The sequence below is a fragment of the Cryobacterium sp. CG_9.6 genome (assembly GCF_029893365.1).
In the GTDB taxonomy this organism is placed as follows: Bacteria; Actinomycetota; Actinomycetes; order Actinomycetales; family Microbacteriaceae; genus Cryobacterium.
This window is the reverse complement of sequence record NZ_JARXUZ010000001.1, coordinates 3,157,654-3,215,324: the sequence shown is the minus strand read 5'-3', so window position 1 is coordinate 3,215,324 and position 57,671 is coordinate 3,157,654. Positions and strand designations below refer to the sequence as shown.

Here is a 57,671-nt window from a genome sequence, read left to right as displayed (position 1 = left end):
GCGTCGAGGCGGTTCCCTGTGATGATGAAGTTTGTCCCTCCGAGGCTAATGATTGGTTCATTGTGGCTTCCACCATTAGCCGGGTCACCGTGCACAACGAGGTCGTGGATCCAAGAGTTCTTGATCGTCATGTTGGCGACGAGTCCAGCTCCTTTGCCCCAGCCGCGGATGTTAGCGCCGTCAACGGTCATATCCGTGTAGCCCACAGCGGGGTACCCGCCATCAGCAGCGCTGTCGTACGGGCCGATGATTTCGACTCGTTGAACGAGTGCGCCCGGGTATTTGCCGGCAACATCACCAGTATCGACTCGGCCCCACACCCGGGAATTCTTGAGTGTGACACCAGCAGCCCGGATGAAAACATCGCCTCGGATCTCGAGCCCACTGATAACCGCACCGGGTGTGGTGATCGTGAGTCCTCCCGAGGGAGTCAACGTGGTTCCAGCCGGGACACCCGTCGTCGTTGCATCAGGCCAGCCGCTCGGCGCCGGGGTTTGTGTTGGGGTAGGTGTCGGGCTGGGTGCTGGTGTGGGTGTTGGAGCGGGTGTCGGGCTGGGTGCTGGTGTGGGAGTCGGCGCCGGTGGTGGCGGTGTCGTCAGATCAGCAGTGAAGCTCACATCAACGAAGTAGTTTGTTGCGTTCCACGTTGACGTTGGCATCCCTCCGGTAGTGCCGTACAGGTAGCGACCATTGATGGTTGCGGCAGCTGTGAGTGGGCCACTGACCTTGGCGGAGTTGAAGTACGCCGTCGTATAAGCGTAGCCGCCTTGGGGTGCATAGTACGAGACGATGTAGGTCGACCCAGGAACGAGTGCCACGGGTGTTACAAGGTTGGCACTCTGCCAGCCAGTTGCTGACTCACCCGTGAAAGTCACTGCGGCTAACTTTGTTCCTGTCGACGACCACAGAGAACCGGTGTGGGTGCCAACGTTCGCCGCGCCTTTATAGAAGCGAATACCGGTGACGTACCCAGCGACCGACGACGTGAAGGACATCCCAACCGTAAGCGGAGTTGATTCGCCCGAGGAGGCTACGGCGGGTGTTGACGTACCGAGCAATGTTGTGATCACTGCGGGTGCGGGTGCGGGTGCGGGTGCGGGTGCGGGTGTTGGTGTGACTAGGGCATTGAAGTTCACATCAACAAAGTAGTTTGACGCATTCCATGTGGAGGTTGGAAAACCTCCACCCGAACCATACCGGTAACGGCCGTTCGGTGTTGCTGCAGCGGTGAGCGGTCCGCTGACCTTGGAAGACGCGAAGTACTTCGACGTGTACGAGTAGCGACCCTGCGGGGCGAGGTAGGAGACCACGTAGGTTGTGCCAGCGGTAAGCGTCACGGGGGTTGCGAGCTGTGCACTCTGCCATCCGGTGGTGGTTTCGTTTGTAAACGTGACGGAGGCGAGCTTGGTCCCTGACGACGTCCAGAGGTTACCGATGTGGGTGCCTCCATTTCCTGCACCCTTGAAGAAGCGAATGCCGGTGGCATAGCCAGCTTGCGAGGAGACGAACGAGACGCCCAATTCCACTGCACTTGTGTCGCTTGTCTCCGCCGCAACAGCGGGGGTCTCGCTACCAAACAGTGTGACTGTAGTGGGGGAAATCGCGGTGACAACAGAGGCCGCATGGGCCGCGCTGATGCCGGTGATTGATGAGGTTGCAGACGCACCCGTGACCACCAGAACGCCCGCAGTAATAAGGGCAAAAAGGGAATTACGGTTCCACGGGCGATTAACTCGGGAGCGAGCAGCGGATGAAGGGGGGAATGTTGAATGTGCGGAGCGCGCACGTATAAATAACGGGAGCATTAGCTGATTTCGTGTGGCGCACGCGGACGGTTCATGCGAAGGTGTGGGACCGTAGGGGGCCAACTGCGTTTAAACAACGCTACGCCGTACATGAGCATTAATCAACTGCGCACCCCGAGGGACTTCTTCCTCGCCCAACCTTAGCGAGAGTCCGAATTGGCATTCGTGTGAGAGATGAACTGCGAACACGTCGATAAGGAGCTGGTCACAATCGAATAATGTTGCCATGGTTTCTCTCCGGGAGACACCCGTCCACCGTGTCGCATCTTGTTCCACGGCGAGTGTCCGACCAGTTCCTGAAATGGCACGAACTAGTTCGCGGGGGTGATCTTCGCGCCCGGCAGCAGGGTCTCGCGGGAACTCGTGTCCCGTTCCCAGCGAGTCCCGGCCGGTGCGAGCTTCGCCTGCACTCGAGCAAGGGTAATCATTGCCACATAGAGGACTACGTCACAGATCTGTCGAGGGTCGGCTCGCACCAGTGCCCACACATCCGCGAGCTGGCCCCGCTGACTCGCCGATACAGGGGTTGCTCGGGCGGTGAGGGGAACATCACTCTGCGTGCGGTAGGTGCGTTTGAGGATTTTGACCAGGTCTACCGAACGACGTGGGGCGTGAACGATTACCGGATCGGTCGACACGATGACGCGCTCGTCGGTTCCGATGAGATTATCTATAAAGAGGTCGTCAGACACAATGTTTGGAAATTCTGTGAAGCGCGCCCGCCCAGCGGTGGATAAAGCGTAGGTGCCGGCCCCCCACAGCACGTTCTGTATCGAGGGAAGTTGCACCCGGATCCGATACCAACTCTGTACCGCCCACTCCGACCCTGCCGTTTCGAACCGCACGGGTGGGCGTCCACCGAGGGCCGGGCCGTGGGATAGTTCGGCCATCACGTCGAGTGCAGCCCGGCTCGTCATCACGACATCGGCATCAAGATAGATCCGGGGACCACGCCGAGCAATAACGTCGCCCGCACGGAGGGCCGCGGTCTTGGAGGCAACGGCGATTTCCACAACCCGCACGCCCGTGAAGCTGCGTGCGATGTCGGCAGTACTGTCGACGCATCCGTTGCACACAACAATCACGTCGAGGTCTCCGGCCAGCACCGCGGGGCTCAGGGCGAGCAGGCACCGTGCAATGACGAGTGCTTCATTATGAGCAGCGATAACTACTGAACCCACGCGAGTCACGCCTTGCCTCCCGGAAGGGCAGCTCGGACGGAGGGAGAGGACAGAGCGCGCAGAATGAGACGGGACTCAGCCCGTCGCACCCGGACGAGGCTATGCACAACCGCAACTCCGTAGAACATGGCAGAGGCAACGCTGCCATGCCACTTACGAAAATAGCGAAGCTTATTTAGCGCGAGAAGAGCGTCAAGTTGAATGGATGTACCCGACCCCGCCCCCCGGTGCCGCATGATTGCACCCGGAACGAAGACGATCTGCAGGCCGCTTTGTCGAATCCGCCGGCAGTAGTCGGTTTCCTCAGAATAAAGAAAGAAGCGGGCAGCATCCCACTCACCGACGAAGCCCAGCACATTGGTCTTCACGAGCAGAGCGGCGCCGGTAGCCCAGTCGACGGGTGCCATGGTGCGATACGGCTCGTTCGACCGAACCATCTCAGACAACCAGTGCGGTCGTCCCGGCCAGTGATCGCCAAAAAGTGCTTCACCGAGAGAACGAAGCATCGACGGCTCACGCCGAAGGGACGGTTGAATGACGCCGGACTCGTTGGTGAGGAGGGGAACGGTCGCCCCAATGCCCTCCTTTCGACACGTCTCAACCAGGCTGCTAATCGAACCAGCCTCAAGCACGAGGTCTGGGTTCAGGAAGATCGTGAAGTGCGAGGGTGTTGCGTAGCCCAGACCCAGATTGGCACCACCGGAAAAGCCTAGGTTGCCGTTGGCGGTCACGACGGTCACCCGGGAATCCGCAGCGTGCGCCGCTGCTATGCCGTCGTCACCGTAGTTGTCCACCACGATGGCGTGCCAGGTGAGTTCATCGACGGCAGCTGCCACGGAGGCCAGCAGTGTGATCATGTCGTCGGCGCTCTTGTAGGCGACGATCACGAGGGTGAGGTCCCGCACGGATTGATTCTGATCGGGTGATCGGGGTAGCTGTGCAGTTCCTACGTCGGGCCGGCCAGTCACTGATCAATCCTTTCGTAGGTTTCAGTGCCTCGTGGCTGCTCCGTGCGCGATTCGGAGACCATAGCTACTGGGCCTTCAGCTCTGAAGAAGGTTTCGTGCCACACCTCGAGGCACATCAGGGTCCAGATGCGGTTTTCCTCGCTGAATCGACCGCTCTCATGGCGCTTGAGCAGATCGCGCACCGCGGTCTGGTCGAACGTCTGGGCCACGAACGAGTCTTTGCCGGTAAGTCGGTCCCACATGGAATCTCGAAGCCCAGTTCTAAACCACTGGTCGAGCGGAACGCGAAAGCCCACCTTGCGCCGATCAACGACTTCGGTCGGCAGGTAGCGGCGGGCTACTTCCTTGAGCACCCACTTCGTCGTGCCGTTGCGCACTTTGACCGAGGAGGGAAGTCGAAACGCGAGCTCAACGAGACGGTGGTCGAGCAGCGGTGGGCGCAGTTCCAGAGACGCGGCCATGGACATGCGATCGCCCCTCTCGAGCAGGTTGTCGGGCAGCCAACCATCGAGATCAGTGAGCAGCATGTTTCGAATGGTGTCGGATCCGGAGGTGGTCACGTCACGCGCGGGCGCTCGGGTGGGGATTCCCCTCAGTAGGCCGGTTCGCTCGGCGCTGGTGAAGGGCGCAAACCAGGTACGGTATTGCTCGTCTCGGCTCACCGCCCCGGCTGCCCGAAGTGCAATGCGAGCCCGTGCAAGGCGGACTGGCAAGTGTCCCTCGATCGAGTCGATCACCTTGGAGCGCAGGGCGAAGGGCAGAAGGGATGCCGTCGCTACAGCGCGAGCAGCCCGATACTTCGGGTAACCAGCGAAAAGTTCGTCGCCGCCCTCGCCGGAGAGGACGACACTCACAGACTGCCGTGCGGTCTGCGCGAGTCGGTACACCGCTATATCGGCGGGTTCAGAAATGGGTGAATCTCGGTGCCAGGTGAGTTGCGGCCAGAGGGTTTCAAAGTCGCTCGCGTCCACGTTGACCTCGTGGTGGTCCGTGCCCACGTGCTCGCTCACCCGCCGCGCCCACGGCAGTTCATCGGTGCGGGCGTCGCCAAAACCTGCGGCAAAGGTCTGTACGCGGTGCTGAGGCCGCAATGCGGCGATTTTTGCCACGATCAGGCTGCTGTCCACTCCTCCGCTGAGGTATGCGCCCACGGGAACATCCGCTACGAGTGAGGCGTCGACCGCTTCGGTCACAGCTTGATCCACGGCATCGATCGCGGCAGGGTCTGGCCACCGGCTTCGTGGGTCGGCAGCGGGCGGTTGCCAGTAACGAATGATCGTGATTTTGCCCTCACGTGTGACTTCAGCGCGGTGAGCAGGAGGAAGTTTGCTCACGCCCTCAAACAGAGTGTGCGGTGAGGGTACCGAGCGTGCTGCGAGGTAGGAATCTATGCTTAACATGTCGACGCCCGGAGCTTGAGGAAGAACGGTAAGAAGTGCCTTGATCTCCGAAGCGAACAGCAGCTGCCGTGAGGTGTGCGAGTAATACAGCGGCAGAACGCCGAGGCGATCGCGCACGAGGTGAGTTGTACCTGTAAATGTGTCGTGCAGGGCAAATGCGAACTGGCCGATGAGGTTATCGATCCAGCCAATGCCGTGCTGGCTCACGCCGGCAAGAATCACCTCCGTGTCACCGTCGGTGTGGAAGGGGTATCGCAACCCGGCCCGCAGCTGCCGGTAGTTGAAGATCTCACCGTTGAACGTCAACACCCATCGGGCATCAACACTGTGCATCGGCTGTTTACTGCCGGCCAGGTCGATGATCGACAGCCTGGTGTGTGCGAAACCCACGCCGCCCGAGTGCCAAAACCCATGACCGTCCGGGCCTCGATGGGCCAGACACCGGGTCATCGTCCCGAGAACGGTCGCTTCGACTGCGGTGCCGTCAAAGTGTTGGATCCCCATGATTCCGCACATATATCTTTAGGCCCTTGTTCTTAACTTGATGAACTCGCTGCTATCAGGTGTTTGCAGGCGTCGACCTCTGGTGACGAGGAACTTAGTGAAGGAGACGCTGTCGTTGAGGTCGACGTGTGAGGGGTCTGCGGGAACCCCGGCGTTGGAGAATGGCCACACGGCAGCGCGCAGGTCGTTCTGGCTGCGACCGAGTACAGTATCGAAGACGCTGATGTAGGCCTGAGCCTGATGCTGCCAGTCGAGTTCGCTCGTCACGCGCTCACGTGCGGCACGGCCGAGATTTGCGCGTGCTTCGGAGTCATCGAGAAGGGCCTCGATCGCGTCGGCGAAGGCGCTGATGTCTCCGGATGGCACGTAGATGGCGCTGTCACCACCGGACACGCGGGTTTCGGTGAGGTCGAAGGACACGGAGGGGAGTGCGTAGGCCATATATTCCATGGTCTTGTTCATCGTGGACAGGTCGTTGAGTGGCGTCTTTTCGTCCGGTCCCAGGCCGATATCAGCGGCGCTCAGGTAGTTTGCGATAGTTTTCGGTCCGACGCGGCCAGTGAAGTGAATCCGGTCGCTCAGGCCCATCGCAATGGTTTGTGCTTTGAGCGCTTCGAGACAATCCCCGAACCCCATCAACACGGCGCGCACATCCGTTCGGCCGCGTTGAGTCACGAGTTCGTCGACGACCTCCAACACCTTGTCAACGTTGTCTTGAGGTCCCATGATTCCGAGATACACGAGGAGTGAATCTTGTATCGCCGCTGCATCGTCAACGGGCTGAATCGGGCGCATCACCCGTGTGTCTGGTCCGCTGCGCACTACGGTGACCTGGTCGGGGCGAAGCTTGCCACGCCGCAGTGCGATCGCGCGATAGGAATTATTCGTCGAAATAACATGGTCAGCCACCCGGAAGGTCATGCGTTCGAGCCATAACAGGGTGCGGTACTGAAAACGTGCGGCAAGACCGCGTGGTTGACCGAATCGAGAGAGAAACAGCTCGGGATTCAGATCGTGGTGGTCGAAGATGAACCGGACACCCCGATGACGCCACAGCAAGCCGAGCAACCAGTAGGTGTCTGGTGGGTTACAGGCCTGAATCACGTCAAAACCCCGTTCGCGGCGTACCGTGAAGGAGAGGGCGGCCGTGCGTATCCACGAGAGAGCGAACTCGATGGCGAAGCCGAGCGCTCCTGTTGCCTCGGGTGCTGGACGGTACTTGTAGATTCCGATGCCGTCAATGACCTCACGAGCGGGGTCACCGGGCCCCTTAGGGCAGATGACTGAGACGGAGTACCCCTGGGCGTGCAGGGCTTGGCATTCCAGCCAGACGCGGCGGTCGAGAGGTACGGGAAGGTTTTGCACGATGATGAGCACGCGAGTGCCCGGCGCTGCGGGCGGTGTCAGACGCGTGTGAGAAAAGATTCGCTTGATCATGAGAGAGTCAAAATCCCTTCGGTCTCCGTGTAGTTTTCGCCCGTTGATGGGCAGGTGAACTGGCCAGACTCTGTCGCGCTGAGGGCCATGCCGCTGCGTCCGACCCAGCCGATGCGGCGGGCGGGGACTCCGGCGACAAGAGCGAATTCGGGAACATCGGCTGTCACAACGGAGCCGGCAGCCACCATGGACCAGCGTCCGATCGTGACGGGTGCAATACACACGGCCCGGGCGCCGATGGACGCACCGGTCCGAACAATGACACCCACCATGGGCCAGTCGTCAGCGCTTTTGCGAGAACCATCAACGTTTATTGCTCGGGGGAAGACATCGTTCGTGAAAACGGCACCCGGGCCCACGAAGACTCCGTCTTCGAGCACAGCTGGTTCGTACACGAGAGCGTAGTTCTGTACCTTGCAGTTTCTTCCAAGGATGACACCCGGACCGATATAGGCACCGCGACCGATGATGCACCCAGGGCCGACGCGTGCGTGTTCACGAACCTGAGCGAGGTGCCAGATCTGGCTTGCCAGCCCGATGATGGCAGTCGAATCAATGTCGGCGGTGCCCGCAATCTGTGCGGGTCCGTCGTTGCGAGCAGCCGCGGCATGTAACGCCGAGTGCGGGGCGGTGTCCATCAATACGCTCCTACAGGGTGAATGACGACTTGGAAGGTGCGCCAGATAATCATCAGATCCTTGGTCAGGGACCAGTTTTCGACGTAATACAGATCGAGCCGCACACTTTCTTCCCAGCTCAGATCGGAACGACCGCTGATCTGCCACATTCCTGTCAGCCCTGGTTTGATGTACAAGCGGCGGTGCACGTGGGTCTCATAGGTGAGGACCTCCTGGGGCAGGGAGGGGCGTGGGCCCACGATGCTCATGTCGCCCCGGATGATATTCCACAGCTGAGGCAGCTCGTCGATGGAGTGCTTGCGCAGAAAACCACCGATGCGGGTGATGCGGGGGTCGTTGCGAATCTTGAACAGGGTGCCCGAGGCTTGGTTCTGGTCCAGCAGGCTCGAAAGATTGTCCTCTGCGTTCACCACCATGGAGCGAAACTTCACCATGCGAAAGGTTTCTCCACCGCGACCACAACGCTCCTGAAGAAACAAGACCGGGCCGGGGCTGTCGGCTCGGATGAGAGCGGCAACAACGAGGAGTGCGGGAGAGAGCACGATGAGCGCAAGGCTAGATGCCGCGATGTCAAGACTGCGCTTCAGAGCATGTTTGAAGCCATCGAAACGGGGAATCTCCACGTGGATCAGCGGCAGGCCCTCCACCGGACGAAAATGGATGCGTGGCCCCGCAACGTCCGTGAGTCGACTGGACAGCACAAGTTCAGCGTTGGTGTTTTCCAGCTCCCAGCCAAGCGAACGCACGTATTGCGCGCCACCGGACGGCTGGCCCGCCACGATGACAGTATTGACGCCGAGTACGCACACCGTATCGGCCACGTTTTCGAGATTTGTGACGATGGGGACTGTTCGGTGGTCAACGGTAATTTCTGTTGGGCGACTGCTGCCCTCCGCAGAATCGAGTGCCACGCCAACGACGCAATAGGCAATCCCTGAATGAGCGTGCAACTGGCTGATCACGTATTCCACATCGTCGCGCTGCCCAACCACGAGTACTCGAGACAAATAATGGCCGAATCTGCGCTGTCGTGCGAGCCATCTGCGCCACAACCAGCGCTCAAGAGTGAGGACCGTGACGCCCACCGGAAAAGCCAGGATGAAAAAGCTGCGGGCAATGTCCACCTGAAAAATGAGAAACGTGATGGCAAGCAGGCCGAACGTGATGGCGCTGGCGTTCACGACTCTCTTGTATTCGGTCGAGCCCATGCCGAGGATACGAGGGTCCCGGGTGCGAGTAGCGGATAGGCTGGCGATCCACGTGGCGCCAATGATCGCGGAAATAACCCAGTAGTCCACGTGGAAGCTACCGAGGGGAGTCGACGCTTCATCAAAGCCGAAGCGGGCGATCAGCGCCACTGAGAGCGCAGCCGAGACCATAGCGACGTCGGTTATGACGAGTTTCAGGCGGTATTTGCGGGCCCATTCCCTACCAGAGACCGCGCCGTTCACCTCAAACTCGGGACGGCTCGCTGTCGACGCCCCAACGAGCGTGAGACGGGGGGTGGCCTCGGTTGTAGCGGTCATTTTCACCGTCGGAGTTGGCTCGATCATGCGTAAACCACGGGTGATATAAGGGCTTGACTGGGGACGGGTTCGCAGCAGAAGTGTAGGACTAGGTCTGTCTGATTCACGTGTTCAATCCCTGCATTTCGGGGGTACAGGTCAGGAAATGGACTATGCCATCGCAAGACGACCCGCAGTCGTCGTCGGGTAAGTGATGCATCCTCACGCGGGCACGTTGCGACAGTACCTTCCTTCACGCCAGCGTCGCTGCGGCCAGTTAGGGGGACAGTGCCGCACGTCGAGGCAGTTTTCCGCACCATCACCAGTGCACCGTGGCCGTGAGACCGTGCCAAAGAGGCCCTGGAGACAAGCACTGGTGAACAGATCAGTGCCTGTCGACAGCGGCCCTCATCCTCGAGGTCGGAAGGATCAAGGACGGTGGCACGTTCGTTGATCGAAGTCGACGACTGGGAACCTGCCCTCCCCGCCAATCCCTGGCGATTAGCGCGATGCGGGGAGGAAATATGACCGTGAGAACGACCGTCTTGGCGCCCGACGTTCATGTGCCCAGGTCGGAGTTGTCACGGACGGGCCTGAACACAGCATCTCGGTCCGGCCAGAGGAGCCGCACGCTCGCGCTTGACCTGCTCGCCGGCGGGGGTGCAGGCAGGGGATTCAGGCTTTCCCCACGTTGCTTCGCAGTCATCGGACGGCATTAAAGGGCGGTTATCTCACAGGTGTCCAAAATGTGTCCACCGGGGGTTTCGTCGGCCTGATTTGTCGCCCGAGAATGGGCATAAAAAAAGCCACATCCCAGTGTTTCCAAGGGAGTGGCTGTGGTGGCCCCGACCGGCGTCGATCCGGTGACCTTTCGATTTTCAGTCGAACGCTCTACCAACTGAGCTACAGGGCCGAAAAAGCCTCGTAAACGGTGCCTTCTCAAACAAAAACCCCTTCTTTCGAAAGGGTTTGTGCTTTGCGACCCTGACCGGACTTGAACCGGCGACCTCCGCCGTGACAGGGCGGCGCGCTAACCAACTGCGCTACAGGGCCAAACTTTGAGCGAATCTTGCTACTCGGTAAGACTATTCTATTTTTCTTGCCTTCACTTACGTGACCCCAACGGGATTCGAACCCGTGTTAACGCCGTGAAAGGGCGCCGTCCTAGGCCACTAAACGATGGGGCCGTGTGTCACAGCGAGCATGACCAACGAGAGGTAAGCATACGGGCTAAATCTCAAAAGCTCAAATCGGACGCAAAAGCTGGACGATGTGCCGATTATCTGCCCCAAATGCGTCTCGCACCGCGCCCATGGATGGCCACCGTTTGGGGGACATTTTGGGTTACGTTCGAGGCCAAAGACTGGGCGATGATGCGTCGTCTTGTTAGTGTGAACTGAGTTACCCATGTGACAACGGTGATCACTGTGACGAATGTGACTAAACAACGCCCGATCGGGGAATGATGAATCGCACGACAACCGTGATCAGCCGCGAGCTGGCAGGTGCTTGGCGGCGTCTCACCCGCGCTCCCGCTCGTCGTCGCACTCTGACTGTCACCAGCGTGGCGGCAACACTGGCTCTGGTCGTGACACTCGTGAGCCCGGTGGGTTCGGCTCAGGCTATCGATTACCCGAGCTGGCAGGATCTGCAGAACGCCAAGGCGAATACTGCAACCGCTGCCGCGCAGGTCACCCGAATTCAGGAACTTCTCGTGGGCCTGCAGTCGCAGGTAGAGCAGACTCAGGCCGAGGCTGATGCCCGAGCCGCAGCGCTCGAGGAGGCCCAGCAACAATTTGACGACGCAGCTCGCCGCGCGAGCGAACTTCAGACCCAGGCCGACGCGAGCAAAGCCACAGCGGATGCCGCCACGCGCCAAGCCGGCCAACTCGCCGCCCAGCTCTACCGCACCGGCGGAACAGACCTCAGCATGAACCTCTTCCTGGAAGGCAGTGGCGACGGACAGGCAGACGCTCTGCTGTCCAAACTGGGCAACATGAGCAAGCTCGTGGAACGCAGCACGGACATCTACGACGTAGCGCAGTCCGCAAACAACAGCGCGCAGGCACTCGGAGATCAGGCCAAGATTGCCCAAACCGAACGCGAGACCCTGCGTGTCGCGGCGGAATCCGCGCTGCAGGCCGCTCAGGAAGCAGCCAACGCCGCCGCGGCGGCCCTCGCGGAGTCCGAGGCAAAGAGCGTTGAGCTGAACTCGCAGCTCGCGTTCATGCGCGATGCGGAGGCGACGACATCTGCTGCCTATGAGGCCGGTGTGGCTGAACGCGCCCGCCTCGAGGCCATTCGGGTGGCCGAGGTTGCCCGTCAAGCCGCAGCAGCTCGGGCAGCGGCCGCAGCGGCGGCGGCAGCTGCGGCAGCCGCTCGGGGGTCGAGTTCGGCCGGATCCGGAAGCGTAGGCGGGTCGGTGAGCAACACGGGCTGGGGCGTACCGGCCAGCGGTCGCATCACCGGCGGCTATGGCCCCCGCACGCCCTACTGCGGTAACGGAGTCTGCAGTGGTAGCTACCACTACGGAACCGACCTCGGTACCGGGTGCAGCGCACCGATCTACGCGGCACACGCGGGCACCGTCACCTGGGCCGGACCGCTGGGGACCTACGGAAACTTTGTGAAGATTTCCCACGGCGGCGGAGTGTCCACCGGCTACGCGCACATCCGCAACGGGGGAGTCTTCGTTCAGGTGGGCCAGAACGTGGCGGTGGGACAAAACATTGCAAGTTCCGGCTCCACCGGGGCGTCAACCGCGTGCCATCTGCACTTTGAGGTGTGGAGCGGCGGAAACCGAATCAATGCAGTGCCGTTCATGGCCGATAGGGGAGCATCACTTGGCTAACAGCAACACCGGGTCGCGGACACGTCTTCGACCCAACCGACTGCTCTCGGCAGTGACGCTCGGACTCGTCGGCGCAGTGGGGGTATCCGGTGGGCTGATTGCACCGGCAGCCTTCGCAGACCAGGGATACCCGAGCTGGGACGACGTTCAGCAGGCCAAGCAGAATGAGGCCACGAAGCGGGCCGAAATTGAGAAGATCACCGGGCTGCTCGGGGCGCTTCGCGCCAGCGCCGAGGCGGCGGCGACGTCATCACAGGTGACCGCCGAGGCCTACCGGGTGACACAGGACGCCCTCGACGCCGCAACAAAGCGGGAGGCGAGTCTCACCCGGCAGGCGGCGACGGCCGAGGCCGCGGCTGCCACGTCAAAGATGCGGGCCGGGCTCATTGCCGCGCACCTCAGCAAGGCCGGTGCCGGCGGGCTGTCGCTCAATCTCTTCCTGAACGGGAACACGGCCGACGACCTGCTGCACCAGCTGGGTACTGCCAGCAAGCTCAGCGAGCAGTCCCAGGCCATTTACGATCAGGCGCTGCAAGACAAGAACACGGCCGAGTCGCTCGGCGATCAGGCGGCATCCGCCAGTACAGAGCGCACGCGCCTCACCGCTGAGTCGAAGGCAACGTTTGACGAGGCCAGCGAGGCAGCGACCGTGACTCAGGCGGCGTACGACCTGGAGCAGAAGAAGTCGAGCGAGCTCTACGAGCAGCTCGCCCTCTTGAAAGACACCACGGCCGAGGAGGAGCGCAGCTACCAGACCGGGCGGGATGCCGCGGCTGCGGCCACGGCATTCGCTGCCGCTCAGGCGTCAGCCGCCCGTATCGCGGCTGCTGCTGCTGCTGCTCGACCGGGTGCGGCGGCACCCGCAGCGCCAGCGGCATCATCGGCCGGGGGCGGTGGCACGTCAAGTGGCAGCACCGTCAGTCCCAGCCCTAGCGCCGGAAGCTCCAGCGGGGCCAGCTCAGCACCGAGCGGTGCCAGCAGTGGAGGGTCCACGTCGGGTGGAGCCACGTCTGGCGGCGCGGCGTCCGGTGGCAGCACCGGTGCAAGCGTTGGTACGCCGGCGCCCCTCCCCAACGCCAACGCCGTGAGTACGGCCATCGCATTCGCGCGGTCGCAGCTCGGTGACCGGTATGTGCTGGGTGGTGCGGGCCCCGATGTGTGGGACTGCTCGGGCCTTACCAAGGCCGCGTACTCCGCGGCAGGCATCTACATTGGAACGCACTCGGCCACCAACCAGTACAACACCATGGCGGCGCGCGGGAACCTGGTGTCTTTTGCCAATGTGGCCGTGGGCGACCTGTTGTTTTGGGGCCGCCCCGGAAACTATTACCACGTGGCCATTTATATGGGTGGCGGCATGATTCTGGAGGCGCCGAACCCGGCGTCGCCCGTGCGCATCCACAGCATCTGGTCGATCGGTGACGTTGCGCCCTACGTGGGTCGTCCGGCCTAACCGGGCATCGCCGCGCATCAAATCGGTGGCCGCTACCGTAACGGCCGTAGCGGCCACCGATATTGGGGGCGACGGCGCGCGGAAACCGTAGCGCCGACCGAAGACCGTAGCGCTGAGCGAGAGCGGATGCCGCGCCCGGCACACAGAAGGCCCCGAGCGTGTGCTCGGGGCCTTCTGTTCTGCTACAAAAGCTGGTGCTGCGGAGGCTAGTGGCCCTCGGCGGCGAGCTTGGTGATGCCGTCGCGCACGATCTGGTCGGCCTCTGCGGCGTCGCCCCAGCCCTCGGTCTTCACCCATTTGCCGGGCTCAAGGTCCTTGTAGTGCTCGAAGAAGTGCTCAATCTCCTTGCGGGTGTACTCCGGAATGTCGAGTACGTCCTGAATGTGGTTCCAGCGCGGGTCGCCGGCCGGAACCGCGATGACCTTGGCGTCTGAGCCACCGTCATCCGTCATGTTGAACACGGCTACGGGGCGAACGGAAACGCCCACGCCCGGGAACAGCGGGTAGTCGAGCAGCACGAGAACGTCAACGGGGTCGCCGTCGAGTCCGAGCGTGTTCTCGAAGTAGCCGTAGTCGGTGGGGTACATGAAGCTCGTGTACAAAACACGGTCGAGATACACCCGACCGGTCTTGTGATCCACCTCATACTTGTTTCGGCTCCCGCGCGGGATTTCGATGACTGCGTCGTATTCGGCCATTGCCTTATTTCTCCCTTGATCACGTCTGCGGCTAACGTTACTGGATGCAGTCTGAACGCCGCCGCCGTCTGACCCCGGCCATTGCGGATGTGCGGCGAGCCGTGCGCACCATTCTCACCGTCGGGCCGGCTCCCGATTTCGTTCTCGTGGGGCTCAGTGGGGGCGCCGACTCACTGGCTCTCGCCGCCGCAACGGCCTTCGAAGCTCGCCGCGCCGGGGTGCGTGCCGGCGCAGTGATTGTGAATCATCAGCTGCAAAACGGGTCAGCGGATGTGGCGGCAACGGCCGCAGGCCAGGCTCGCCAGCTGGGCCTCGAGCCGGTGCTGGTGCTCACCGTTGCGGTGGGTGCGGTGGGCGGCCCCGAAGCCGCAGCCCGCGCCGCACGCTACGCCGCCTTTGACCGGGCGATGACAGAGACCGGGGCCTCGGCGGTGCTTTTAGGGCATACTCTCGACGATCAGGCCGAAACGGTGTTGCTCGGGTTGGCCCGGGGCTCCGGTCCCACCAGCCTGCGCGGCATGAGTGTGCGAAATGGTCCGTATCTGCGACCTATCCTCGGTATTCGCCGCGAGCAGACCCGGCAGTTCTGTATCGATAGTGGCCTCACCCCATGGAACGACCCGCAGAACGGGGACCCGCACTATGCCCGGGTTCGCGTGCGTCAGACCGTGTTACCCGTGCTGGAGAGTGAGCTTGGCCCCGGCATCAGCGAGGCGCTCGCGCGCACAGCGGATGCCCTGCGCGAGGATTCCGATGCGCTCGACGATCTCGCCCGCGCGGTGCTGCGGGAGATGTGGCCGGCAGCGTCCGACCAGCAGCCCGCCGCGCAGCTCCCGGCCGCACACCTGCCGGTGGCCGCCTTGGTGACGCTCTCTCCGGCGGTGCGGCAGCGTGTCATCCGCTTCGCTGCCGAGCAGGTCTTCGGCGTGATGCTCTCCCGATCTCAGACGCTGGCGGTGGCGAGTTTGGTCACTGATTGGCACGGACAGGAGGCGCTCAACCTGCCAGGCGTTAGAGTTATACGGCAGGACGGTGTGCTGACATTCACCGTTTTGGACACACACCCCAGTAAAGGACTGCCCCGCTCCCATGGAACCTCGCGACATTGATGGCGACCTCACCGAAATTCTGATCAGCGAAGAGCAGATCCACACCCGTCTGGCCGAGATGTCTCGCGAGATCGAGAAGGACTACGCCGGCAAAGATTTGCTGCTTGTTGGCGTGCTCAAGGGGGCCGTTATGGTGATGGCCGACCTGGCCCGTGAACTGCACCACCCCATTTCCATGGACTGGATGGCGGTGAGTTCCTACGGATCCGGCACCACGTCCAGCGGTGTCGTGCGCATTCTCAAAGACCTTGACACCGACCTCACGGATCGTCACGTGCTCATCGTGGAGGACATCATCGACTCGGGGCTCACCCTGTCGTGGCTGATCGCCAACCTCAATTCCCGGGGACCGGCATCCGTGGAGATCTGCGCGTTGCTGCGTAAGCCCGATGCCGCTCGCGTAGCGATCGACGTGAAGTACGCCGGCTTCGATATCCCCAACCAGTTCGTGGTGGGCTACGGCCTTGACTACGACGAGAAGTACCGCAACCTGCGCTCGGTGGGCGTGTTGGCGCCCCATGTCTACGCACCGGCAGGTCTCGCTGCAGCCTCGGTCTAACCCGATCGCTGGTCTGGTCCCAGCGGATTGAGATTTTCCTTGAGGCGAACACACACCCTTCCCCCAGTGCTGGCACGCTAGCTTAGGAGCACTATGAACGTCAAGAAGCTTCTTCGCGGACCTATTCTCTATATCGTGCTGGCCGTCATCGCGGTCTGGGTGGGGTCGAGCCTCATCACCATGTCCGGATTCCGTGAGGTGACCACCCAGCAGGGTCTGGAATTCCTGAAGAACGGGCAGGTGTCCGAGGCCAAGATTGTCGACGGCGAGCAGCGCGTTGATCTCACGCTCAAGCAGGCCTCCGGTGATCTCGGCACGCAGGTGCAGTTCAACTACGTGACGCAGCGTGGTGAAGAGGTTGTCACGGCCGTGACCAACGCGAACCCGTCCAACGGGTTCACAGATGAGGTTCCGCAGCCCAACGTGCTGCTGTCCGTGCTTGGTTTCCTGCTGCCCGTCTTGCTCATTGGTGCCTTCTTCTGGCTCATGCTCTCGGGCATGCAGGGTGGTGGCAACAAGGTGATGCAGTTCGGCAAGTCGAAGGCCAAGCTCGTGTCCAAGGAAAGCCCGCAGGTGACATTTGCGGATGTTGCCGGTTCTGACGAGGCCATTGAAGAACTTGAAGAGATCAAAGAGTTCCTGAAGGAACCCGCAAAGTTCCAGGCCGTTGGCGCCCGCATTCCCAAGGGTGTGCTGCTCTATGGCCCTCCCGGTACCGGTAAGACCCTGTTGGCGCGTGCCGTCGCCGGCGAGGCCAGCGTTCCGTTCTACGCCATCTCCGGTTCCGACTTCGTGGAAATGTTCGTGGGTGTGGGTGCCAGCCGTGTGCGCGACCTGTTCCAACAGGCCGAGGAGAACGCCCCCGCCATCATCTTCATCGACGAGATTGATGCCGTCGGTCGCCACCGTGGGGCCGGCATGGGTGGCGGTCACGACGAGCGCGAGCAGACTCTCAACCAGCTGCTGGTGGAGATGGACGGCTTCGACGTGAAGGCGAACGTCATTCTCATCGCGGCCACCAACCGCCCCGACATTCTTGACCCCGCGCTGTTGCGCCCCGGTCGCTTCGACCGCCAGATTGGTGTCGACGCGCCGGACATGCTCGGTCGCAAGCACATTCTTGAGGTGCACTCCAAGGGCAAGCCCATGGCTCCCGGCGTTGACCTGGAGGTGCTGGCCCGCAAGACTCCCGGGTTCACCGGTGCCGACCTCGCCAACGTTTTGAACGAGGCCGCGCTGCTCACCGCGCGGTCCAACGCGCAGCTCATCGACAATCGCGCGCTGGACGAGGCCGTTGACCGGGTCATGGCCGGACCGCAGCGCCGGTCCCGCGTGATGCGTGACCAGGAGAAGCTCATCACCGCGTACCACGAGGGTGGCCACGCTCTTGTTGCCACCGCGATGCGCAACACCGACCCGGTGACGAAGATCACGATCCTGCCGCGTGGCCGTGCCCTCGGGTACACCATGGTGATGCCGCTCGAAGACCGCTACTCCGTGACGCGCAACGAGTTGCTTGACCAGCTCGCCTACGCCATGGGCGGTCGCGTTGCGGAGGAGATCATCTTCCACGACCCCACCACAGGAGCCTCGAACGATATCGAGAAGGCCACCTCGACGGCCCGCAAGATGGTCACCGAGTTCGGAATGAGCTCGGCCGTCGGTCCGCTCAAGCTCGGCCAGGGTTCGGGCGAAGTCTTCCTCGGCCGCGACATGGGTCACCAGCGCGACTACTCGGAGCGCGTGGCGGAGCAGGTTGACAACGAGGTTCGTCAGCTGCTCGAAGACGCTCACGATGAGGCGTACGAGGTGCTCATTCGCAACCGCGGTATTCTGGACGACCTCGCCGCCGCGCTGCTCGAGCACGAAACCCTCGACCAGCACGCTCTCGCCGAGATCTTCGCGAATGTGGAGCAGCTGCCTCCTCGCGCGCAGTGGCTCTCGAGCGACAAGCGTCCCGTGTCTACCGTGCCACCCATCGCGATGCCGGCACCCAAGACACCCATCGAGGCGGGTGTTGCCGACGGTGGTACGGCCAGCGACGACACGGTGACGGCCAAGCCGAAACGCGCGCCAACCCTCAACCCGCGCCCCGCAACCGCCTAGGGCGCCGTGGGGGTCGACAAGGCACGTATTGAGGCGGCTATTTCCGAGATTCTGGCGGCCATCGGGGAAGATCCCAACCGTGAGGGGTTAGGGGCTACCCCTAGGCGTGTGGCGGATGCCTATGGCGAGTTCTTCGGCGGCCTCGGCGAGGATCCGCTGGAGCACTTGCGCGACTCCACTCCGGTGGGGGCGCACACGGGTGAACTCGTTCTGCTGCGGGACGTGTCTTTTCGCTCCGTGTGCGAGCACCATCTGCTGCCTTTCCTGGGAACCGCGCACATTGCCTACCTGCCGAACGATCACGTGGTTGGGCTCGGACGCATCCTTGCTGTGATCGAGACGATCGCGGCCCGCCCGCAGCTGCAGGAACGTCTCACCGAGGAAATCGCCGAGACGCTGCAGGAGGGTCTTGACCCGCTGGGTGTTCTCGTGGTGCTGGACGCTGTGCATGGGTGCGTGGGTGCGCGTGGTCCCCGGCAGACCGGCAGCTCCACGGTCACCATGGCCAGCCGCGGCACTCTGTCGGACCCGGTGGCTCGCGCCGAGATCGTTGCGCTGATCGCGGCCGGTTCATGACCCTCGTGATGGGGGTGCTCAACGTCACCCCCGACTCGTTCAGCGACGGCGGACGGTGGGCGTCAACGGATGCCGCGATCGCGCATGGCCTCGAGCTCGCTGCGCAGGGTGCCGACATCGTGGACGTCGGCGGTGAGTCCACGCGTCCGGGAGCCACCCGGGTGGCACCGGCCGAGGAACGGTCTCGGGTCATCCCGGTCATCACCGAACTTGCCCGGAATGGTGTGCGCATCAGCGTGGATACCCTCAACGCAGACACGGCTGCGGCGGCCATCGATGCCGGTGCGGAGATCATCAATGATGTGTCCGGTGGCCTCGCCGACCCGCTCATGGCGGCCGTTGCGGCCCGCAGTGAGCGCACCTACATTGCCATGCACTGGCGTGGCCACGCTCAGGAGATGGGGTCCCGGGCCGTGTACGACAACGTGGTGACGGAGGTGCACAGCGAACTCGCCCAGCGCGTTGACGTACTAACGAAGGCGGGTGTGAAGCGGTCCAACCTGGTGATCGACCCCGGGCTCGGTTTCGCCAAACTCGCCGAGCACGACTGGACACTCCTCGCTCACCTCTCGCACTTCGACGATCTGGAACTCCCGGTAATGGTGGGGGCGTCGCGTAAACGGTTTGTCGCTGCGGTGTTGCCGGCTCAGGCATCCGTTCTGGCTCGGGACCTGCCCACGGCCGTGATTAGCGTGCTGGCCACGCAGGCGGGCGCGTGGGCCGTGCGCGTGCACGACGTGTCGGCCACTCGCACCGCGTTCAACGTGCTCGAGCGCGTGGCCGCGGCGGGGAATGTGTGCGGACCCGTGGCATGGTCCACAATGGAGTCATGACCGACTCGATCATTCTTACCGGGCTGCGGGTCAAGGCCCACCACGGCGTCTACGACTTTGAGCGCGAAAACGGGCAAGACTTCGTGATCGACGTTACGGTGTGGCTCGATCTGCACACGGCCGCGTCCAGCGATGACGTGTCGCGCACCATTCACTACGGTGAGCTCGCGAACGAGGTGACCGAAGCCGCGCAGCACAACCCGGTCGACCTCATCGAAACGGTGGCCGAGCGCATTGCGGCCGTTGTGCTGCTGCATGAGGCTGCCGAGCGCGTGCAGGTGACCGTCCACAAACCGCAGGCACCCATTGAGGTACCGTTCACGGATGTCGCGGTGCGCATCGAGCGGACACGCTCGTGACCGTGCCGGTGCCAGTCGCAGTGCCCACGCACGTTGTGCTGGCGCTCGGGAGCAACCTGGGTGACGGGACCGCGACCCTCGAGGCCGCCGTGCGCGCCCTCCGCACCGTATCGGGCCTTGACATCGAGGGCGTCTCACCCAATTTCGAATCGGCAGCGGTGAAGCTTCACGGGGTCGACGACACGGCGCCGCGCTACATCAACTCCGTAGTGACCGGCCGATTCACCGGCGATGCGCTTGAGCTGCTCGATGCCGTGAACCTCATTGAGGCTACACATGGGCGGGTGCGTGCCGAGCGCTGGGGTGACCGCACCCTCGACATCGACATCATCGCCATTGACGGGCTGGAGCTCGACACTGCGCGCCTCACCCTGCCGCACCCGCGCGCGTGGGAGCGCGATTTTGTGCTCGCACCCTGGTTCAGCCTCGAAGCGGATGCCGTGATTCCCGGCCGCGGTTCGGTGCGCGACCTGCTCGCCGCGACCGAGAACACTGCGGTGCCGGTTGCTGCGGTGCCGGTTGCTGGGACAACCGCTGCGACACACTCGGCGAAGTCCGGCCCGCGATGAAGCGCACCCGGGCGACACCGCTAATCGGCCTCGGACTGCTGGGTCTCGTTCTCGGGTTCTTGCTCGAGGTCGGTGCCGCGGCATCCGGTTCGGCGCTGATTGTGCCTCCGGTGAGTTTGCCGCTGACCCTCACGGTGATGGCGGCCATTGTGGTGAGTCTGGCGTGGCGAGTGCGGCGGTCCACCCGGCGCCGCGGAAACCGGCGCATGGACCCGTTTTGGGCGATGCGTGTGGCCGTGCTGTCGAAGGCGTCGAGCCTGAGTGGTGTGCTCGTGCTCGGCGCGGCCCTCGGAATTGTGGGGTACATTCTGTCGCGCACGGTCGTTGCGGCGCTACCATCGCTGTGGCTCACGATCGCGTCGGCAGTGGGTGCGTTGCTGCTGCTGGTGGGTGGCCTGCTGGCCGAGCATTTTTGCACGCTGCCTCCCGATGACGACGACCCCAACAGTGGCAAGCAGGGCAGCACAAAACCGAGTGGAGATGTTCCGGGTGCTCAGCGAATCTGAACCACGCGATTCTGGACCACGCGATTCTGAACCACGCGCATCCGCTCGCCTCGACCTGCTGAACGTGGGGGAGTGGCAGCGAGTCGCCCCGCGGTACGTGGTGGTGGAGATCGTGGGCAGCATTCTCTTTGGGCTTGCGGTCTGTGGCGGCGCGGCGTTCCTGTGGCTGCTTGCCGACCAGATCTGGGCGCTGTATGTGGGAATTGGCATGGCCATCGTCACCGTTGTGAGCGTGTTGGTCGAACCGCGTCGGGTGCGCTCGATCGGCTACCAGCTGCGCGCCGATGACCTTCTGTTTCGGCGAGGAATCATGTTTCAGCGCTTCGTGTCGGTTCCGTATGGTCGCATGCAACTGGTCGACATTACCCGTGGGCCGGTGGCGCGCTGGCTGGGGCTGGCCGACCTCAAGTTCGTGACGGCTGCGGCAACGTCGGGGGTGTCGATTCCCGGGCTCAACGAGGCGGATGCCGAGAGCTTGCGCGATCGTCTCGTGGAGCTTGCCGAGAGTCGCCGGGCCGGGCTGTGACGACGCCGCCTGCGGAGCTTGCGGTGCCGTCCATCACCGACGGTGAGTGGCATCGGCTGCATCCGGCGACGCCGCTGCTGCGTGGGGGCATCTTCATTGTGGCCGTGCTGGGTTTCATCATTGCCAATCTGCGCGAGCGACTGGTTGAGGTGTTTCTGAACGAACCCAACTACGGCGGTGACCCCATCGATGCCATTGTCGACAATGGCGCCGTGGGGTTGGCGCTGCTGGTTATTGCCGGCATTCTCGTTGTCATTCTCGTTCTGTTCACGCTGTCCTGGCGCATGCACACGTTTCGCATCACCTCGGAGGTTGTGGAGGTGCGGAGCGGTGTGCTCTTTCGCAGCAGTCGCCGTGCCCGCCTCGATCGTGTGCAGGGCGTGAACCTGGTGCGTCCGTTTATTCCGCGGCTCTTCGGGGCGGCGCGCCTCGAAGTGAGCGTGGCTGGGCAAGACGGAAATGTGCAGTTGGCCTACCTGGCGTCCTCCCTGGCCGACGGCTTGCGCCATGACATTTTGCGCCTCGCGTCGGGGCTGAGGCAGGCCAGCGCGGATGTTGTGGGCACGGAACCACAGACATCCGCTGCACCGGGTGTATTGGCACCGGGTGTATCTGCACCGGGTGCGTCGGCACTCGGTGCGCTTGCCCAGTCGAGGGTGACCGAGTTTCTTGCGCCCGAACTCGACCCCCAAGCGGCGGCGCCGGAATCGGTGGTGCGCATCCCTCCCGGCCGGTTGATCGGTTCGCTCGTGGCCAGCGGATTCACCGTGTTTCTGGTGCTGGCGATCACGGGCGTTATTCTCAGTGCCGTCTTTGGCGGACCCAACTGGCTGCTGTTCGCCATTCTGCCCGGCATCATCGGCAGTTTCGGGTTCTACTACTCACGGTTCACGAGATCGCTGCGCTACAGCATTGCGGCCACCAGTGAGGGCGTTCGTGTGGGTTATGGGCTGCTCTCCACGAGCAGTGAAACCCTGCCGAGTGGGCGTATTCACGCCATTGAGGTCTCGCAGCCGGTGCTGTGGCGGCCCTTTGGTTGGTGGCAAGTGCAGATCAATAAAGCTGGTCAGTCTACGAATTCGGGAGCTGGTGGTGCGGCGAATACCGTCACGCTGCCGGTGGGCACCATCGAGGACGTGGCCCGGGTGCTGATGCTGCTGGTGCCGAGCTTTGACGGAGACGAGCAGCGTGCCCTGATCGAGAGCGGGCTGCGCTCGAAGGGCGGGAGTGACGGTTTCGTCAATGCGCCGCGGCGGGCGGCGTGGCTGCGCCCATTCTCCTGGCGGCGCACCGGGTATACCCTGAGCCACGGTGTGGCCCTGATTCGCCGGGGCGTGCTGTCCCGCGAGCTTGTGCTCGTGCCACTGGCCCGGCTGCAGAGCGTGCGCATCGCGCAGGGTCCGCTGCAACGGAGCCTGCGTCTCGGGACGGCACACCTGCACACGGTGAGTGGTCCGGTGGTGGCCACGCTCAGCGTCATCGATCGCGTTGAGGCCGAGCGGCTGTTCGACCTCGTGACGAACGCCGCCATCGCCGCCGCCGAGCTTGACACCAGTACTGACACCAGCATGACTACCAGCACCGAAACCAGATCAACGATGGGACCCGCAGCATGAATCAACGACCAGGACGGCTGGGCGTGGGCATCATCGGTGCCGGCCGGGTCGGACCCATCCTCGGCGCCGCTCTCGCGGGCGCCGGGCACGCCATTGTGGGCATCAACGCCATCTCGCAGTCCAGTCGGGACCGGGCCGAGGCCATTCTTCCGCTCGTCCCCATTCTCACGGTGCCGCAGATCGTGGAACGCAGCGAGCTCGTGATCCTCGCCGTACCCGACACCGAACTCGAGAGCCTCGTGGCTGGTCTGGCTGCCACCAAGACGTGGCAGCCTGGTCAACTGGTGCTGCACACATCCGCTCGTTTCGGCACGGCCGTGCTGGCTCCGGCTCTCGCTGGTGGGGCGATCCCATTGGCGATTCACCCGGCCATGGCGTTCACCGGCACCAGCCTGGACCTCACGCGGTTGTCCGATAGCTACTTTGCCGTGACCGCACCCACGCCGGTGTTGCCCATTGGGCAAGCCCTCGTGGTGGAGATGGGCGGCGAACCCGTGATCGTGGCCGAGAGCGATCGGGTCAGCTATGCGGAGGCCGTGGAGACGGCAACGGCCTTCTCCACCTCAATTGTGGAGCAGGCCACCCGGCTGCTCGCCGACATTGGTATCGACGAGCCCGGCGCCGTGATCGGTCCCCTCGTGCGTTCCGCCATGGAGAATGCTCTCGGTCGCCTGGGTTCCGAGTCTCTGGACCTCGCCGGGTTGAGCCTGTCGGGACTCGACGGTCTGCAGCAGCGCACGCTTCGTGACAGGCTTGACGATGGTCCGCGCGAACAATTCGACGACCACGACCGGGAGGACGAGTGACTGTGCTCACCATGCCAGAAGTCATTGGCACCATTGACGAGCTGCGCAACCGACTGGGTGCGGCCCGGGACAAGGCCGCAATGATGGGTGGCGACACTCGCATTGTGCTCGTCCCCACGATGGGTGCTCTGCACGACGGGCATCTGGCCCTCATTCGCCGCGCTCGGCAGCTCGGTGACATCGTGCTCGTATCCATCTTCGTCAACCCACTGCAGTTCGGTGCCAATGAAGACCTCGACCGCTACCCGCGCACGCTCGAGGCGGATCTGCAGGCACTGGCCTTGGAGGGTGTTCCGTTCGTGTTCGCGCCGAGCGCTCGCGAGATGTACCCCGAGACGAACAACACCACGCGCGTAGCGGCTGGTCCCGTGGGCTTGCTCCTCGAGGGAGCGGCCCGCCCCGGACACTTTGACGGGATGCTCACCGTCGTCGCAAAGCTCCTCAACATTGTGGCTCCCGACACCGCCGTGTTTGGCCAAAAAGATGCCCAGCAGGTTTTTCTCGTGCAGAGCATGGTGGCCGATCTCAACGTGCGGGTGGCAATTGATGTTGTTCCCACCGTGCGCGAGCACAGCGGGCTGGCTCTGTCGAGCCGCAACCGCAACCTCACGACGGCCGAGAGCGAGGCTGCTGCCGCACTCTCGGCGGGCCTCACCGCTGCTCAGGTGGCCGCATCCCACGGTGCCACTGCGGCGCTCGCGGCCGCTCACGCGCTCATTGACCCTCAGGCGCTGGTTAAGCTGGACTATCTCGTTGTCGTTCACCCGCACACGTTCTTTCCCGTCTCGGCGGACCATGTTGGGCCCGCTCGCATGCTCGTTGCCGCCCTCGTGGGCACGACACGGTTGATTGACAACGTGGCGCTCGACGTCGCCTGACTTGAATACGCCCGCAGCACCCCGCAACGCAGCACCCCCGCACCGCAGCACCCGCACCGCAATGGAGACCCGCATGAGCACGAACCCCGCCGAAGAGCTCACCACCGCCGAGATGAACGAGCAGAAAGCCGTTCGCCTCGGTAAGCGTGAGCGCTTGAACGCTGCGGCCACCTCCCCGGCCGGCGGTGCCTACCCGGTGTCGGTGCCCGTCACCGACACCATTCCGGCCGTGCGTGCCCGCTACGGAGATCTCGAAGCGGATGCCGTCACCGGCGTCGTTGTCGGCCTCGCCGGCCGCGTGGTGCACTCCCGCAACACCGGCAAGCTGTGCTTCGCGAGTCTGCAGTCCGGCGATGGAACGCGCATCCAGGTCATGGTGTCCCTCGGTGAGGTGGGCGACGAGTCGCTGGCCCAGTGGAAGGACCTCGTTGACCTCGGCGACCACGTCTTCGTGTCGGGGCAGGTCATCTCCAGCCGCCGCGGTGAGCTGTCGATCATGGTGAGCGAGTGGCAGATCGCCGCGAAGGCGCTTCTTCCGCTGCCGAACCTGCACACCGAGCTCAGCGAAGAGACGCGCGTGCGCAGTCGCTACCTCGACCTGATCAGTCGCGATCAGGCACGCCGCAACGTGATCGCCCGGTCCACGGCCGTGGCGAGCCTGCGCAAAACATTCACCGACCTGGAGTTTCTGGAGATCGAGACGCCGATGTTGCAGGTGATGCATGGTGGGGCATCCGCTCGACCCTTCGCCACACACAGCAATGCGTTCGATACCGAGTTGTTTCTGCGCATTGCACCGGAGCTCTTTCTGAAGCGCGCCGTGGTGGGCGGCATCGACCGCGTGTACGAGATTAACCGCAACTTTCGCAACGAGGGCGCGGACTCCACCCACTCGCCCGAGTTCGCCATGCTCGAGGCCTACGAAGCGTATGGCGACTACAACTCCATTGCCGACCTCACCCAGAGCCTGATTCAGAACGCCGCATTCGCGATTGCCGGATCGCACGTGGTGACGTGGGCCGACGGTACCGAGTTCGACCTCGGTGGCGACTGGGCGCGCATCAGCATGTACGACAGCCTGTCCGAGGCGGCCGGAATGGTCATCACGCCGCAGACGCCGATCGCAGAGCTCAAGGCCTTGGCTGTTCGTGAAGAGCTGGAAATCGACCACCCCATTCACGGCAAGTACGTGGAGGAGCTGTGGGAGCACTTCGTGAAGGGTGGCCTCACTCGCCCCACCTTCGTGATGGACTTTCCGGTGGACACGAGTCCCCTCGTTCGTGGTCACCGCTCGATTGATGGCGTGGTGGAGAAGTGGGACCTGTACGTACGCGGCTTCGAACTCGCCACCGGATACTCCGAGCTGGTGGACCCCGTCGTGCAGCGGGAACGCTTCGTGGAGCAGGCTCGACTGGCTGCGAACGGTGACCCGGAAGCGATGCGTCTCGACGAGGAATTCCTGCGTGCGCTGGAGCACGGCATGCCGCCCACCGGTGGCATGGGAATGGGAATTGACCGGATGCTGATGGCCCTCACCGGGCTTGGCATTCGGGAGACCATCCTCTTTCCGCTGGTGAAATAGCGATGACGTTTCTTCCGCCGGACAACCTGCAGCCCGACAAGGATCCGAAGAAGCCGTCGATGAATCGCATCGTCATTTGGGTGGTTGTGGGCGGCATCGGACTGTACTCGCTCCTTCAGGGAATTATCGGGTTGACAAGCAAATAAACGGTAGTCTGAGAGGGTGATTGAGAACTTCTGGGCCAACGCACTCTTCTCCGTAGTACCCACCATTTTTCTGGGACTGCTGTTCTGGCTGCTGCTGCGCACCATCCTTCGTGCCGATCGCACGGAACGTAAGGTGTACGCCAAAATGGAAGCCGAAGAGCGTGCGCGCCTCGGACTGGACAAGCCCGTTCTCTAGGGTGTGTGGATCGTTTCGGCGCTAGTCGGTATCTGACCTGCCTGTGGTCTCCTCCTGAACCGGCACCAGAACAATCTCTTCGGTCGCGTCCGTGTCGATGTCCGTGTTCGTGTTCGTCTCCACGTCCGTCTCCTGCCGAGTATCGGGCGGGAGCTGCAGAAGTTCGATGAGCAGAATGGCCAAAAGCGCGATCACTGCTGTCCAGATGATTGTCGACGGGGTGAGGGGTCGCACGAACAGGATCACGGCGGCCGAGATCACCGCGACGAGCACGTGGAGCGTGCGCCGGGCTCGATACACAAATCGACCGAAGCCCCCCGTGCTGATACCGCTGTTCAGTGCTGAGTTGCGCACTCCGCCAGCCGTCTCCCGGGTAAAGCCGCGTAGTGCCCGTGCCCCGCGGAACGGTCCGGCCAGGTAGGCCACCACGGCGACGCCACCCCCGACCAGTGCCGCCGCGAGGGCGCTGGCGCTGATGAATGGTGCCACCGAATCAAAGACGGCCCCGGCCACGTCACGAGGTAGGGGGTCGGGTGACAGCGCACTCACAAAAAATATGCGGGTGATAGCGAGTGCCCCGATCAGCAGGATCATGATGGCTGCCAGGCTGAGGCCGGCCCAGATGAGGGCCCGAGCGCGCTTACGAGCCACGAGCACGCCGGCCGTGATGAGGGCCAGGCTCAACCAGGGCAGAACGAAGCCGAGCGTGTCGAGAAGCGTGTACGCCGTGCGGGCCTGCACGAGGGCATCCGCTTGGGCAATGGGGATGGTGCGATCAATGTCGGGGATTCTGGTGGCGAGAGTGAAGCCCTGAGCCACCAGCTGGGTCTTGATTTCGGCGATGACCGGGCCGAGTTGGATGCCCAGTTCGCCGTTTTCGCTGATGACGAGCGCGGCAGACTGGTCACCGCTGAGCGCCGCCTGAATCTGCGTGTGGCTCACCCGGAGCGCCTCCCCCCAGACCTGCGCGAAGGCTTCTGAGGAGACGACGCGTTCGGCGGTGGAACGCACGAGGGAACGCATGCCCTCAGCGGCCGGTTGCTGCAGCAGGGGGAGGGCGGCCTGAGCACGTGGTGGTAGGTCCAGGGTCGCGAGACCGCTGAACAGGTCGGCCGACAGTGCATCGAAGTCCACCTGCGTGTTGACCGTGGTCACGACCTCGTCTACGAGGTAGCCGCGGAAGGCTGCGTTCCGAATGAGTGGTTCGACCGTGGCCACGAAGCGGTCGGTGTTGGTGACCTCGGCTTTGGTGAAGAGGGCGAGTACCGCCACGGGGGCGAGCAGCGTTCCGAACACGATCAGGATCACGGCGATGATCGCGCGCAGGCGGTGTGTCGCGCTGCCGTGCACGCGTGGTGTGGGTTTCAGCTGCTGTCGCAACCGTTCATTCTCGGCTGAGAGCCGGGCAATCATCTCTTCGGGACGCTCCACGGTCTCCATGTCCTTCGCCTTCCGGTCGGCGTTGCACAGCACTGTTCGCCGACATCATGGCCCAAACTTGCCTCTTTGTCTGCGGTCAGCATCCGCTCTGATGTGGTCGAGGGAGGCGCGCAGGGTGACGCGCACGGGGGCCGGAGGCAAGCATCCGTCACGCCTAGGGCGAACATCGACCCATTGGTGGCGCAGGCTCGTTACTCTCGATGTAACGGCACCAACTGCCCTGGCGCCAAGGGAGCGATCATATGTTTGAGAGATTTACCGACCGAGCTCGTCGCGTCGTCGTTTTGGCCCAGGAAGAGGCCAAGATGCTCAACCACAACTACATCGGTACGGAGCACATTCTGCTCGGTCTGATCCACGAAGGTGAAGGCGTTGCCGCCAAGGCCCTGGAAAGTCTCGGTATCTCACTCGATGCCGTGCGTGAACAGGTTCAAGACATCATCGGTCAGGGTCAGCAGCAGCCCACCGGACACATCCCCTTCACGCCACGTGCGAAGAAGGTCCTTGAGTTGAGCCTGCGCGAAGCGCTGCAGCTCGGCCACAACTACATTGGAACAGAGCACATTCTGCTTGGTCTCATCCGCGAGGGTGAAGGCGTTGCTGCACAGGTGCTCGTGAAGCTGGGTGCAGACCTTAACCGGGTGCGCCAGCAGGTTATTCAGCTCCTGAGCGGTTATCAGGGCAAGGAGCAGGTGCAGGTCGGCGCTAACGAGCAGACCGCCAACACCGCTGGCAGTCAGGTTCTTGACCAGTTTGGTCGTAACCTCACGCAGTCCGCACGCGATAACAAGCTCGACCCGGTCATTGGGCGCGAGAAGGAAATCGAGCGCGTCATGCAGATTCTGTCTCGACGTACCAAGAACAACCCTGTCCTCATCGGTGAGCCCGGTGTGGGAAAGACGGCTGTTGTTGAGGGTCTTGCCCAGGCCATCGTCAAGGGCGATGTGCCCGAGACGCTCAAGGACAAGCAGCTGTACTCTCTCGACCTCGGTTCGCTCATTGCCGGTAGCCGCTACCGCGGTGATTTCGAAGAGCGACTGAAAAAGGTCACCAAGGAGATCCGCACGCGTGGTGACATCATCGTCTTCATTGACGAGATCCACACCCTCGTGGGTGCGGGTGCCGCCGAGGGTGCAATCGACGCTGCGTCGATTCTCAAGCCGCTCCTTGCGCGTGGAGAGCTTCAGACCATTGGTGCCACCACGCTCGACGAGTACCGCAAGCACTTTGAGAAGGATGCCGCTCTCGAGCGCCGCTTCCAGCCCATTCAGGTCAACGAGCCGTCGCTGCCCCATACGATCAACATTCTCAAGGGACTGCGTGACCGCTACGAGGCGCACCACAAGGTCTCCATCACCGATGGTGCTCTTGTCGCTGCGGCGAACCTTGCCGACCGTTATGTTTCCGACCGTTTCCTTCCGGACAAGGCCATTGACCTGATTGACGAGGCTGGCGCTCGCCTGCGTCTGTCGATCCTGTCGAGCCCGCCCGAGCTGCGCGAATTCGACGAGAAGATCGCTGCGGTTCGTGCCAAGAAGGAACTCGCCATTGAGGAGCAGGACTTCGAAAAGGCTGCTGGTCTGCGCGACGAGGAGAAGAACCTCCTCGGCGAGCGTCTGCGGCTCGAGAAGAAGTGGAAGTCCGGCGACGTCAAGTCCACGGCTGTCGTGGATGAGGGGCTGATTGCTGAGGTTCTGGCTCAGGCCACCGGCATCCCCGTCTTCAAGCTCACCGAGGAAGAGTCTGCTCGCCTCGTGTTCATGGAGAAGGCACTGCACCAGCGCGTCATTGGTCAGGAAGAGGCCATCTCGGCGCTCGCCAAGACCATTCGTCGTACCCGTGCAGGTCTGAAGGACCCGAAGCGTCCGTCTGGTTCGTTCGTCTTTGCTGGCCCCACTGGAGTGGGCAAGACGGAACTCGCCAAGGCGCTTGCAGAGTTCCTGTTCGATGACGAGGCCGCCATGATTTCGCTCGACATGAGTGAGTACGGCGAGAAGCACACCGTGTCTCGTCTGTTCGGTGCTCCTCCCGGGTTCGTGGGCTTCGAAGAAGGTGGACAGCTCACCGAAAAGGTGCGTCGCAAGCCGTTCTCCGTGGTGCTGTTCGATGAGATCGAGAAGGCTCACCCCGACATCTTCAACTCGCTCCTCCAGATTCTGGAAGAGGGTCGTCTGACGGATGGTCAGGGTCGTGTTGTCGACTTCAAGAACACGGTCATCATCATGACTACCAACCTCGGTACCAAGGACATCAGCGCTGGACCTGTTGGTTTCCAGCTCGAGGGTGACAGCACCACGGGCTACGAGCGTATGGCTGGCAAGGTGAAGGATGAGCTGAAGAAGCACTTCAAGCCCGAGTTCCTCAACCGCGTGGACGAGGTCATCGTGTTCCCGCAGCTGACGAAGCCCGAGTTGCTTCAGATCGTGGATCTGTTCATCAAGCGCCTCGGCGTGCGTCTGCTTGACCGCGACATGACGGTGGAGGTCACGCTCGCTGTCAAGGAGCGCCTGATCGAGATTGGTTTCGATCCCACTCTGGGAGCACGTCCGCTGCGTCGTGCAATTCAGCGTGAGATTGAGGACCGCCTGTCGGAGAAGATTCTGCAGGGTGAGCTGAACGCGGGCGACCACGTGCACGTAGACCTCAAGGACGGCAAGTTTGTCTTCACAACCACGACGCGTGCAGACGCAGTGGGTGTGGGCGTGAATACGACGGCCAGCGTGGGCACCGGCCCTGCAACGCCTGACCTCGCCATCACGAGCGACTAAGCACCAGCACGACGAAGGGCCCGGCGGATCACTCCGCCGGGCCCTTCGTCGATTCCCGCTGGTCGAGGAGTGCGCACGCACTTCGCGCGCGTCTCGAGACCTCGTGAGCCGTCTCACCGTTGGGTATCGGATGCCCAGGGCGGGTCGGTGCTGGGGGTGTTGGCCCGATGGCTGGCGGCTGGTCGCCACTTCTGGCCGGGGTCAAAAAGCACCGGCCCAAGAATCCACGGCCTGCCATCAACCATCTTGATCTGCCACCCGGACGCATCAATGCTGTGGTGGTGATACCAGCACAGCAAACACCCGTTATCGATGTTCGTTGGCCCATTGAACTTCCACGGGAAGACGTGATGCACCTCGCACCACGCGGCAGCAATGGTGCAGCCGGGAATGACACACCCACCATCGCGGGCGGCAATGGCCCGGCGCTGTGCCGGGCTGAAGAACCGTTCCTTCTCCCCGAGATGCAGTACCTGGCCGTTCTCACCAATGATCACCTGCTGATACCCACCCGCGCACAGTCGCTCCTGCACCGCCTTGAGACTGATCGGTGCGTCGACGCCGTCGATCCAGCCGACGCCGCGCCCGTTCTTCAGATCTCGGGAATTCACGTGCACCATCACCGTTGGGGCCGCGCCGCCCATCCGGGGTGTTTTCGGGTCCCGTGCGGTCTTGTCAAACACGGCCCGGAGGATGTCGGCGCATTTCTCCCCGCCGGTGCGGTCATCACACATCTCTTCCGCTCCCGGGATCAGTTCCCCGGCCTCCATGCGGGCCTGATCCTCGGCCGACGGGAATGCGGGTGTCGCGTGGGCGCTAATGAAGGTGGCGAAGACACCGTTCATCACGCCGCGCAGTTCGGGTGTCACTCCGCCTCGCAGCGGATACAACCCGTTCTTCAGGAGTCCGAACCCAACAGTGCTGGTCGCGGCGGTCTGCTCATCACTCGGCGCGGCGCCGTCGGGGTCCAGGATCGCGCCCCACTCGTGCGCTTGCGCCCGAATCAAATCGGCCGAGAACGCAATCCCTGCCCCGGGAAGTCCCTCGGTCTCGGGGGTGATCGCTCCGGTTGCCGAGGCGACGAGAGCGCGCTCGGCCCGGTCGAGATCGTCCGGGGCAACCCGGGAAGAGATCTGCTCCAACGCCGCCACAATCACGTCGGCGGCGTCCACGCCGAGGTTCCCTGACGTGAGCGCCTCGGCGACGGCCGGGTGTCGCACCGTGACCGACTGGCCAAGCAGGCCACTCGTGGCCGCGGCAGTACCGGTGACGATGCCTCCGAGGCGCATCCGCCGCTTGGCTTCGGAGGCGGACACCCGGGTGATGCCGGTGATGAGTTCGTACTTGGTGCGGCATCCGCTTTTCCACGCGAGGGAGTCGTGGCCACGACTAGTTTCGGCGCGCATGCCCACGTCGGCGGCGGACCAGATCCGGCCACCATCCACGCGGCGCCCCACCGCCTCCAACGCTCCCATCACACTCAGGGCGGCGTCATCGTCGAGGAGGGTGAAGTGTGCTCCGTCGAGAGCGTCACCGATCAGATCGCTGGCCTGCTGCAGCAGGGCGACCACTTCGGGACCGGACTTCATCGTCGTGAACATGTCCTCATTTTACCCTGAATCGAACAAGACAGCGAGACTTACTCACGTTTAAAACTCGTGACCTTAGTAAATATTTCCATGCACAGCATCGGCTCCGGCAGGGCCCATCAGGGCCCTCACGCGCCTAACTGACGCCTGTTCTCACCGTCCACAGGCCCCGCCTACCCCCATAATCAGGCCCCCCACGCTGCCGCCAACGCCCGCACCGCCCCTTCGCCCCCGTCTTCGTTGGCCGGCGTCTCGAGACCCCGTCTTCGTTGGCCGGCGTCTCGAGACCCCGTGAGCCGACTCTGAAAATCGGCTCACGAGGTCTCGACTGCTCGCAAGGTCGCGCTCGACCAGCGGAAGGGTGGCAGGGCAGGTTGCGACATTCCACCTCCCCGCTGGTCGAGGAGCCGGCACGCTTTTCGCCGGCGTCTCGAGACCCCGTGAGCCAGTCCCTCAGACCAGCTCACGAGGTCTCGACTGCTCGCAAGCTCGCGCTCGACCAGCGAGAGGGTGCGGCCACGCGGGTGGCGACACCGACCCCGTTGGTCGAGGAGCCGGCACGCTTTTCGCCGGCGTCTCGAGACCTCGTAACCCAGTCCTGCAAACCAAATCACGAGGTTTCGACTGTTCGCAAGCTCGCGCTCGACCAGCGAAGAAGGTGGGCGCGCCTGTTTTCGGTGGTCGCGCCCAATGTGGCGGATGGTCGCGCCCGATTTCGGTGGGGGCTACGCCGGTTACCGTAGCGCCCCTCGATATTCGTAGCGGCCACGCGGGTTGCGAGACCGGTCTCGAGGTCTCGACTGCTCGCAAGCTCGCGCTCGACCAGCGGGACTGCTCGCAAGCTCGCGCTCGACCAGCGGGACTGCTCGCAAGCTCGCGCTCGACCAGCGGGATTGCTCGCAAGCTCGCGCTCGGGCGGCTAGGAAGCGCCGCGCGCGGTGGTGGGAGCGGCCCGGGACCAGTCCCTAGACTTGAGGTTCCACAACGAGAGGGGCCACCCATGACGCAGAACGACTTCACGGTGCGCCGCGCTCGCACGAGCGACGTGCCCGGCATCCAGGCGCTCGTCGAACCACTCGTGCAACAGCGCATCCTTCTCGGCAAAGACCTCGTCGTGTTCTACGAAGCCGTGCAGGAGTTTCGCGTGGCCGAGGACGCCCAGGGCCGCCTGATCGGCTGCGGCGCGGTGCACGTCATCTGGGAAGACCTCGGTGAGGTGCGCACGTTGGCAGTGGATGCCGCCTGGCTCGGCCACGGGGTGGGCCACGCGCTCCTGGAACGCCTCGAAGTGGATGCCCGCGACCTCGGTCTGAGCCGCCTCTTCTGTCTCACGTTTGAGGTGCCATTCTTTAGCCGCAATGGCTTTGTGGACATGGGCACCGAAACGGTGGACCCAGCTGTCTACGCCGAACTCGTACGCTCCCACGATGAGGGAGTGGCGGAATTCCTCGATCTCGCGCGGGTCAAGCCAAACACGCTGGGCAACACGCGCATGGTGAAGGCAGTGTCGGCCGTCTAAGCCTCTTTTCCCTGATCAAGCCTCAACGCGGTGCTGCGACGAGTCCAAAAGAATTCCCTCCCATCGACTGCTCATGTGAGCAAACTTCGGGGAGTTAACCTCCCCGACACTTCCTGTGGATAGTCTGCGAAGACCACTTAGGGCATCGCACATCCATAGGGGAACCAGTGAAAACACCGTCCAGACGCGTTTCGACGCTCATTTCCGCAGCAGTTTTGGGAGTCAGCCTCGTAGCTGCTCCGATCGTAGCGCTGCCCGCAATGGCCAACACCGCAGGCACCGGTGTCGTCATCAACGAGGTGTATTTGAGTGGGGGTAGCGCCGGCGCTGCCTTCACCAACAAATTCGTCGAACTCTACAATCCCACCAGCGGCCCCATCGACTTGAGCGCCTGGTCGCTGCAGTACCGCAAGGCTTCAGGCGTTGAAACGGATGCCTTCACCGGCAACGACACCCTCTCGGGCACGATCGCCGCGGGTGGATACTTCCTCATCAGCGGTGGCTCCAACGGTTCTACCGGCGCAGCCCTTCCCACGCCGGACCTCGCCGGCAAGCTGAACCCGAGCGGGTCGGCTGGAACGCTGGTGCTCGCCAATACCCAGAGCGCACTGACCCTGCCGTCCGGCGATATCGCCGGTAACACGAGCGTCATCGACGCCATCGGTTACGGCACGTCACTCACATTCGAGGGCGCCGCATCCGTTGCGCCCGCCGGCAATACCGACGTCAAGTCCCTGAACCGTGCGGGATTCGCCGACTCCGACAACAACCGTGCTGATTTCAGCCTGTCGGCAACGATCACACCCACGAACGCCAACGGCGAAGCGGCGGCACCGGTCGAGCCCACCGCCACCCCCACGGCCACCCCCGTTCCCACGGAGCCGCCCGCAGACACCACCGCGATCAGCGCCATCCAGGGCACCACCGACACCAGCCCGCTCGCGGGCACCACCGTGAAGACCTCCGGAATTGTCACCGCCGCGTATCCCACCGGAGGGTTCCGCGGTTTCTACCTGCAGACCCCCGGCACCGGCGGAGCCATTGACCTCGGTACCCACACGGCATCCGACGGACTGTTTGTGTACACGGGAACCGGCACCGCGTCATCCGTTGCCATTGGCGACTATGTCTCGGTGGTCGGACTCGTTTCCGAGTACTACGGTCTCACCCAGATCACCACGGCCACGCTGAGCGACATCACGTCGCTCAACGGCACCGACATCGTCGACCCGCTTCCCGCCACGGTAGGCCTTCCCGCAACGGATGCCGAGCGCGAGTCCCTCGAAGGCATGCTGATCGCCCCCACCGGCGACTTCACCGTGACCAACAACTACACGACCAGCCAGTACGCCGAGATCGGCCTCGCCGCCGGAACAACGCCGCTGGTGAACCCCACCGTCACGGCTCGCCCGCTCTCCGCCGAGTACACGGCCGCTATTGCAGAGAACAAGGCCCGCGCGGTCACCCTCGACGATGGTGCGAGCACGAACTTCCTCTCCTCCAGCAACCAGGGCACCCCGGTTCCCTACCTGACGACCACGGCGCCGTTGCGCATTGGTGCGGCCGTTGAATTTCAGACGCCCGTCATCCTCGACTACCGCAACAGTGCCTGGAAGTTCCAGCCCACCGAAGCTTTGACGGTCGAGAACGCGGCAACTGTTCAGCCCGCAACGTTCTCCAACACGCGCACGGCAGCCCCCGAGAACGTGGGAGGCGACGTGAGCCTCGCGAGCTTCAACGTTCTCAACTACTTCTCCACCGTGGGTGACTCCATCACCGGCTGCACCTACTACACCGACCGTGCGGGAAACCCCATCACGGTTCGCGGTGGTTGTGACGCCCGCGGAGCAGCCAACGCGGTGAACTTCGAGCGTCAGCAGGCCAAGATTGTGGCCGCCATCAACGCGCTCGACGCCGATGTGGTGTCGCTCGAAGAAATTGAGAACTCTGCTGCGTTCGGCAAGAACCGCGACGACGCACTGTCCAACCTCGTGACGGCCCTCAACGCCGACGCTGGCAGCACGGTCTGGGCATTCGTCGCCTCGCCCGCCACGCTTCCCGCCACCGAAGACGTCATCCGCACCGCGTTCATCTACAAGGTGGGCACCGTCGAGACCGTGGGCGCCTCCACGATCCTCACCGGTTCCGCAGCCTTCAGCAACGCACGCCAGCCGCTCGCGCAGGCATTCCAGCTGCCCGGCGACGAGGGCAGCCGTTTTCTTGCCATCGTCAACCACTTCAAGAGCAAGGGTTCCGGCTCGGGCGTCGACGCCGATATGGGAGACGGTCAGGGCGCATCCAACGCCTCTCGCGTCAACCAGGCCACGGCCCTCGTCGACTTCGCCAACGGTCTCACGACCAGCACCGGCATCGACCGCGTGTTCCTCACCGGTGACTTCAACGCCTACGACCAGGAAGACCCGATCAAGGTCATCACGGACGCCGGCTTCATCAACCAGGAGGCCAAGAGCGGCGAGTACACCTACGCCTACGGCGGCACCGTCGGTTCGCTCGACCACGTGTTCGCTTCCCCCGAAGCGGATGCCACGGTGAACGACGTCGACGTGTGGAACATCAACTCTGTGGAGTCGGTCGCCCTCGAGTACAGCCGGTACAACAGCAACGTCACCGACTTCTACGCAGCAGATGCCTACCGTTCCTCGGACCACGACCCGGTTGTGCTGGGCCTGAACATTTCGAGCAATGTCGAGCTGAACCTGCTCAACATCAACGACTTCCACGGCCGTATTGACGCCAACACCGTCAAGTTCGCCGGAACCGTGGAGAAGCTGCGTGCCGAGTACGGAGACGACAACACCCTGTTCCTCTCCGACGGCGACAACATTGGCGCGTCGCTGTTCGCGTCATCGTCGCAGAACGACCAGCCCACGATCGACATGCTCAACGCGCTCGACCTGAAGACGTCGGGCGTGGGAAACCACGAGTTCGACCGGGGCTTCGCCGACCTGCAGGGTCGAGTGGCCGACGCCGCCAACTTCAGCTACCTCGGAGCCAACGTCTACCTCGCCGGCACCACGACGCCGGCCATGCAGGAGTTCGAGATCATCCTGGTCGACGGTGTGCGGGTCGGAGTGATCGGCGCCGTCACCGAGGAGACCCCGTCTCTCGTCTCACCCAACGGCATCGCGACGCTGAGCTTCGGTAACCCGGTCGAGGCCGTCAACCGCGTCGCATCCGCTCTCACCGATGGTGACGAGTCAAACGGTGAAGCGGATGTCCTCATCGCCGAGTACCACGAGGGCGCCGGAGCAGGCACCCCCGATGGTGCCACCCTCGAGCAGGAACTCGCCCTCACCGGCAGTGCCTTCGAGAACATCGTGAACGGAACGTCGGCTGAGGTCGACGCCATCTTCACCGGTCACACGCACAAGCAGTACGCGTGGGATGCACCCGTTCCCGGTGCCGCCGACGGCGTGACCCGCCCGGTGCTGCAGACAGGCAGCTACGGCGAAAACATCGGTCAGGTTGTTCTCAACTACGACTCCATCTCGGGTGACACCACCACGGTGACGAACCGCAACGTGAAGCGCGTTGTTCCCGCCACCGGGGTGACCAGCGCGGCGCTCGACGCCGAACTGGTGGCCACGTACCCGCGTGTTGCCGAAGTGCAGACGATCACGAACGCTGCGCTGGCTCAGGCAGCCGTGCTCGGCAACGTGCCGGTCGGAACATTGACCGCCGACATCACCCGGGCCTGCCTGGGTGGAGTGGCTCCGTGCGCCGAGAACCGGATGGCTCCCTCCACCATGGGTAGCCTGGTCGCGAACTCGTTGCGGGCATCGCTGGCCGACCCCACCATTGGCGGGGCCGAAATTGGCATCGTCAACCCGGGTGGAATGCGCGCGGATCTCTCGTTCGCTCCTGATGGTGTGATCACGTACGCCGAGGCGAACGCGGTGCTCCCGTTCCTGAACAACCTCTGGACCACGAGCCTCACCGGCGCGCAGTTCAAGACCGTTCTGGAGCAGCAGTGGCAGACCAACGCGGACGGCACGATTCCGAGCCGACCGTTCCTGCAGCTGGGTCTGAGCGACAACGTCAACTACACGTTCGACCAGACCCGGGCCGCGGGCGACCGCATCACGGGCATCTGGATTGACGGCGTGGCGCTTGATGCGGCAACGAGCTACCGCATCGGTTCGTTCAACTTCCTCCTCACGGGTGGCGATAACTTCCGTGAGTTCCGAAACGGAACCAACACTCGTGACTCGGGTCTCGTGGACCGGGACGCCTGGGTCTCCTACCTCCAGAACAACCCGAACCTGGCGCCGTCCTTCAAGGCCAACCAGGCCTCGATCACGGGGGCACCGACCGCCGCCGTGAAGCCGGGCGACACCGTCTCCTTCACAGTGGGTGACCTCAACCTCACCTCGCTCGGTTCCCCGAAGAACACGGAGCTGGCGCTCAGCTGGGATGGCATCGACGTGGGAACGGCATCCGTTGACGCGGCTGGAACGGCAAACGTCACCCTGACGGTACCGGCCGACGCCGTCGAAAACAGTGTGCTCACCATGACCGCCGCACCGTCGGGCACCGTTGTGCGCCTCGCCGCTGCGGTGACGGTCAACGCCGAGCCAGTGGATGCGCCCACCGCGGTTGCTGAGAAATCGCTGACGAAGGCGCTCAAGAACGCCATCGACACCGACAAGGCTTCCTATGGAGCCGGAGCCACCGTGGTTGTCAACGTGGGCGCCGAGTACGCCGATACCTACGTGTCGGTGTGGCTCTTCGAGAAGAAGCAGGCCAACAACCTGGGTGGATGGTTGCTCGTGAGTGCTGACGGTACCGTGAGCGTCACCCTCGACCAGACGCTCAAGCCCGGCACAACGACGCTCTCCGCTCAGAATGCCAACGGTGACGTGATCGGCTGGACTGACGTGAGGCTCAAAAAGTAACAGCAGTACCGAAGTCGCCGATCAACGAGCATAACGCCCGTCTGCGGCTCTCGGAGTGCGTGGTGACAACCGGAAATTCTCGGGTTGTCACCACGCACTCTCCAATTCCGGAGTAATTCTCACCGACACGCTCATTGTTACCGGGTGTGGGTGGGCAACATCGTTAACCTAGGGGCATGTCGACCATCAAGCAGCCAATCGGCCGCCAATCCAGCAGGGTATACCGGCGCCGTCGCCTTGTAGTTCTCCTCGGATTTCTCGCCCTTGTGGTCATCATTGTGTTGGTGGTCGTGAGACCGGGGTCCAGCAGTGGTGAACCGGGTGCAGACTCCTCGACGCAACCGTCGAGCAGTGCAGCGGATGCCTCGACGAGCCCCGCCCCGACCCCCGTGGCCGCTGTCGATGGAGCTCCCTGCGCGCCCGAAAACGTCACGGTTGATGCTCTGACCGACAAGAGCTCCTACAACCCGGGGGAGTTCCCGCTTCTGTCGCTCAGTCTTATCAACAACGGCACCAACACGTGCGTGATCAACGCCGGCACAACAGCGCAGGTGTTCACGGTCACGAGCGGCAACGACACCTACTGGACCTCAACGGACTGCCAGACCGATGCCGTCGATTCCCTGGTAACCCTTAAGCCCGGTGTTGCCGTGAGCTCCTCGGTACCCATCACCTGGGATCGCACCCGTTCCGCCGTTGCCACCTGCGCCGAACCCACGCGCGACGCCGCTCCCGGCGGTGGTGCCTCGTACTATCTCAACGTCACGGTTGACGGCATCGCCTCGTCGAGCCCGAAGCAGATGCTGCTCTACTGACGTCTGGTTGACTCCTGGCGCTCACTCGGTGTTGTGAGACTTTACCCCACTGAGCCTGATTGAATGAGGGGGTGACTGATTCGCTTTCCCCAGACCAAGAGCCCGCCGCCCCCACTCACTCCGAGGCCCTTTCTGCGGCCCTCGCCGCCCAGGACGTGGTGGCGGTCGCCTACGCGCTCCGCAATGACGTGATGATCATTCCGCAGCTCGTGGTGAACGGGCAGGCTGAGCAGGTGCGCGTCTTTGGTCGCGAGGGAACCGACAAGCGCATGCTCTTGCTGTTTTCATCCGCGGAGAACTACGCGCGAATGGTGCCCGATGACGTCAACCCGCAGGTGATGGTGGGTGACGGCCAGTGGCTGCGCGAATTTCTCACCGTGCACGAGAGCACCCTCGAAATGGTGTTCTTCGACATTGCCGGTCCGCATGTGATGCAGGCCGCCCCGGCCGACCTCATGCGCGCGCTGGGCGAGCAGCCCGGCGAGGGCGCGGCCCACGACATCAGCAGCCTCGACTAGCCCCGCGCCTGCGCAGTTCTCTAGCGGAAGGCCTCGTTGAGTTCGGCATCGCGCGGGTCCTGGCCGGTGGTGAGTGCGTAGGCCACGGCCGACTGGATGGAGCCGCTCACGGCATCCACTTGAGTGCTGAAGCCCAGTCGTTTCGCCTCGTTGGCTCGCTGTTTGGCCGCGGACGTGCCGCGAATCTCGCCGGCAAGGCTGATTTCGCCGAACGCCACCACCTCGTGCCCGATAGCCAGCCCGGTCATGGCCGAGGCGATGGCGAGGGCAATGGCCAAGTCGGCGGCCGGTTCGGTGAGACGGATGCCGCCAACCGTGGACACGTACACGTCCATTCCCGAGAGATCCATTTTCACGCGCTCCTGCAGCACGGCGAGCAGCATGGCCACGCGGGCGGCATCGATTCCGCTCGTGACGCGGCGGGGGTTCGGGGCCGACGTCTTTGTGACCAGCGCCTGTACCTCCACCGGCATGGCGCGGCGGCCCTCCATGGTGATCGTGACGCAGGTGCCGTACACCGGTTCGGCGCCGCGACTGAGAAACAGGCCGCTGGGGTCGGGGACTTCTTCGATGCCTTCACCGGTCATGGTGAAGCAGCCCACCTCGTCGGTGGGGCCGAAGCGGTTCTTGAGCGCCCGCACAAAACGCAGGGAGGTCTGGCGGTCGCCCTCGAACTGGCACACCACGTCCACCAGGTGCTCGAGAACGCGGGGTCCCGCGATCGAGCCGTCCTTCGTGACGTGACCCACCAGCAGCACCGGCAGATCACGGTCTTTGGCCACGCGGATGAGAGTGGATGCCACCTCCCGCACCTGGCTGGGCATCCCCGCGGAGCCGTCGGAGAGCGCACTGGAGACCGTCTGCACCGAGTCCACAATGAGGAGGTCGGGTTTGATCGCGTCGATCTGGCCCAAAATGATGCCGAGGTCGGTTTCGGCCGCGATGTAAAGTTCCTGCTGCAGAGCGTTGGTGCGTTCGGCCCGCAGGCGCACCTGGTTCACGGATTCCTCGGCGCTCACGTAGAGCACCCGGGACTTGGCGGCCGCGGCCTTCGACGCCACCTCGAGCAGGAGCGTTGATTTACCCACGCCCGGCTCGCCGCTGAGCAAAATGACGGAACCGGGAACGATTCCACCGCCCAGCACGCGATCGAATTCGTTGATTCCGGTGGGCCAGTGCGCGGCGGCATCTGTTTGGGCGTGGGTAATGGAGCGAGCGATGCCCTCGCCGCTCAGCACGGTGGCCTTGAGGCTGCGAATGATGCCCACCGACTGCCCGGCATCTTGCACGGTGCCCCACTGCTGGCACTCGCCGCAGCGGCCAGCCCATTTGGGTGTGGTCCAGCCACACTCGGTGCAGCGGAAGGTGGAGACGGGTTTAGCCATGTAAACGAGCCTAGCCGCGGCCTCGGACACTCTCGGGCTCGGGGGTGTCGGTCGGTGTGAAACGCTGTTCGACGCTGGCTGTGAGGGACGGACGAAATGCGTCGGCCCACACCTGGTAACCGCGATCATTCGGGTGAAAGAGGTCCTTCGCCACGTGCGTCGCGACGCTGCGCATCCCCGGACGCTTCGTCACCGCATGCAGGGGCACCACGGTGAGACCCCGTTCGGCAGCCACGATGTGCAGAATGCGATTAGCCTCGGCCACCTTGCGCTCGGCTGCCGGCAGGTGAAAGCAGGGTAGCTCCGCTACGAGAGCATGGGACGGCAGCGCCTCAAACACGCGACGAATGCCGGTTTCGAACACTGCGGCATCCCAGTCGGCGATGTCATTGGCGCCGATGGCTACCGTCACGAGGTCAGGGGACAACCTAGCGAAGCGCGGCAGCTGATCCTGCACGGCGAGCCGAACCGTCGCCCCCGACACGCTCAGGTTGATCACGCGCACCGTGCGGCCCGTGGCGACGCGCACTTGGTCGGCCAGAATGCCCACGTAGCTGTTGCCCGGGTGACTGGCGCCAATGCCCTGCGCTGCGCTGTCACCGATGGCCACGTACAGTAGCTCGCCACGCTCCTTGGCATGGGTGCGCCACCAGAGCGAGTGTACCGGAAGCGTGTCATTCAGCGCCGCGGAATCGGCCGCCAGACGCTCGCGAAAGCTCCTCAGACGCATACCAGCGGCCACACCAATACCGGCCGTGATCACGAGAGAGCGGATGCCCGAGGTCAATTTTCGCATCCGCCGAGAATACAACGCGAGGGTGAGAAGTCGCCGGTCAATCTCAATTCGCGCGGGGGCGCAGAGTGAACTAAGCTCTCCCTCGGTACCGTGTCCGAGCGGCCGAAGGTGCGACTCTCGAAAAGTCGTGTGGGGGAGACTCCACCGTGGGTTCAAATCCCACCGGTACCGCCACGAAAAACCCCCTACATTCCAGTGTTTAACTGGGAAGTAGGGGGTTTTTCTTTGCCGGGATTGACCCAGCGGTAACGCAGCGGTAACGGAACATCTGTGAGTGGGTGTGAGCAAGTGCGAGTTGAGGCATGCGGTGAGTGGTGAACCACATAACTGCCGCGTAACCTGTGCCTTCCTGGCGACGACCCCCATCGTGCTCTGTGGCGGCTCGAGAGCAGCCGATTCGACGTCCTCGCATTGGTCACGGCCACGGTTCGCTACCGATATGCGCACGGGGATACGTCTGCTCGACACGCCCAACATGTCTGGGAATCTGCTGTGTGGTTCGTGTCTCTCGAATACACACCCTTACACATTCACCGTCGTCGTAATGTGTAGTGGTCCGGAAGCGGTGCGGCCCATACGAAAGAAGGGAAGCAGGCATATTGACGTTCAAGCGTCATACACAATTTTCGCGACAACAACTCAAGTTCAGGAACCCCCTGGGCGCGCACAAAATCAAGGGAGTTGGGAGGGGTTTGCACTTCTGTACACATACTTATCGTGGGTGCGAGCAGAGTCGCAAAGGTTGAGAATCCGGCGATACGAACGGTACACGCTTCCATCCACCGGAGATCCGCGTAAATCCGCGGGAGTTCAGGGAAATCCGCAGGGAATTCTGCTTTTTAAAACCGGTACTTCACGGGTGCTTCTCCTGAGGGCTCGCGCCTGTCCCACGACGACTGCCGCGGCTGGACGCATGAGCGTGCTATCGAGCTGCCGAATGGGGCCGGGAGCCGACGCCACGGGTGAAGCGGGGCAGCGCTTCTAGGGCCGGCTAATCGTGGTGTCGCGGGTTCAATTCCCGCTCCCGCTACACATAAAAACTTTTTGACCCGGAATTTTACTGGTTACGGGGCCTTTCTTTTTGCCCGGATGCTGACCGACTCCGCTCTAGAGTTGAGTTCGGGAAAAGCTCTGCGCGTGACCTCGCCTGCGGTGGTTAGGGGGTCGCCCGTGCCGCTGGTACTCAGGGCTGACGTTACGGATCGTCGCGGCGGCTAGGATTCTAGGAGGATTGCTCGGTTCGGCGGTGACGGAGAAGGTGCCTAATGGCGGAATTGACGGATTCTAACTTTCGCGCGGTCGTGGACGCCTCAACTTGGAATATGGCACGCCTTAAGGACGTCTCAGTGCAGGGCTTTCGTGTCCGCGCGACGTTCAAGTCGGCCTCGGGAAAACAGACGTGGGAAGCCGACTACTCCTTCGACAAGGAGACTGGTGACCTCCAATGCCGTTTGCCATACACTGACTCAGCACAGGCGTGGATTTTCGGCGAGAATATCCAAATCGGAGTCCGGGAGATCCTGGGCCGCCCCTAGGTTCACGTCGACGCCCTCGTGACGGGCCTGCTGCTTATTGAACCTGGAAAAAGGCATCGACAAACGACATCGCGACTTCCTCTGCTGTCTGATTCTCGATGAGAAGTCGGTGCGCGAGTGTAACTACGAAAAGAGTCACCAGGCGGTGGGCCTCCAGGTCAGGATCACTGACCGGGGGATTTCCCTCTCCTAGCGTGTTGTTACTGGCCGGTGCATATGCACCGGCCAGAAACCCTGAGGCGTGCGCATACGAGGACTCCTCGCGCCATGCTCGAAAGAGCCCTGCGTTCTTTACGTCAGTGGAGTGGGCTGCCGCGGCAATTTTCCGCGCTTGGTCTTTGATGCGACCGTTCTTGGTCTCATCCAAAACAAACGCGTTCATGTCAGTCAGGTCAACAGAGCTGTCCCAGCCCATGACCCGCATATGTTCGAGAGTTTTCACGGTCTGCTCGCGTTCGTGTTCGAGCATTGCGTCCACTGCCCCCGCGCGATCCTCCGGCGCAAGATCGTGAAGCCAATGCAATCGGAGCGCTATCTCCGCAAACATTCGTCGGTTGGGAGCGGCTGCCGGAGCCATGTTTGCTGCTGTCAGCGTGGCGATGACTCTGCTCTGCTCGAAGGACGCACGTAGCCACCCGACGATGAACTGGTTTGTTCGGCTGAGTGGCACTCGGGAAGCGTCGACGGCAAGCACCCGGTCTGCCGATTCGTTCGCGAACCGCGCATTCACGAGATATGCGGGACGTTGCCGCTCTGCGCGTCGTGCTTCCTTCGACTTTTTTCCACTCACACCTGCAAATTTAGCCGTATGTCAGCTGCTCAAGATTAGCCATGCCTCTCGTCCCAGTCGGATGGGGTGACAAATTCGGGCAGTAGCGATGCACCACCCCCCGGAGAAGCGGGATCGCGTTCGCGGTCCTCGCGGCGACGCCTGTTCTACCGCACTGAGCCGTTATTCGCGCCCGTTCCTCCGTGACTGCTCCAGGTCGGCGCGCAGCAGGGCAATTTGCTGCTCGTAGGCGGCCCGCACGTCTGTGACTCGCTGCTCGACATAGGAACGCTCCCTCGCGGTCTCGGCCGTGGCGCTGTCGCGTTCGCTGGTTACCGTTGCTAAGCGCCCGGTGAGCACGAGCGCTTCCGCCCGTGCGCTCTCTCGCTCGGTCCGGACCTGGTCAAGCTGGCCGCGGGTGCTCGTAGCCTCCGCCTCGGCGCGTTCGGCGCGCGCCGTGGCGGCGTCCGCACGCACGGCCGCGTCCCGCGCGGCCGCCAGTGCCTCGTCCTTGGCCGTTGCGGTCGTTGTGACGATCTCCCGGGCCTCGACTAGCTGTGCCTGTCGTTGCTGTGTTCTCGGCGCTCAGAGCGGCCTTCTGGTCTGTCAGCGTGGCGATCTCTGCGGTGGCCCGTTCGGGATACTCACGCGCGATGACCAGATCCTTCTCCAAGGTGGCCGCACGCTGCTCGAGTGCCTTGAGGGCGGTGCAGAGGTCGTCGACCTGGGCGGCGGATTCCTCAGCGGCCGCGTCGGCCTCGGCCCGATTGGCTTCGGCCTCATGCATGGCGGTCTCGGCCCGGTTGGCGCGGGCGGCAGCTGACGCGACCTGCTCGGCTGCGTCAGCGGTCACTGACTCGATCTGAGCCTGGGCCGCGTCGGGATCCGCGATCGTCTGGAGGTCGTCGACGACGAGTACGAGCTGCTGCTGCAGGTGCTCGATCATTCCAGCGACCTGGGCGTGCCGAACTGCGAACGATGTTGGTGCCCATGGTGATCGAGGGCACCGATGACACCTCGATCATCACGATCGTCGACCACGGACTCACCGAGATCGCGCCGGGCACCGCCACTGTGCGCGCTTATCTGGATCTGCTCGTCTGAGAGGCGCTAGGGCTGCTCAGCACGCCGGGAATGCGGGTGAAAAGGGTAAAATAGACACCACAGTGCTGCGCTACGTGCTCAAATACCAACGACCACATGGCCGCGGTGACCGACCGTGAGAACCGGACCGACGACCACGAGGCTTCCTCTCATTGAAGCATGGCTGGCGAGCTCCCAATGCGCTATTCGCAGCAGACCTTGTAGAAGTGAACCGTTACGTAGAGCGTCGCTGATGCGCTAGCGGAACGGTCTCTACGGCGTTAGGACTTCCCAGCTGAAAGTGACGTGTGCAGGGGTATAGACCTCGTCGTTGACCTCGGCCTGCACCTCGTCGATCGTAATGACGCAAAGTGCCCCTGTGGCGTTGAGGAGAACCACCATTTGCCCAGCCAGCGGCTGCGCAGTTCGCGCCGTTCGAAGAAAACTCTCAACATTTGCCGGATCGTAGGTCTCGCTTGTGATCAGCCCGAGTGCCTCTAATCCTCCGTCAGCGTAGACGAACACGCTGTCATGTCGACGCCCGCTAAATTGGATCTTGAACTCATATTCGTCGTACCCGATCGTGTACTCCCGATGGTCGCTGTGTCGGAAAGTGGCCTTTCCGCTCAGCGACGGGCTCGCGTACTGACCTGGGTCACGGAGGACGTCCATGCGCTCGAGCCTTGCCGACCGCCTACGCATCTCCGCCAAGGGGATGGCGTTGGCCGCACTCGCTGGCAGACCTTCAACCCACCGCCAGATCTCATTGAGTTGCGTGGCACCGGGGAAGTCGTTGTCGACGGGTGTTGCATTAAAGTCAAAGCCCTTCGGGTCGAGGCCGTCTAACCATGTAGGCAGACGGCGGTCTGGATTGCGCACCCACAAGGCGGATAGCCACGTCGACGACTTATCTGCATGGACCGCGCTAATCCACTTCGTCTCGATGCCCACGCCCGACTCCGGCCTGTGATCAGCACGTTCAACATAATTTTCGTCTACCACGAGCAGGACGTGTCTCGCGTCGGTCACCTCGCGCATGAAGCCGCTCAGGCTAGCGCCGTAGTCGACGGCCTCGTCGATCTGCACGACGTAACCAAGTTGATGAAGTTGGCTCGCGAGCAGGCGAACCCACTCGCGATGCTCATCGGAAGTCCATGCATAAGAGATAAAGAGGTCAGCGCTCATTTGACCTTGAGCGTAGCGTCCGCACGCGACTTAGCGCATCTTTCACACACCCTCTTCGCAGAAGATGAGAGTACTCCGCCCTTATTTCTGTTCAGCCTCACCTCACTTCAAGGGGTGGTTCCATACCCGTGATGATCGCGCATATCCGCACTAGCGGAGCACCTGGGTTCCCTTCTGAATCTTGGCCCAAAGTCTAGGGTGAGCGTTGGACGGCGAAACGGGTACCTCTCAGTGCCCATTGAATTCGACAAAGCTTCGCCTGAAGAATCCATTTGCTGGCGCGCCCACTGCGCAGGGCGATGGTCAGCGGTGCTGCCCGTCCAACTCGTTATTGTTTGTTATGAAACTCGAGTTTCATAACAAACAATAACAATCTCGATCAGGGTGCGAGCGAGCCTCCTCGAGTCAACAGAGCTCTCTCAACGCAGGCCGGGACCGAGACCTTGACGCGCTGCGCGCTGAGTTCAATCTTGATTTGGTCCGGCTGCCGACAGGGCTGGCTGCCGCGCGGGGAGGTCGAGAACTGGACGGGGGTCCTCGTCGGCGCGCAGACCACGGCAAGGGCTACGCCAATTCAGGGTGGCCGCGTGATGACCGGGTAGATGTAATCCCTTGCCCGGGCGGCCGATTCGTCGCTTCGTGCTCTCACTAGTTACCGCTTCTGCGTCGTTCGATTTCTCTGTCCACGCGCGCCTCTTCGAGCCGTCTTGGTCGATCATTGAGCCAGCGGAAGAAGGCCGGACCAAAAAGCATTGGGCCGAAGACTGCCAAGGCGCAGGCGATGTACGCGACCGGCTCATTGTTCTCCACAGACGCACCCATGATCGTCCAGAGTATGGCCTCGTACGAAAGGATGATTAGCACCACCATTTTGCCCCCCATGCCGAATGCACTGAGCATGGTGAAAGACTTGGCCACCGCACATCCCTCATGACGGGCACTACTTTCAGGGTCACCCGCCCGAGGCGGCCCCGCCCTTGCACCCGCACGACAGGTGCGACTGCCAACTTCGGGCGTTACGATCCGTCGTCCCCGTCCCCGTCCCGCGCTGTGTCGGTAGCCGTCGGTGTCGGTGTCGGTGGACGCACCACACGCGGTAGCAACCATTCCCTAGCTAGGCGCTCCTGATACGCCTTCAGGTCCGCAGCTCGGCTCGGGTCCGTGATCATCGCCCGCCCCTCGGCGTCAACCGGTATCGCGCGAACCGAACCACCCTCAAGCCGCTCCCGCGCGACGACTCGTTCGCGCTCCTTGCGGATAGCCGCCAGGTTTGACAGGCGCTCCGCACTCCGAGCTTGGGCGGCGGCGTCCTCTTCCCGTATGACGCGCAGGGCTTCTACCTGCGCGGCAGCCTTCGCGTCAGCCTTGATCTGCTCCGCGACCTCGGCGAGGGCCCGCCGCTGGTGGTAGGCAAGCATCCACACCCACGATTGCATGCTCTCGACCCGGGCCGACCAGGTTGCCTTCGAGATAACCGGCGCGAACCTGCCGCTCTGGGCATGCCGTACTTCCGCGTCCGCGACCGGGCTGCGAGGCCCGGCTGCCCGGGCGGAGAGAGGCGCCGGCGGGTGGCGGAGCGCTTCGAGGACGTGCTGGATGGTGGAGCCCCGCCAACCGGGGTGGCACCAGTGCGCCGGGAGCTCTGTGTCTCTCTCGTCCGTGCGGATCTCGGCGGCATCTGCAAGCCACGCTTGATCAAGCCACGCGAAACGAGCCGCGCACCCAGGGCACGAGAACCCCCACGCAAGGTCGGTCGGGTCTCCCGGGTGCGACGGGCTCTCCGGCACAGCCAACGATGCCTGTGGCAGGTCGAGGTTGAGGTCTCCGGCGGACACCGCGTCGGGCAGGTCTTTGCCCTCCGTCCAGGTGCCCTCGCAGAGTTCGCACGCCTTCTCTGCGCGGCCGACGCTGTGGAATGTGATCGAGTGGGCGCCGCAACTGTTACACGCCTGCACGCCCCATCTGGTCGATGCGGCGATGGTGCCGCGCCGGGCAGGTGCCCAGCGGAGCTGACTGTTCAGGACGGCGATGATGACGGGAGCGAGCGGGATCTCCGGCGTGCCCGGCGTGCTTGGCGTCCAGGTCCCGTCGCGAACCACCGGGTCGTCGTCGACGATGGCGACACCGAGGGCGGCCGTCACTCCATCCGTGAGGTACTTGATGTGGCGGACGAGCCAAAGGCATTCCACACCGTCCTTCGCGTACCGGTCCTGACGTGCCTGATAGACGGAGTGGATCTGTTTGGACCATTGGACCTCGAACGCGTACTGACGATCCCCTCGGGTGGCCATGACATCTGCAATCCAGCTTCCGTCGGGCGCACGTACCTCCTCGTTGGCTTCCCATTCAGCTTCGCGAGCAGCGAGCATCACCACGGTCTTGATGCGCAGATGCTCCGGAGATTCCGGCTTGTGCTCGAAATCGCACGCGGCGAGGTCGTAGTGGTAGAAGTGCTTCGTTCCGAGCTTGGATCGGCGAGGAATACCGCGGGTACCGCAGATCAGGGTGAGCTTGAGCTTCTTGAGCTCTAACCAGTCTTCATCCGCGATGAAGGGCGCTTGGTACTGGCGCTCACCGTCATACGCAGTCAGGGGCACGGATCTCTCCCAGGTTGGGTGAAACCGAGCCTAGCGTCCCCCGCCGACATCCTTCGATTCGATCCAAGACCGCTTCTTCTGGTTAGCCTTATCTCACTTCACGGGGGTGGTCTTTTACTAGTGATGATCGCGCATATCCGCACTAGCGGGGCACCTGGGTTCCCTAACCGGGGGCAAGACTAGTCGTCCGAGCCGCGAGCCAAGACGGCTCCGAGCAATCCCTCAATGTCCTCGGTCGAGGAGGCCTGCCTGCCCGTTAGGCTGGCTCGCATATGGTCTTCGACGAGGAACCACTGGATCATGTCAGCGGCCTCCCAGATCTGAAACCTCAGGAGTGGCCTGTCGATCTCATGTGGCACCGTGAACGAGCCATCCGCTCGGAGATCGACGTAGAAGCCCCTCTTCTTCGCCTCGTTGTCCTCCTGGGCGAGGCCCTTCAGATAGGCGGCCAGCGCATCCCTACGTGTCAGGGTTGGGTGAGGCCAGTAGCTAAGAGCAAGTCCGCCGTTTGACGTAGGGCGAGAATCAGGAATCATAACCATGTCCAGCCCGTCTTTGATCGCCGTGCGCGACGATAGTCATATGAGTAGTCCCGGACCCCGAGCTGGTGGTCCGACCTCGAGAAGGTCGTTCAGCCCAGCACAGAAGCTTGCCTATCTGGCTGCGTATGACGCGGCCATCAAAGCCCATGAGGGCGGTGCGTATCTGCGCGCCGAAGGGCTCTACTCCTCGCAGATCACGGAGTGGCGAAAGCTGCGTGACGCCGGTGTTCTTGCGGGGAAGAAACCCGGCGAGAAGATTGGTCGGTTAACGCCGGAACAAGCGGAAATCGCCCGGCTGCGCCGCCAGCTGAGCAAGACCGAGCAACGCCTCGAAACGACGGGGGTGGCGCTTGAAATCATGTCAAAAATGCACGAGCTACTCGAAAGTCTTTCGAAGAGCTCGCGGGACGAAACACCGCACACGAAGCCGTAATGACCGCGTATCGCGAACTGGCCAGCCGAGGGATCTCGACTCGCGTCGCGGCCGACTTGGTCGGGATCCCTCGCGCGACCGCCACCCGGAAACCACGCATCCCGGTGGCCGGGCCGGCGCCGATCCCGGCGAACAAGATCGATGATGTCGACCGCCGGCAGATTCTCGACGTCGTCAATTCGGACTCGTTCGTTGACCTGCCGCCGATCCAGATCTACGCGCAGCTGCTCGATGCGGGCACCTACTTGTGCTCCATTTCAACGATGTATCGGGTGTTGAACGAGAATCAGCAGGTCAAGGACCGTCGCCGCCTGGCCCGCCACCCGGCACGGGCGATCCCCGAATTGATCGCCACGGGACCGGGCCAGGTACTCAGCTGGGATATTACGAAGCTTGCTGGCCCGGTCAAGGGGAAGTACTTCGATGCTTACGTGATGATCGATATTTACTCGCGCTACATCGTCGGCGCGTATGTTCACGCCTCAGAATCGGGAGAGCTAGCGGTGGACATGATGAAAGAAATCTTCGGCATTCACGGCCTCCCGCAGGTCGTGCACGCCGACCGCGGCACGTCGATGACGTCCAAGACCGTCGCGGCGTTGCTGTCGGATCTGGAGGTCACCAAGTCGCATTCGAGGCCGCGGGTGAGTAACGATAATCCCTATAGCGAGGCGTGGTTCAAGACCCTGAAATTCGCTCCGACGTTCCCCGAACGATTCGGCTCCCTCGCCGACGCGAAGACGTTCCTGGCCTCGTTCGTCGATGGCTACAACCACGAGCATCGCCACTCCGGAATCGGCCTGAACACGCCCGCCGACGTGCACTACGGCCTCGCCGAGGCGAAGGCCATCGAACGAACAGCGACGTTGGAGGCGGCCCGCGCACGCTTCCCCGAGCGATTCAGCACCAGCCACGCACCAAAGATCCTGTCCATTCCCGCGACGGCTTGGATCAACAAACCAGCCGACAAACCCACCGAGAACGAAGGGCTCGAACTAGCCGCCTAAACTCCCACTGGCCTCATTCGCCTTGACAAATTCCGACCGGACACAGCGAGCAGGGCGCCGTGCGCCTTCTGGGCGCACGCATCACCGGGCAACTGGGCATGAGAGGCGCGGACGTCACTAACGACACCGGCCCCGCCCTGGTCGCGGATGGTGTGACCGTCGTCGGCGGTGCGTTCCTTAACGGACGGTTTACTGTCACCGGACACAGCGACGATGGTGCAGTGCGCCTCCTGGGCGCGCACATCACCGGGCAACTGAGTATGAGAGGCGCGGCCGTCAAGAACGACACCGGCCCGGCCCTGGCCGCCGATGGTGTGACCGTCGTCGGGGATGCGTTCCTTGATGAAGGGTTTACTGCCACCGGACACAGCGACGATGGTGCAGTGCGCCTCCCGGGCGCACACATCACCGGGGCACTGCATGTGGACGACGCGAGTGTAAATCGTAAGGTTACGGGCATGAAGTGGGTAGTTGATGGGCTGGTGTATAACGGGTATCCGAGCGTGGGTTTTGACCGATGGTTGAAACTTCTGCGGAAGGGTACAACCGGCTACACGCCGCAGCCATACCAGCAATTGGCTACGGTCGCGCGGGCCGCTGGCCACGACAGGGACGCACGCCGGGCGTTGATGGCGCAACGGGACGATCAGGTTGAACGCGGCGATCTGACACGTTCTGCGAAAACGTGGGCCGGGATCACGAAGGTCACCCTCGGCTATGGGTACCAGCCGTGGCGTGCACTGATCTGGGTTGGCCTTGTCCTCCTGATCTCACTGGGGATTGCCCTCATTCCTGGCGCGCTAGCCCACACCGGCACCGGCACGCCCTGCACCGTCGTGGAGAGGGTCCAAGTCGCCGTCGATATGGCCATCCCGCTTGTGAGCACCAGCACCAGCACCGGCACGTTGTGCCGTGCCACGTCAACGACGAATGGGCAGTTTGTCGCGGGGGCCGGCATCCTGCTGACGCTCTCCGGGTGGGCGCTAACGGCGCTGTTTGCCGCTGGCTTCACCCGCGCCATCCGCCAGCCATAAATCTGCCCGTGCGCCGCATGCCCGGGCAAAGAAAATCCCCCAAGTGCGCTTCCGAGAGAGGCGTGGGGGATGTAGTGTCCTGAGATTAACACAGATCAACGACGTGCCGAAGGTCGCTTCGCTCCTTGCCCTCCCAACCCACGCCAGACCGCTTGATAAAGTTATCAACTGCTGAGCGAGCTGATCACAGGACATGGGCTTCGCCAAAACCACAGACGCCGGGCCCACCTCGCAGCGGTTGGATTCAGTGCGCGGCATCATCGAGCGCGGCAAGCCCTATTCGTTCCGTCACCGCGCTGTAGAGGCGTACCTGACCAGCGACTGGCCGAACGTTGACTGAGCGCTTGACCTAGACCTGAACGCCGCCCACACGCGTCCTACAAAGGGGGATTGTGTTTATCATTTGTTCAGCTTGGTAAAGGGAGCAACGGATCGTCTACCGTTCCTTCGCCTTCGAGCGCACTGAGGACTTGCCCTATAGTGCTGCCGGGTCAGTGGACACGTGGGCTGGTTTGCTAATCTCTGTACACATTTGCACTTATACCTAATGTGTACACAAGTGCTTGAATTAGATCATGGACACGATCACCTCATCCGTCACGATTCGAGCGCTTCGCGGGGGTCTCGCCGATGCTGTTGGCCGGGCTAACTATGGTCACGAGCGTGTGCAGATCACCAAGAATGGCAAGACGGCGGCCGTGCTCATCGGACCCGAAGATTTTGAGCTCCTGGAACAGCTCGAAATGCACAGGGACGACGCTGAATACCAGGCAGCGAAAGCAGCTGATGACGGTGAACGCGTCAGCCTGAGCGAACTGGTCTCCGAGCTCAACGAGTGAGTTCCTACCGCGTTGACTTCACCACCGCGGCCGCCAAGGAAGTACGCAAGCTCGACGTTGGAACACGGCGCCGCATCCTCGCTGGCATTGCCGAGCTGGAACACGATCCCTGTCCTGTTGGATGCAAGAAACTCACCGGTCACAGCAACGCGTGGCGAATCCGCATCGGCGACTACCGTGTGCTGTACGAGGTCGTCGACGACGTGCTTGTCGTAACGGTCGTCCGAGTGGCGCATCGCCGCGAGGCCTACCAGTAGCCGTCCTTCTGCAACGCCCATGTGCCAAATCGCTGAAGCAACGCAGCGCAAGTTTTTCGGCTACGTCTGGCTGCGCGACCGACACCGAGGGTTGCAGTTCCATAGACCGTCCACCAGAATCACGATACTCACCGGAAGGTAACAGAAAATGACAACCAAAGACTCCTCTTCAACCCCTCCCGACGACCCTGACATCGACGTTGAGCAGGCCCTGGCCGTCATCGAGAAGGGGCAGCAGCTTGCTGGCCACTACCCGAGTGCAGAAACGATGGCTCGCGCACGACAGGTCCTCACGGGCGAAGTGACACCGGAAGCCGCACGAGCTGAGATGCACCGGGCGCTGGCGCGCATTGTGGACGAGGAGCGCGAAGCCAGAAATGGCCGCTGACGACCGATACACAATTCCCGGTAGTGGTGGCGTCCTCAAGAACAAGCTGGGTCTAACTAACCAAGACTGACTCGCGCCGCCACGCAGCGCAGAATTCACAGCTGCCCGTTCGGACCATCTTTTCAGCGCTGACGGAGCAACACTGGATTCTCGATCTGACCTCACCGAGCGCCGTCAACGCTTCCCTGAGTTGTTCACTAATGGGGAGGGTCCGGCCGCCGCCACGAAACAGTTCCCTGAGCTGGGGCGCTGAACCGAGTTCCCGTGGATCGAGCTACGCGACGATCTTTGAGCCCTTGGAACGGTTACAGCGCCAGCAGAGGGTCTGCAAATTCTCGGACGTGCTGAGACCGCCTTTGGACACGGGCATGATGTGGTCGACCTCCAGCAGTAGGTGCGGTTCGGCGGCCACGGAGACGTAGCACTGCACGCAGGCAAAACGATCGCGCTCCTTGATCTGGCCTCGCAGTCGGGCGGTCATCAGTGAGCGCTGCCCGGCTGCCGACTTCACCCAGCGGATCTTCTCGACGAGCGTCGCGGCCAGCGCTTCAAGGGTGGGGGTGTCGAGCCTGATGCTCGACGTCTGACCGGTGTTTCCCCCTGCGGAGGTGTACTGGAACTTGTACTCCGGGTACGGCACCGCAATGGGCGACAGCTCGACGCCGATCTGATTCCAGAACTCAGCGTCATAGCGCGCGAGAATAAAAGCTGGCGGATTCACCCGCACAGTGATTGCGGCCTCGCGGCTCTTCACGTTGGTCACGGCCTCCTCCAGCCGCGAGATGTCCTCGGCAACACGCTGAACATCGGCCAGTGCTTCTTGGTTGGCCTTGATGGAGAAATACTTCATCAGATATTTGATGGGCTCGAGGCTTGCGTTGCGCACCACCTGCAACGAGCCATTGTGCACATGCGGCGCGTACTCGATGACGTTGCGGTCGCGTCTGGTGTTCCAGGCAGAATCATTCTCGAACGTCGCCAGGTGCGCATTCTGCCCCGTAGAAGACACTCCGAGACCAAACGATCCCTGTGATCGGATCTCGGCCACGTAGTTCACAACCTCGTTGTGCTCAGCGACGACAGAGACGATCTCAGCACGCAGCGTCTGGAACTGCTCCGAGTTGAAATAGCGATTCTTGCGGAACTTCCAGATGATCGGATTACCGATCAGAAGCAGCACCAGCACGACAAGCGCAACAAGAAAGTTTCCGGTGCTGGCACCAAGAACAATGGGTGTTGTGATGAGCAGCGTGATGAATAGCGGTTTGGGCATGGTGTGGTCTTTCGGGGTTTGTTGTGAGGTCGACACGTTCAGTATGACGGGAACCCAAGACATAACTCACTCGTATTCCAGCGTGAATGAGCGGCTTGGGTCTTGCGTGCTGAATTAACCGCACCAGAAACACGCCACCTGCCCGAAAGGACTCCATGACCAACTTCATCGAACCATCGGCTCTCCATCGCAAGACGGACCCCTGCCCCGCCTGCGGGACCTGGATCTGCGACGACTGCGGTGCCCAGCGACCCTACGCCAGCAGGTTCTCAAGCACACCACAGCGATGCGGGACGTGCGGGGGTACTAACGGCCACATGGCCGAGGTCGTTCATCGTGAGAGCCGCGCCGACGACCACGACGCTGCGTATCGTCGAAGCCTGACCGGTGATGCCGAGCTGAGGTATCCACTGGAGCTAACCAGTGGTCGAAACATCTCGACCCGCCTGCAGCACCGTCCTTGAATGGACGCTCGTTGGTGGCCTCATGGTGAAGCTTCATGCTGAGCTGGCTGAGCTGGCTGAGCTGGCTGAGCTGCCAGCGCCGCGCACGACAATGGATGTCGACTCGGCACTCCACCTCGAAACCAAAGCGATCAGTTTCCCCCAGGCAGCCGCACTTTTACAGGGAGCTGGCTACGCTTTGAACAACCTCGCGCTGACACCTCGCCACGTCTAGTCGCCGTAGCTATCGCCGCCAACTCAGCCCCCAGTGGAACGTCACTATTCCATTGACTGATTTCTTGATACAATGGAACGACGGTGTTCCAGTAACTGAGCATGGAACGCCGCTATTCCATTGGAGGTCGATGTGCTCATAAACGACCTAGTCGAGCTCGGCGCACTTATCCGCCGGCGCCGAACTGAACTCAACCTTTCGCAGAATGATCTTGCCGAAAAGGTGGGCACGACCCGCCAATGGTTGTCGCGCCTTGAGAAGGGCAAGAACGACATCGGCACTGCCCGGCTGCTCGCGGTCCTTGGCGTACTGGAGCTGAACCTCGAGATCCGGCCGCCGCGCCTCGAAAGCGCTGCAATGGCCATCCAGGAAGGCGTCCGGGCGCAGTCGTTGATCTCGCCCGAAATGGAGCGCTTGCTCGCCAGGATGAGGGGCGAGGGCAGTGCGCCTCTGTCAGACACCTATTTGCCCGGCACCGGCCTCCGGGTGCCGGATCTCACGACCAGCGTCGAGCCCAACGCGCTCGAAGCCGGTCGTCGGCGTATCTTCGAGGCGAGCCTGAAACTCTCACAGCGAGCCGCAGAGACAAAGACGGGCAAGGAGTCCGACGATGCTCAGTCTTGACGTGTTCCTCTATGGCGCTCACGTCGCCGAGCTCGAACTGCTCGCACCGTTGCAGTATCGCCTCACCTACCGCGCCCAATGGCTGGACGACCCGAACCAGATGCCGGTGAGCCTGTCCCTGCCTGTTGGCCCGGCGCCGATCACTGGGTCAAAGCTCACCTCATTTCTCGACAATCTGCTCCCCGACAACGCCGATGTACGCGAGCGGTGGGCAATCCAAGCAGGGCTGGCCACTGCTGAGCCGTTCGAACTCCTACGCGCCTACGGCACCGACGTGGCCGGAGCCATCCAGTTTGCCGAACCGGGCACTGACCCGAATCAGCGAAGCAACAGCGCCAGCAACCCGATCAGCAATGCCGAGATTGCAGCGCGAATCCGCGCGATCAGAGACGATGACACCAGCTGGCTGGATTCCGACCGGGACACAGGCTACTTTTCCCTCGGCGGCGCCCAGGGGAAGTTCTCGCTCGGCAACGCCGGTAACGGCTGGTACGAGCCGACCGGTAGTTACCCGACCACGCACATCTTCAAGCCGAGGGTGCGTGGCCAGAAGGACGGCGAGCTTGTCGAATTCGTCGCCATGACCGTTGCTCGCATCATCGGGATCAACACGGCGGTCGTGGACATTGGTATGTTCGACGACGAGCACACCCTCGTTGTGGAACGCTTCGACCGATTGGCTGTAGATGCCGGTGCTGGTTCAGGCGCTTCCATCGTCCGCGTCCACCAGGAGGACCTCGCCCAAGCAGCCGGCGTCACCCGACTACAGAAGTATGAGAGCCGCGGAGGCCCTTCCTACAGGGGCGTGCTGCGCCTTCTCGATACTCACGTTCCTGACGAGCACAAAGAGTCCTCAAAGCTGACATTCGTTCAA

The 57,671-nt window shown here is 62.8% G+C and carries 52 protein-coding genes and 4 tRNA genes (2 of these 56 only partly in view); 33 read left to right on the top strand and 23 right to left on the bottom strand.

Annotated elements, in window-relative coordinates:
* The 10 genes from H4V99_RS14955 to H4V99_RS14910 all read right to left on the bottom strand — a co-directional run.
* Positions 1 to 1,805, bottom strand: partial view of a DUF4082 domain-containing protein gene (locus H4V99_RS14955; protein WP_280679618.1) — the 5' portion only. It extends 295 nt beyond the left edge of the window; the window shows 1,805 of its 2,100 coding nt (coding positions 1-1,805); its start codon is at positions 1,803 to 1,805; its stop codon lies off the left edge, out of view.
* A 311-nt stretch (positions 1,806 to 2,116) separates the two neighbouring features.
* Positions 2,117 to 2,986, bottom strand: a complete 870-nt coding sequence (locus tag H4V99_RS14950; RefSeq protein ID WP_280679616.1) for a glycosyltransferase — start codon at positions 2,984 to 2,986, stop codon at positions 2,117 to 2,119.
* Between the two features lie 5 nt (positions 2,987 to 2,991).
* Complete coding sequence (locus tag H4V99_RS14945; RefSeq protein ID WP_280679614.1) at positions 2,992 to 3,891, bottom strand: glycosyltransferase family 2 protein; 900 nt, start codon at positions 3,889 to 3,891, stop codon at positions 2,992 to 2,994.
* A 59-nt stretch (positions 3,892 to 3,950) separates the two neighbouring features.
* Complete coding sequence (gene asnB / locus H4V99_RS14940; RefSeq protein WP_280679612.1) at positions 3,951 to 5,858, bottom strand: asparagine synthase (glutamine-hydrolyzing); 1,908 nt, start codon at positions 5,856 to 5,858, stop codon at positions 3,951 to 3,953.
* 18 nt (positions 5,859 to 5,876) lie between these two features.
* Positions 5,877 to 7,295: a glycosyltransferase family 4 protein gene (locus H4V99_RS14935; RefSeq protein WP_280679610.1), complete on the bottom strand. Its 1,419-nt coding sequence runs from the start codon at positions 7,293 to 7,295 to the stop codon at positions 5,877 to 5,879.
* Positions 7,292 to 7,933, bottom strand: coding sequence for an acyltransferase (locus tag H4V99_RS14930; RefSeq protein WP_280679608.1), 642 nt, complete (start codon positions 7,931 to 7,933; stop codon positions 7,292 to 7,294). Before H4V99_RS14930 ends, H4V99_RS14935 begins: the two co-directional genes overlap by 4 nt.
* Positions 7,933 to 9,459, bottom strand: coding sequence for a sugar transferase (locus tag H4V99_RS14925; RefSeq protein WP_280679606.1), 1,527 nt, complete (start codon positions 9,457 to 9,459; stop codon positions 7,933 to 7,935). Before H4V99_RS14925 ends, H4V99_RS14930 begins: the two co-directional genes overlap by 1 nt.
* A gap of 816 nt (positions 9,460 to 10,275) precedes the next feature.
* Positions 10,276 to 10,351, bottom strand: a tRNA-Phe gene (locus tag H4V99_RS14920).
* 66 nt (positions 10,352 to 10,417) lie between these two features.
* A tRNA-Asp gene (locus tag H4V99_RS14915) sits at positions 10,418 to 10,491 on the bottom strand.
* Positions 10,492 to 10,552: 61 nt separating this feature from the next.
* Positions 10,553 to 10,625 (bottom strand) — tRNA-Glu (locus tag H4V99_RS14910).
* A gap of 275 nt (positions 10,626 to 10,900) precedes the next feature.
* Here H4V99_RS14910 and H4V99_RS14905 point away from each other — a divergent pair.
* A complete protein-coding gene (locus H4V99_RS14905; protein ID WP_280679604.1) occupies positions 10,901 to 12,289 on the top strand; it encodes a M23 family metallopeptidase in 1,389 nt (462 codons plus the stop codon).
* Positions 12,282 to 13,742 (top strand): NlpC/P60 family protein, encoded by a 1,461-nt coding sequence (locus H4V99_RS14900; RefSeq protein WP_280679602.1) that lies wholly within the window; start codon positions 12,282 to 12,284, stop codon positions 13,740 to 13,742. Before H4V99_RS14905 ends, H4V99_RS14900 begins: the two co-directional genes overlap by 8 nt.
* A gap of 206 nt (positions 13,743 to 13,948) precedes the next feature.
* On the opposite strand, the gene H4V99_RS14895 is transcribed toward H4V99_RS14900, so the two are convergent.
* On the bottom strand, positions 13,949 to 14,440 hold the full coding sequence (locus tag H4V99_RS14895; RefSeq protein ID WP_035880063.1) for an inorganic diphosphatase: 492 nt from the start codon (positions 14,438 to 14,440) through the stop codon (positions 13,949 to 13,951).
* A gap of 44 nt (positions 14,441 to 14,484) precedes the next feature.
* Between H4V99_RS14895 and tilS the strand changes: the two genes are divergently transcribed.
* The 15 genes from tilS to H4V99_RS14820 all read left to right on the top strand — a co-directional run bounded on the left by tilS (position 14,485) and on the right by H4V99_RS14820 (position 26,807).
* On the top strand, positions 14,485 to 15,549 hold the full coding sequence (tilS, locus tag H4V99_RS14890) for a tRNA lysidine(34) synthetase TilS (RefSeq protein WP_280679597.1): 1,065 nt from the start codon (positions 14,485 to 14,487) through the stop codon (positions 15,547 to 15,549).
* The gene (hpt, locus tag H4V99_RS14885; RefSeq protein WP_280679595.1) at positions 15,530 to 16,108 is read left to right on the top strand and encodes a hypoxanthine phosphoribosyltransferase; all 579 of its coding nucleotides are present in this window, start codon (positions 15,530 to 15,532) and stop codon (positions 16,106 to 16,108) included. Before tilS ends, hpt begins: the two co-directional genes overlap by 20 nt.
* 93 nt (positions 16,109 to 16,201) lie before the next feature.
* Positions 16,202 to 18,214, top strand: coding sequence for an ATP-dependent zinc metalloprotease FtsH (gene ftsH / locus H4V99_RS14880; protein WP_280679593.1), 2,013 nt, complete (start codon positions 16,202 to 16,204; stop codon positions 18,212 to 18,214).
* A 6-nt stretch (positions 18,215 to 18,220) separates the two neighbouring features.
* Positions 18,221 to 18,790, top strand: coding sequence for a GTP cyclohydrolase I FolE (gene folE / locus H4V99_RS14875; protein WP_280679591.1), 570 nt, complete (start codon positions 18,221 to 18,223; stop codon positions 18,788 to 18,790).
* A complete protein-coding gene (gene folP / locus H4V99_RS14870; protein ID WP_280679589.1) occupies positions 18,787 to 19,623 on the top strand; it encodes a dihydropteroate synthase in 837 nt (278 codons plus the stop codon). The genes folE and folP overlap by 4 nt, the downstream gene beginning before the upstream one ends.
* Positions 19,620 to 19,982 (top strand): dihydroneopterin aldolase, encoded by a 363-nt coding sequence (gene folB, locus H4V99_RS14865; protein ID WP_280679587.1) that lies wholly within the window; start codon positions 19,620 to 19,622, stop codon positions 19,980 to 19,982. The genes folP and folB overlap by 4 nt, the downstream gene beginning before the upstream one ends.
* Before the next feature lie 20 nt (positions 19,983 to 20,002).
* Positions 20,003 to 20,551 carry a 2-amino-4-hydroxy-6-hydroxymethyldihydropteridine diphosphokinase gene (gene folK, locus H4V99_RS14860; protein WP_280679585.1) on the top strand — a complete coding sequence of 183 codons (549 nt, stop codon included), beginning with the start codon at positions 20,003 to 20,005 and terminating at the stop codon, positions 20,549 to 20,551.
* Positions 20,548 to 21,057 (top strand): DUF3180 domain-containing protein, encoded by a 510-nt coding sequence (locus H4V99_RS14855; protein WP_280679583.1) that lies wholly within the window; start codon positions 20,548 to 20,550, stop codon positions 21,055 to 21,057. The genes folK and H4V99_RS14855 overlap by 4 nt, the downstream gene beginning before the upstream one ends.
* Complete coding sequence (locus H4V99_RS14850) at positions 21,041 to 21,583, top strand: PH domain-containing protein (protein ID WP_348522372.1); 543 nt, start codon at positions 21,041 to 21,043, stop codon at positions 21,581 to 21,583. The genes H4V99_RS14855 and H4V99_RS14850 overlap by 17 nt, the downstream gene beginning before the upstream one ends.
* On the top strand, positions 21,580 to 23,199 hold the full coding sequence (locus H4V99_RS14845) for a PH domain-containing protein (RefSeq protein WP_280679581.1): 1,620 nt from the start codon (positions 21,580 to 21,582) through the stop codon (positions 23,197 to 23,199). Before H4V99_RS14850 ends, H4V99_RS14845 begins: the two co-directional genes overlap by 4 nt.
* Positions 23,196 to 24,005 carry a DUF2520 domain-containing protein gene (locus tag H4V99_RS14840; protein WP_280679579.1) on the top strand — a complete coding sequence of 270 codons (810 nt, stop codon included), beginning with the start codon at positions 23,196 to 23,198 and terminating at the stop codon, positions 24,003 to 24,005. Before H4V99_RS14845 ends, H4V99_RS14840 begins: the two co-directional genes overlap by 4 nt.
* An 11-nt stretch (positions 24,006 to 24,016) precedes the next feature.
* Positions 24,017 to 24,883 (top strand): pantoate--beta-alanine ligase, encoded by an 867-nt coding sequence (gene panC, locus H4V99_RS14835; RefSeq protein ID WP_280680154.1) that lies wholly within the window; start codon positions 24,017 to 24,019, stop codon positions 24,881 to 24,883.
* Between the two features lie 73 nt (positions 24,884 to 24,956).
* The gene (gene lysS, locus H4V99_RS14830) at positions 24,957 to 26,465 is read left to right on the top strand and encodes a lysine--tRNA ligase (protein ID WP_280679577.1); all 1,509 of its coding nucleotides are present in this window, start codon (positions 24,957 to 24,959) and stop codon (positions 26,463 to 26,465) included.
* A gap of 2 nt (positions 26,466 to 26,467) precedes the next feature.
* Positions 26,468 to 26,611 carry a hypothetical protein gene (locus H4V99_RS14825; protein ID WP_280679575.1) on the top strand — a complete coding sequence of 48 codons (144 nt, stop codon included), beginning with the start codon at positions 26,468 to 26,470 and terminating at the stop codon, positions 26,609 to 26,611.
* A 16-nt stretch (positions 26,612 to 26,627) separates the two neighbouring features.
* Positions 26,628 to 26,807: a hypothetical protein gene (locus H4V99_RS14820; RefSeq protein ID WP_280680166.1), complete on the top strand. Its 180-nt coding sequence runs from the start codon at positions 26,628 to 26,630 to the stop codon at positions 26,805 to 26,807.
* Positions 26,808 to 26,828: 21 nt separating this feature from the next.
* On the opposite strand, the gene H4V99_RS14815 is transcribed toward H4V99_RS14820, so the two are convergent.
* Positions 26,829 to 28,247: a hypothetical protein gene (locus H4V99_RS14815; RefSeq protein WP_280679574.1), complete on the bottom strand. Its 1,419-nt coding sequence runs from the start codon at positions 28,245 to 28,247 to the stop codon at positions 26,829 to 26,831.
* A 242-nt stretch (positions 28,248 to 28,489) separates the two neighbouring features.
* On the opposite strand from H4V99_RS14815, the gene H4V99_RS14810 reads away from it, so the two are divergent.
* Positions 28,490 to 31,015, top strand: a complete 2,526-nt coding sequence (locus tag H4V99_RS14810; protein WP_280679572.1) for an ATP-dependent Clp protease ATP-binding subunit — start codon at positions 28,490 to 28,492, stop codon at positions 31,013 to 31,015.
* Between the two features lie 113 nt (positions 31,016 to 31,128).
* On the opposite strand, the gene H4V99_RS14805 is transcribed toward H4V99_RS14810, so the two are convergent.
* Positions 31,129 to 32,616 carry an HNH endonuclease signature motif containing protein gene (locus tag H4V99_RS14805; protein WP_280679570.1) on the bottom strand — a complete coding sequence of 496 codons (1,488 nt, stop codon included), beginning with the start codon at positions 32,614 to 32,616 and terminating at the stop codon, positions 31,129 to 31,131.
* Positions 32,617 to 33,604: 988 nt separating this feature from the next.
* On the opposite strand from H4V99_RS14805, the gene H4V99_RS14800 reads away from it, so the two are divergent.
* The 4 genes from H4V99_RS14800 (at position 33,605) to H4V99_RS14785 (ending at position 40,372) form a co-directional block, all read left to right on the top strand.
* Complete coding sequence (locus H4V99_RS14800) at positions 33,605 to 34,123, top strand: amino-acid N-acetyltransferase (protein WP_280679568.1); 519 nt, start codon at positions 33,605 to 33,607, stop codon at positions 34,121 to 34,123.
* Between the two features lie 260 nt (positions 34,124 to 34,383).
* Positions 34,384 to 39,039, top strand: a complete 4,656-nt coding sequence (locus H4V99_RS14795) for an ExeM/NucH family extracellular endonuclease (RefSeq protein WP_280679566.1) — start codon at positions 34,384 to 34,386, stop codon at positions 39,037 to 39,039.
* Between the two features lie 176 nt (positions 39,040 to 39,215).
* Positions 39,216 to 39,854, top strand: a complete 639-nt coding sequence (locus H4V99_RS14790) for a hypothetical protein (RefSeq protein ID WP_280679564.1) — start codon at positions 39,216 to 39,218, stop codon at positions 39,852 to 39,854.
* Positions 39,855 to 39,925: 71 nt separating this feature from the next.
* Complete coding sequence (locus H4V99_RS14785) at positions 39,926 to 40,372, top strand: dehydrogenase (protein WP_280679562.1); 447 nt, start codon at positions 39,926 to 39,928, stop codon at positions 40,370 to 40,372.
* 20 nt (positions 40,373 to 40,392) lie between these two features.
* On the opposite strand, the gene radA is transcribed toward H4V99_RS14785, so the two are convergent.
* Both radA and H4V99_RS14775 read right to left on the bottom strand, forming a co-directional pair.
* Positions 40,393 to 41,757, bottom strand: coding sequence for a DNA repair protein RadA (gene radA, locus H4V99_RS14780; RefSeq protein ID WP_280679560.1), 1,365 nt, complete (start codon positions 41,755 to 41,757; stop codon positions 40,393 to 40,395).
* 10 nt (positions 41,758 to 41,767) lie between these two features.
* Positions 41,768 to 42,553 (bottom strand): SGNH/GDSL hydrolase family protein, encoded by a 786-nt coding sequence (locus H4V99_RS14775; RefSeq protein ID WP_280679558.1) that lies wholly within the window; start codon positions 42,551 to 42,553, stop codon positions 41,768 to 41,770.
* Between the two features lie 84 nt (positions 42,554 to 42,637).
* Here H4V99_RS14775 and H4V99_RS14770 point away from each other — a divergent pair.
* A tRNA-Ser gene (locus H4V99_RS14770) sits at positions 42,638 to 42,727 on the top strand.
* Between the two features lie 1,395 nt (positions 42,728 to 44,122).
* Here H4V99_RS14770 and H4V99_RS14765 read toward each other — a convergent pair.
* From H4V99_RS14765 to H4V99_RS14755, 3 genes are all read right to left on the bottom strand, one after another.
* Positions 44,123 to 44,878 (bottom strand): hypothetical protein, encoded by a 756-nt coding sequence (locus tag H4V99_RS14765; RefSeq protein WP_280679556.1) that lies wholly within the window; start codon positions 44,876 to 44,878, stop codon positions 44,123 to 44,125.
* 162 nt (positions 44,879 to 45,040) lie between these two features.
* Positions 45,041 to 45,217 (bottom strand): hypothetical protein, encoded by a 177-nt coding sequence (locus H4V99_RS14760; protein WP_280679554.1) that lies wholly within the window; start codon positions 45,215 to 45,217, stop codon positions 45,041 to 45,043.
* A gap of 43 nt (positions 45,218 to 45,260) precedes the next feature.
* Positions 45,261 to 45,803 (bottom strand): hypothetical protein, encoded by a 543-nt coding sequence (locus H4V99_RS14755; protein WP_280679553.1) that lies wholly within the window; start codon positions 45,801 to 45,803, stop codon positions 45,261 to 45,263.
* Between the two features lie 32 nt (positions 45,804 to 45,835).
* Between H4V99_RS14755 and H4V99_RS14750 the strand changes: the two genes are divergently transcribed.
* Positions 45,836 to 45,961: a hypothetical protein gene (locus tag H4V99_RS14750; RefSeq protein WP_280679551.1), complete on the top strand. Its 126-nt coding sequence runs from the start codon at positions 45,836 to 45,838 to the stop codon at positions 45,959 to 45,961.
* Between the two features lie 252 nt (positions 45,962 to 46,213).
* Here the strand turns inward: H4V99_RS14750 and H4V99_RS14745 are convergent, their stop codons facing one another.
* From H4V99_RS14745 to H4V99_RS14730, 4 genes are all read right to left on the bottom strand, one after another.
* Complete coding sequence (locus H4V99_RS14745) at positions 46,214 to 47,125, bottom strand: toll/interleukin-1 receptor domain-containing protein (RefSeq protein ID WP_280679549.1); 912 nt, start codon at positions 47,123 to 47,125, stop codon at positions 46,214 to 46,216.
* A 648-nt stretch (positions 47,126 to 47,773) separates the two neighbouring features.
* Positions 47,774 to 48,043, bottom strand: a complete 270-nt coding sequence (locus H4V99_RS14740; protein ID WP_280679547.1) for a hypothetical protein — start codon at positions 48,041 to 48,043, stop codon at positions 47,774 to 47,776.
* 98 nt (positions 48,044 to 48,141) lie between these two features.
* Complete coding sequence (locus H4V99_RS14735; protein WP_280679545.1) at positions 48,142 to 49,722, bottom strand: competence protein CoiA family protein; 1,581 nt, start codon at positions 49,720 to 49,722, stop codon at positions 48,142 to 48,144.
* Between the two features lie 179 nt (positions 49,723 to 49,901).
* Entirely contained in the window at positions 49,902 to 50,258 is a 357-nt protein-coding gene (locus H4V99_RS14730) for a hypothetical protein (protein WP_280679543.1), read from the bottom strand.
* A gap of 46 nt (positions 50,259 to 50,304) precedes the next feature.
* On the opposite strand from H4V99_RS14730, the gene H4V99_RS14725 reads away from it, so the two are divergent.
* The 6 genes from H4V99_RS14725 to H4V99_RS14700 all read left to right on the top strand — a co-directional run bounded on the left by H4V99_RS14725 (position 50,305) and on the right by H4V99_RS14700 (position 54,222).
* Positions 50,305 to 51,704 (top strand): IS3 family transposase gene (locus H4V99_RS14725; RefSeq protein WP_280680013.1). Its coding sequence is split into 2 segments (ribosomal slippage): positions 50,305 to 50,626 and positions 50,626 to 51,704, totalling 1,401 coding nucleotides; the frame shifts between segments, so codons are not numbered across the junction.
* 59 nt (positions 51,705 to 51,763) lie between these two features.
* Positions 51,764 to 52,738: a hypothetical protein gene (locus H4V99_RS14720; RefSeq protein WP_280679541.1), complete on the top strand. Its 975-nt coding sequence runs from the start codon at positions 51,764 to 51,766 to the stop codon at positions 52,736 to 52,738.
* 193 nt (positions 52,739 to 52,931) lie between these two features.
* The gene (locus H4V99_RS14715) at positions 52,932 to 53,078 is read left to right on the top strand and encodes a hypothetical protein (protein WP_280679539.1); all 147 of its coding nucleotides are present in this window, start codon (positions 52,932 to 52,934) and stop codon (positions 53,076 to 53,078) included.
* A 235-nt stretch (positions 53,079 to 53,313) separates the two neighbouring features.
* Positions 53,314 to 53,577: a type II toxin-antitoxin system Phd/YefM family antitoxin gene (locus H4V99_RS14710; RefSeq protein WP_280679537.1), complete on the top strand. Its 264-nt coding sequence runs from the start codon at positions 53,314 to 53,316 to the stop codon at positions 53,575 to 53,577.
* Positions 53,574 to 53,834: a type II toxin-antitoxin system RelE/ParE family toxin gene (locus H4V99_RS14705; protein WP_280679535.1), complete on the top strand. Its 261-nt coding sequence runs from the start codon at positions 53,574 to 53,576 to the stop codon at positions 53,832 to 53,834. The genes H4V99_RS14710 and H4V99_RS14705 overlap by 4 nt, the downstream gene beginning before the upstream one ends.
* Before the next feature lie 148 nt (positions 53,835 to 53,982).
* Positions 53,983 to 54,222, top strand: a complete 240-nt coding sequence (locus H4V99_RS14700) for a hypothetical protein (protein ID WP_280679533.1) — start codon at positions 53,983 to 53,985, stop codon at positions 54,220 to 54,222.
* Positions 54,223 to 54,496: 274 nt separating this feature from the next.
* On the opposite strand, the gene H4V99_RS14695 is transcribed toward H4V99_RS14700, so the two are convergent.
* Entirely contained in the window at positions 54,497 to 55,495 is a 999-nt protein-coding gene (locus tag H4V99_RS14695; RefSeq protein ID WP_280679531.1) for an HNH endonuclease signature motif containing protein, read from the bottom strand.
* A 486-nt stretch (positions 55,496 to 55,981) separates the two neighbouring features.
* Between H4V99_RS14695 and H4V99_RS14690 the strand changes: the two genes are divergently transcribed.
* From H4V99_RS14690 to H4V99_RS14680, 3 genes are all read left to right on the top strand, one after another.
* Positions 55,982 to 56,173 (top strand): hypothetical protein, encoded by a 192-nt coding sequence (locus H4V99_RS14690; protein ID WP_280679529.1) that lies wholly within the window; start codon positions 55,982 to 55,984, stop codon positions 56,171 to 56,173.
* 132 nt (positions 56,174 to 56,305) lie between these two features.
* On the top strand, positions 56,306 to 56,797 hold the full coding sequence (locus tag H4V99_RS14685; protein ID WP_280679527.1) for a helix-turn-helix transcriptional regulator: 492 nt from the start codon (positions 56,306 to 56,308) through the stop codon (positions 56,795 to 56,797).
* Positions 56,784 to 57,671: the 5' portion of a HipA domain-containing protein gene (locus tag H4V99_RS14680; RefSeq protein WP_280679525.1), read on the top strand. The gene runs 435 nt beyond the window's last position; only the first 888 of its 1,323 coding nucleotides appear in the window; it begins with the start codon at positions 56,784 to 56,786; its stop codon lies off the right edge, out of view. Before H4V99_RS14685 ends, H4V99_RS14680 begins: the two co-directional genes overlap by 14 nt.

Excerpts from the sequence above, each read along its gene's own strand:
- H4V99_RS14750 (WP_280679551.1), top strand. The coding sequence starts at position 45,836 with ATGTTGGTGCCCATGGTGATCGAGGGCACCGATGACACCTCGATCATC.
- H4V99_RS14925 (WP_280679606.1), bottom strand. The coding sequence starts at position 9,459 with ATGACCGCTACAACCGAGGCCACCCCCCGTCTCACGCTCGTTGGGGCG.
- radA (WP_280679560.1), bottom strand. The coding sequence starts at position 41,757 with ATGGCTAAACCCGTCTCCACCTTCCGCTGCACCGAGTGTGGCTGGACC.
- H4V99_RS14745 (WP_280679549.1), bottom strand. The coding sequence starts at position 47,125 with ATGAGCGCTGACCTCTTTATCTCTTATGCATGGACTTCCGATGAGCAT.
- folP (WP_280679589.1), top strand. The coding sequence starts at position 18,787 with ATGACCCTCGTGATGGGGGTGCTCAACGTCACCCCCGACTCGTTCAGC.
- H4V99_RS14795 (WP_280679566.1), top strand. The coding sequence starts at position 34,384 with ATGGCCAACACCGCAGGCACCGGTGTCGTCATCAACGAGGTGTATTTG.
- H4V99_RS14825 (WP_280679575.1), top strand. The coding sequence starts at position 26,468 with ATGACGTTTCTTCCGCCGGACAACCTGCAGCCCGACAAGGATCCGAAG.
- H4V99_RS14895 (WP_035880063.1), bottom strand. The coding sequence starts at position 14,440 with ATGGCCGAATACGACGCAGTCATCGAAATCCCGCGCGGGAGCCGAAAC.
- lysS (WP_280679577.1), top strand. The coding sequence starts at position 24,957 with ATGAGCACGAACCCCGCCGAAGAGCTCACCACCGCCGAGATGAACGAG.
- folB (WP_280679587.1), top strand. The coding sequence starts at position 19,620 with ATGACCGACTCGATCATTCTTACCGGGCTGCGGGTCAAGGCCCACCAC.
- asnB (WP_280679612.1), bottom strand. The coding sequence starts at position 5,858 with ATGGGGATCCAACACTTTGACGGCACCGCAGTCGAAGCGACCGTTCTC.
- H4V99_RS14810 (WP_280679572.1), top strand. The coding sequence starts at position 28,490 with ATGTTTGAGAGATTTACCGACCGAGCTCGTCGCGTCGTCGTTTTGGCC.
- H4V99_RS14730 (WP_280679543.1), bottom strand. The coding sequence starts at position 50,258 with ATGATTCCTGATTCTCGCCCTACGTCAAACGGCGGACTTGCTCTTAGC.
- H4V99_RS14935 (WP_280679610.1), bottom strand. The coding sequence starts at position 7,295 with ATGATCAAGCGAATCTTTTCTCACACGCGTCTGACACCGCCCGCAGCG.
- ftsH (WP_280679593.1), top strand. The coding sequence starts at position 16,202 with ATGAACGTCAAGAAGCTTCTTCGCGGACCTATTCTCTATATCGTGCTG.
- hpt (WP_280679595.1), top strand. The coding sequence starts at position 15,530 with ATGGAACCTCGCGACATTGATGGCGACCTCACCGAAATTCTGATCAGC.
- H4V99_RS14755 (WP_280679553.1), bottom strand. The coding sequence starts at position 45,803 with ATGATCGAGCACCTGCAGCAGCAGCTCGTACTCGTCGTCGACGACCTC.
- H4V99_RS14690 (WP_280679529.1), top strand. The coding sequence starts at position 55,982 with ATGGTGAAGCTTCATGCTGAGCTGGCTGAGCTGGCTGAGCTGGCTGAG.
- H4V99_RS14805 (WP_280679570.1), bottom strand. The coding sequence starts at position 32,616 with ATGTTCACGACGATGAAGTCCGGTCCCGAAGTGGTCGCCCTGCTGCAG.
- H4V99_RS14930 (WP_280679608.1), bottom strand. The coding sequence starts at position 7,933 with ATGGACACCGCCCCGCACTCGGCGTTACATGCCGCGGCTGCTCGCAAC.
- H4V99_RS14775 (WP_280679558.1), bottom strand. The coding sequence starts at position 42,553 with ATGCGAAAATTGACCTCGGGCATCCGCTCTCTCGTGATCACGGCCGGT.
- H4V99_RS14905 (WP_280679604.1), top strand. The coding sequence starts at position 10,901 with ATGATGAATCGCACGACAACCGTGATCAGCCGCGAGCTGGCAGGTGCT.
- tilS (WP_280679597.1), top strand. The coding sequence starts at position 14,485 with ATGCAGTCTGAACGCCGCCGCCGTCTGACCCCGGCCATTGCGGATGTG.
- H4V99_RS14790 (WP_280679564.1), top strand. The coding sequence starts at position 39,216 with ATGTCGACCATCAAGCAGCCAATCGGCCGCCAATCCAGCAGGGTATAC.
- panC (WP_280680154.1), top strand. The coding sequence starts at position 24,017 with ATGCCAGAAGTCATTGGCACCATTGACGAGCTGCGCAACCGACTGGGT.
- H4V99_RS14715 (WP_280679539.1), top strand. The coding sequence starts at position 52,932 with ATGGGCTTCGCCAAAACCACAGACGCCGGGCCCACCTCGCAGCGGTTG.
- H4V99_RS14800 (WP_280679568.1), top strand. The coding sequence starts at position 33,605 with ATGACGCAGAACGACTTCACGGTGCGCCGCGCTCGCACGAGCGACGTG.
- H4V99_RS14855 (WP_280679583.1), top strand. The coding sequence starts at position 20,548 with ATGAAGCGCACCCGGGCGACACCGCTAATCGGCCTCGGACTGCTGGGT.
- H4V99_RS14695 (WP_280679531.1), bottom strand. The coding sequence starts at position 55,495 with ATGCCCAAACCGCTATTCATCACGCTGCTCATCACAACACCCATTGTT.
- H4V99_RS14710 (WP_280679537.1), top strand. The coding sequence starts at position 53,314 with ATGGACACGATCACCTCATCCGTCACGATTCGAGCGCTTCGCGGGGGT.
- H4V99_RS14815 (WP_280679574.1), bottom strand. The coding sequence starts at position 28,247 with ATGGAGACCGTGGAGCGTCCCGAAGAGATGATTGCCCGGCTCTCAGCC.
- H4V99_RS14700 (WP_280679533.1), top strand. The coding sequence starts at position 53,983 with ATGACAACCAAAGACTCCTCTTCAACCCCTCCCGACGACCCTGACATC.
- H4V99_RS14840 (WP_280679579.1), top strand. The coding sequence starts at position 23,196 with ATGAATCAACGACCAGGACGGCTGGGCGTGGGCATCATCGGTGCCGGC.